The sequence below is a fragment of the Arcicella gelida genome, assembly GCF_034931025.1.
In the GTDB taxonomy this organism is placed as follows: domain Bacteria; phylum Bacteroidota; class Bacteroidia; order Cytophagales; family Spirosomataceae; genus Arcicella; species Arcicella gelida.
In genome coordinates this window covers 1-57,671 of the sequence record NZ_JAYGIL010000032.1, presented here as the reverse complement: position 1 = coordinate 57,671, position 57,671 = coordinate 1, and the positions used below count along the sequence as shown (strand labels likewise).

38 protein-coding genes and 1 pseudogene (1 of these 39 running past the window's edge) are annotated in these 57,671 nt (G+C 36.0%); 1 reads left to right on the top strand and 38 read right to left on the bottom strand.

Annotated elements, in window-relative coordinates:
* The 20 genes from VB776_RS20075 to VB776_RS19980 form a co-directional block, all read right to left on the bottom strand.
* A protein-coding gene (locus tag VB776_RS20075; RefSeq protein ID WP_323698655.1) for an NADP-dependent malic enzyme crosses the window boundary here: on the bottom strand, positions 1-431 show its 5' portion. The gene continues 1,858 nt to the left of window position 1, outside the view; only the first 431 of its 2,289 coding nucleotides appear in the window; its start codon is at positions 429-431; the stop codon falls past the left edge of the window.
* Between the two features lie 82 nt (positions 432-513).
* Positions 514-1,938: a glycoside hydrolase family 1 protein gene (locus VB776_RS20070; protein WP_323698654.1), complete on the bottom strand. Its 1,425-nt coding sequence runs from the start codon at positions 1,936-1,938 to the stop codon at positions 514-516.
* A gap of 188 nt (positions 1,939-2,126) precedes the next feature.
* The gene (locus VB776_RS20065) at positions 2,127-4,142 is read right to left on the bottom strand and encodes a glycoside hydrolase family 3 protein (protein ID WP_323698653.1); all 2,016 of its coding nucleotides are present in this window, start codon (positions 4,140-4,142) and stop codon (positions 2,127-2,129) included.
* A gap of 396 nt (positions 4,143-4,538) precedes the next feature.
* Complete coding sequence (locus VB776_RS20060) at positions 4,539-6,860, bottom strand: glycoside hydrolase family 3 protein (RefSeq protein WP_323698652.1); 2,322 nt, start codon at positions 6,858-6,860, stop codon at positions 4,539-4,541.
* 200 nt (positions 6,861-7,060) lie between these two features.
* Positions 7,061-8,245 (bottom strand): MFS transporter, encoded by a 1,185-nt coding sequence (locus VB776_RS20055; RefSeq protein ID WP_323698651.1) that lies wholly within the window; start codon positions 8,243-8,245, stop codon positions 7,061-7,063.
* 73 nt (positions 8,246-8,318) lie between these two features.
* On the bottom strand, positions 8,319-11,135 hold the full coding sequence (locus VB776_RS20050; RefSeq protein WP_323698650.1) for a TonB-dependent receptor: 2,817 nt from the start codon (positions 11,133-11,135) through the stop codon (positions 8,319-8,321).
* Between the two features lie 131 nt (positions 11,136-11,266).
* Entirely contained in the window at positions 11,267-12,175 is a 909-nt protein-coding gene (locus VB776_RS20045; RefSeq protein WP_323698649.1) for a helix-turn-helix domain-containing protein, read from the bottom strand.
* 137 nt (positions 12,176-12,312) lie between these two features.
* Positions 12,313-13,191 carry an AraC family transcriptional regulator gene (locus VB776_RS20040; RefSeq protein ID WP_323698648.1) on the bottom strand — a complete coding sequence of 293 codons (879 nt, stop codon included), beginning with the start codon at positions 13,189-13,191 and terminating at the stop codon, positions 12,313-12,315.
* Between the two features lie 129 nt (positions 13,192-13,320).
* Positions 13,321-13,809, bottom strand: coding sequence for a DUF6691 family protein (locus VB776_RS20035; RefSeq protein ID WP_323698647.1), 489 nt, complete (start codon positions 13,807-13,809; stop codon positions 13,321-13,323).
* Between the two features lie 4 nt (positions 13,810-13,813).
* Positions 13,814-14,380, bottom strand: a complete 567-nt coding sequence (locus VB776_RS20030) for a YeeE/YedE family protein (protein WP_323698646.1) — start codon at positions 14,378-14,380, stop codon at positions 13,814-13,816.
* 134 nt (positions 14,381-14,514) lie between these two features.
* The gene (locus VB776_RS20025) at positions 14,515-15,927 is read right to left on the bottom strand and encodes an MBL fold metallo-hydrolase (RefSeq protein ID WP_323698645.1); all 1,413 of its coding nucleotides are present in this window, start codon (positions 15,925-15,927) and stop codon (positions 14,515-14,517) included.
* Positions 15,928-15,987: 60 nt separating this feature from the next.
* Entirely contained in the window at positions 15,988-16,626 is a 639-nt protein-coding gene (locus VB776_RS20020; protein ID WP_323698644.1) for a DUF1275 family protein, read from the bottom strand.
* Between the two features lie 61 nt (positions 16,627-16,687).
* A complete protein-coding gene (locus VB776_RS20015; protein ID WP_323698643.1) occupies positions 16,688-17,014 on the bottom strand; it encodes an ArsR/SmtB family transcription factor in 327 nt (108 codons plus the stop codon).
* Positions 17,015-17,247: 233 nt separating this feature from the next.
* Positions 17,248-17,568, bottom strand: a complete 321-nt coding sequence (locus VB776_RS20010) for a DUF3817 domain-containing protein (protein WP_323698642.1) — start codon at positions 17,566-17,568, stop codon at positions 17,248-17,250.
* A 38-nt stretch (positions 17,569-17,606) separates the two neighbouring features.
* Positions 17,607-18,398 (bottom strand): cyanophycinase, encoded by a 792-nt coding sequence (locus VB776_RS20005; RefSeq protein ID WP_323698641.1) that lies wholly within the window; start codon positions 18,396-18,398, stop codon positions 17,607-17,609.
* A gap of 286 nt (positions 18,399-18,684) precedes the next feature.
* Positions 18,685-19,335, bottom strand: coding sequence for an NADP-dependent oxidoreductase (locus tag VB776_RS20000; protein WP_323698640.1), 651 nt, complete (start codon positions 19,333-19,335; stop codon positions 18,685-18,687).
* Positions 19,336-19,352: 17 nt separating this feature from the next.
* On the bottom strand, positions 19,353-19,673 hold the full coding sequence (locus VB776_RS19995; RefSeq protein ID WP_323698639.1) for an alcohol dehydrogenase catalytic domain-containing protein: 321 nt from the start codon (positions 19,671-19,673) through the stop codon (positions 19,353-19,355).
* 24 nt (positions 19,674-19,697) lie between these two features.
* Positions 19,698-20,555: a strictosidine synthase gene (locus VB776_RS19990; protein WP_323698638.1), complete on the bottom strand. Its 858-nt coding sequence runs from the start codon at positions 20,553-20,555 to the stop codon at positions 19,698-19,700.
* Positions 20,556-20,565: 10 nt separating this feature from the next.
* Complete coding sequence (locus VB776_RS19985) at positions 20,566-21,483, bottom strand: alpha/beta fold hydrolase (protein WP_323698637.1); 918 nt, start codon at positions 21,481-21,483, stop codon at positions 20,566-20,568.
* A gap of 2 nt (positions 21,484-21,485) precedes the next feature.
* Positions 21,486-22,286: an SDR family NAD(P)-dependent oxidoreductase gene (locus tag VB776_RS19980; protein ID WP_323698636.1), complete on the bottom strand. Its 801-nt coding sequence runs from the start codon at positions 22,284-22,286 to the stop codon at positions 21,486-21,488.
* 100 nt (positions 22,287-22,386) lie between these two features.
* Here VB776_RS19980 and VB776_RS19975 point away from each other — a divergent pair, with 100 nt between their 5' ends.
* Entirely contained in the window at positions 22,387-22,824 is a 438-nt protein-coding gene (locus tag VB776_RS19975; RefSeq protein ID WP_323698635.1) for a winged helix-turn-helix transcriptional regulator, read from the top strand.
* Between the two features lie 233 nt (positions 22,825-23,057).
* Here VB776_RS19975 and VB776_RS19970 read toward each other — a convergent pair whose 3' ends face one another.
* From VB776_RS19970 to VB776_RS19885, 18 genes and pseudogenes are all read right to left on the bottom strand, one after another.
* On the bottom strand, positions 23,058-25,424 hold the full coding sequence (locus tag VB776_RS19970; protein WP_323698634.1) for a glycoside hydrolase family 127 protein: 2,367 nt from the start codon (positions 25,422-25,424) through the stop codon (positions 23,058-23,060).
* A 198-nt stretch (positions 25,425-25,622) separates the two neighbouring features.
* Entirely contained in the window at positions 25,623-27,599 is a 1,977-nt protein-coding gene (locus tag VB776_RS19965; protein WP_323698633.1) for a glycoside hydrolase family 127 protein, read from the bottom strand.
* Positions 27,600-27,604: 5 nt separating this feature from the next.
* Positions 27,605-30,937 carry a VCBS repeat-containing protein gene (locus tag VB776_RS19960; protein WP_323698632.1) on the bottom strand — a complete coding sequence of 1,111 codons (3,333 nt, stop codon included), beginning with the start codon at positions 30,935-30,937 and terminating at the stop codon, positions 27,605-27,607.
* Between the two features lie 112 nt (positions 30,938-31,049).
* Complete coding sequence (locus VB776_RS19955) at positions 31,050-34,355, bottom strand: VCBS repeat-containing protein (RefSeq protein ID WP_407653852.1); 3,306 nt, start codon at positions 34,353-34,355, stop codon at positions 31,050-31,052.
* Positions 34,356-34,391: 36 nt separating this feature from the next.
* Positions 34,392-34,973 (bottom strand): hypothetical protein, encoded by a 582-nt coding sequence (locus VB776_RS19950; protein ID WP_323698630.1) that lies wholly within the window; start codon positions 34,971-34,973, stop codon positions 34,392-34,394.
* Between the two features lie 11 nt (positions 34,974-34,984).
* Entirely contained in the window at positions 34,985-38,284 is a 3,300-nt protein-coding gene (locus VB776_RS19945; RefSeq protein ID WP_323698629.1) for a VCBS repeat-containing protein, read from the bottom strand.
* 690 nt (positions 38,285-38,974) lie between these two features.
* The gene (locus VB776_RS19940) at positions 38,975-40,501 is read right to left on the bottom strand and encodes a RagB/SusD family nutrient uptake outer membrane protein (RefSeq protein ID WP_323698628.1); all 1,527 of its coding nucleotides are present in this window, start codon (positions 40,499-40,501) and stop codon (positions 38,975-38,977) included.
* A 20-nt stretch (positions 40,502-40,521) separates the two neighbouring features.
* Complete coding sequence (locus VB776_RS19935) at positions 40,522-43,788, bottom strand: SusC/RagA family TonB-linked outer membrane protein (RefSeq protein WP_323698627.1); 3,267 nt, start codon at positions 43,786-43,788, stop codon at positions 40,522-40,524.
* Between the two features lie 563 nt (positions 43,789-44,351).
* Positions 44,352-45,467, bottom strand: a complete 1,116-nt coding sequence (locus VB776_RS19930; RefSeq protein WP_323698626.1) for a FecR family protein — start codon at positions 45,465-45,467, stop codon at positions 44,352-44,354.
* 115 nt (positions 45,468-45,582) lie between these two features.
* Positions 45,583-46,182, bottom strand: coding sequence for an RNA polymerase sigma factor (locus tag VB776_RS19925; protein ID WP_323698625.1), 600 nt, complete (start codon positions 46,180-46,182; stop codon positions 45,583-45,585).
* Positions 46,183-46,384: 202 nt separating this feature from the next.
* Positions 46,385-47,671, bottom strand: a complete 1,287-nt coding sequence (locus tag VB776_RS19920) for a bile acid:sodium symporter family protein (protein ID WP_323698624.1) — start codon at positions 47,669-47,671, stop codon at positions 46,385-46,387.
* Positions 47,668-48,333, bottom strand: a complete 666-nt coding sequence (locus tag VB776_RS19915) for an aspartate/glutamate racemase family protein (protein WP_323698623.1) — start codon at positions 48,331-48,333, stop codon at positions 47,668-47,670. Before VB776_RS19915 ends, VB776_RS19920 begins: the two co-directional genes overlap by 4 nt.
* A gap of 26 nt (positions 48,334-48,359) precedes the next feature.
* Positions 48,360-49,697, bottom strand: coding sequence for a four-carbon acid sugar kinase family protein (locus VB776_RS19910; RefSeq protein WP_323698622.1), 1,338 nt, complete (start codon positions 49,695-49,697; stop codon positions 48,360-48,362).
* Between the two features lies 1 nt (position 49,698).
* On the bottom strand, positions 49,699-50,943 hold the full coding sequence (locus tag VB776_RS19905) for a ribulose-bisphosphate carboxylase large subunit family protein (protein WP_323698621.1): 1,245 nt from the start codon (positions 50,941-50,943) through the stop codon (positions 49,699-49,701).
* 6 nt (positions 50,944-50,949) lie between these two features.
* Positions 50,950-52,968 (bottom strand): aceric acid hydrolase, encoded by a 2,019-nt coding sequence (locus tag VB776_RS19900; RefSeq protein ID WP_323698620.1) that lies wholly within the window; start codon positions 52,966-52,968, stop codon positions 50,950-50,952.
* A 38-nt stretch (positions 52,969-53,006) separates the two neighbouring features.
* Positions 53,007-56,300 (bottom strand): glycoside hydrolase family 2 TIM barrel-domain containing protein, encoded by a 3,294-nt coding sequence (locus VB776_RS19895; protein ID WP_323698619.1) that lies wholly within the window; start codon positions 56,298-56,300, stop codon positions 53,007-53,009.
* Positions 56,301-56,339: 39 nt separating this feature from the next.
* Positions 56,340-57,413 (bottom strand): mandelate racemase/muconate lactonizing enzyme family protein, encoded by a 1,074-nt coding sequence (locus tag VB776_RS19890; RefSeq protein ID WP_323698618.1) that lies wholly within the window; start codon positions 57,411-57,413, stop codon positions 56,340-56,342.
* A gap of 146 nt (positions 57,414-57,559) precedes the next feature.
* Positions 57,560-57,671: pseudogene (locus VB776_RS19885) on the bottom strand (IS1 family transposase); the annotation flags it as partial.

The window sequence follows — 57,671 nt, the reverse complement described above, 5'->3', positions numbered from 1 at the left end:
TCTGGAGCTGAAATATCTTCTAAATTTACGCCACCAAAAGTTGGTTCTAATAATTTTACGGTTCTGACAAACTCGTCAACGTTTTTGGTATTGATTTCCAAGTCGAATACATCAATATCAGCGTAAATTTTAAAGAGTAAGCCTTTGCCTTCCATTACTGGTTTACTTGCTCCTGCTCCGATGTCGCCTAAACCTAAAACTGCCGTTCCATTTGAAATTACGGCAACTAAGTTTCCTTTAGCAGTATATTTATAAATATCTTCTGGATTTTCAGCAATTGCCAAACAAGGTTCGGCTACTCCCGGCGAGTAAGCCAAGGTTAAATCTCGTTGCGTTGCAGTTTCTTTAGAGGGAATTACTTCAATTTTGCCCGGACGACCTTTGGCATGATAATGAAGTGCTTCTTCTTTTAGGGTTTTGTTGGTGGTCATTGTATTTTAATTTTTGCTGTAAACGATAGGCTTTAGGCTATAAGCTTTTTGTTTTACTTGCCTAAAGCTTATAGCCTACCGCCTAAAGCCCTTTGTTTTCTTTAATAATTTTTTGATACTCGTAAAAACTCTGTTTGGGGGTACGTTCTTGCGTAGCGAAATCTACGTAAATCAAGCCCAAGCGTTTGGTGTAACCTGAAACCCATTCAAAATTGTCCCAGCCACTCCAAACCGTGTAGCCAAAAAGATTTACGCCTTCCTTTTTAGCTTTCAAAGCCCATTCTACATGGCGTTTAATATAATCCGTTCTCAATGGGTCGTTGACTTTTCCATTTACTTTTACGTCTTCCGATACAAAACCAGTCCCGTTTTCTGTAATAATTACTTGCGGATTGCCATAATCATTCTTTAAACGCATCAACATTTTGTATAAATACTCTGGTCTAACAGGCCCAACATTTGATTTTACTTCATCAGGATTATTATCCAACCATTTCAAAGACATCGCAGAATCTTCTCCTTTTACGATGGCAGGAGCGTAAAAATTAATGCCTAAAAAATCTGGTTTATTAGCTCCAATAAACGCCATTTCTTCGGTACTTGGCTTAAAAGTTGGATTATATTTCGCCAAAGAATCTAATGCCATTTTTGGATATTTGCCTTTATAAAGTGGTTCTAAAAACAAACCATTTATCAGAACATCTTGAAATTCAGCCGTTTTTTGGTCAGTTACTTTTTTCTCGTCCCACGGAGCAGCAGGATTTACATTCAACACAATCCCAATTTGTCCTTTCAGCTTTAAATCATGATAAAGTTTAATGACTCTGGCATTGGCAATCAACTGACGATGAGCTTTTTGCATTTGGCTCATGTAATATTCTTTTTCGGGCAATTTATTATTTTGAGCATTCAGCATATTTTCTACCAGAAAAAACTCAATATAAGGTTCGTTGAAAGTAATGAAATGTTTGATTTTCTTTCCAAAATGGTTAATCACCACAGAAGCATAATTATAATACCAATTTTCCATCTCAGGATTTCCCCAACCACCTTTTTGCAATAAAACCGCAGGATAATCGAAGTGATAAATCGTCACCAAAGGCTCGATGCCAGCGGCGAGTAAATCATCAAAAAGTTGGTCGTAATGAGCTAAAGCCTTTTCATTTACTGTTCCTACTCCATCTGGAATAATCCTTGACCAATCCAAAGACATTCGATAAGCATTTATGCCCAATTCTTTCATCAACTCAATATCTTTCAAGTATTGCGTGCGGTCATACATATTGATTGCCACATTTCCCGTTTGTTTTTCGCCAATCGTAAATTGTGTAATGCCTACTTTATTGGTCAGAAGATCCCATTTAGATTCTCCTTTTCCATCCACTTGATAATTTCCATCGACCTGATATGCGGCAGTAGCAACGCCCCAAAAAAATGGCTTCTTCTTTTGTGCATACACAAAATTGACTGCCAAACAGAGCAATAAAAAGAGTTTTTTGTTCATCATGATTGATAATTTTTAATTGAAAATTGATTGTGATTGATTAAGTAAGGACAAGGCAAAGCCAAGGTGACATCCGTCGAAAGACTCACAATTGACTTTGTTTTTACGATAAAACTTTAAATGCTTTTAATAAAGATTTGTATATTTTGGGACTCAAAACGGGTTTGTTTCGAGTCCCTTTTTTATTTCAATTAATAACTAATTCCTTCGCCAAACTTAAATAAAGCATAGCCTTTGGGTTTCAAATAACCCGGTACATCTGATTGATTTTCAGCAACAGCTTTTTCAGAAACAGGTGTTGTAAATGGCATTTTCCCTGTTGGATTGAAAGCCCCCGTCACAACGTCGATTAAAGCGTCGCTTGTTGTGCCAAAAGTGGCTAAAACTGATTTCAGATTGTTCCCTCCTATTTCGTCAATCACCCACGGATTTGTAAAATTGATGGCGACAATCGTCGGTTTTGCTTGAATAATTTCGTTGACATGAGCAACATCAATTTTATTTTTTGATAAACTCAATTCAATAGGTTTGCCTTGTGAGCTAAACAAACTTCCACCATTCGGAATCAACCAAAGTAACACCACATCCGCTTCTTCTTTACTTCCTACAAATTCAATGTTAGGATTCTGGATATTAGGTTTATTCACAGTAATAGGATTTTTGGTTCTTCCATTATCATAATACGTTTCAAAATAAACTTTAGTCTTTTTCGCAATTGGTAAAAGTTTATCTTCATTACGCAACAATACAATTGATTTTCTTAATGCTAAATCGCCTTTTTTCTGAAAATCAGCATTGCCAACGGTTTTTACAGCCGTCTCTACGTCCACATAAGGGTTTTCAAAAAGACCCAATTGAAACTTTTCACGAAGTAAACGAGTAATTGATTCATTGATTCTTTCTTCCGAAACCAAACCTTTTTTCACTGTCTCCAACAATAAAGAAGGGTCGGCACCTCCAGAGAAAATATCTACGCCTGCATTAATTGCTTTTTGATAACGTTCCAAAATTGTCAGATTTTCAACGCCCCAAGGCATCATGTCAATTGGACCAGTATCAGAATTGATAATGCCTTTGAATCCCAATTGCTTTCTTAACAAATCTTGAATAATGGCTTTGTTATAAGAAAAACCCACTTCTTCAAATTCTTTGCCTTTGGGAGCAGAATAATAAGGCATGATAGAGGAAGTACCTGCCGCAATAGCCGCTTTGAAAGGTTTTAAATGATATTCAAACATTCCACCCGGATAATGAGCATTTTTTCCCCAATCGAAGTGCGAATCCTGTCCGCCTACTTGTGGCCCGCCACCCGGAAAGTGTTTGGTCGTCATTGCTACCGAGCTTTTACCCAATTTTACTCCTTGAAAACCCAGTACAATTTCACGAATCATGTCGGAAGTTAAATCTGCATTTTCGCCAAAAGTACCTTCGATTCTTTGCCAACGTGGTTCGGTCGATAAATCCGCCATGTACATATAGCCTTTGCGTAAACCAACTGCCGACCATTCTTTTCCAGCAATTTCTGCAAATTCACGAGTAAGTTTTAAATCACGCATGGCGGCTAAACCTAATTCTCCGGGCCATTTCGAGAAAACCGTTGTACCAACACTCAAGCCAATTGAAGCGTCAATCGTTACGTGGTTTCGTGGGTTAGAAGCTACCACGGCAGGGATTCCCAATCTTGAGCTTTCGCACAAAGCTTGTAAATTATTCGACCACTCCGCCATAATTTTTGCATTGGTGTTAGCTCTTAAAATAAAGTGACGCAAGTGAAAATTCATAACGCCTTTGGTAGTTCCAGCCGCCGACATCGTTGGCACTGGCAAAGGTTTACGAGTAAACATATTGATAGGCTGCATCAAATCTTCTTCGTTGAAACCGCTTGAGATTTCAGCTTTTGGGGCATTCGGTTGGAAAGAATAATCACCAGCCAAGCGAGTGGTACTAATCACCATAAAGCCGATTTTTTCCTCTAAAGTCATTTGGTTTACCAAATTCTTTACTCTTAGATCAATCGGTAAACGCCAATCTTCATACTGGTCTAATTTACCGTTTTTGTTCAAATCTTTAAATTCAAAATTCTTTACTTTAAGCAAAGCCACACTACGTTTCCCGAGTGAAGGTTGAATTAATTTTTGAGCATTTAAACTTAATGTTAGTAATACTTGGAGTAGCGAAATAGAGCCAAATCTTAAACAAGTTCTCATATCTTACATTGGTTTTTTAAAAACAATCAATTTTTTGGAAATACCTTTTCTGATTATCTAAGACCTTAAAATAAGGTTAATTAGTACAAAAGGATTATTTCACAAAGCCACACAGAATAAGATTATACTTATTTTTTCTCGAAAAAATCATATTAAAATTGAAATTCATAACAGTTATATTAAAGTAAAAATAATGTTGTTTTTGATGGGCAAAAGAGAATAAAATAGCGTCAAAACTGAATAAGATTTTTATAAAATGACTTTTTTAAGACTGTATTTTCTCAATAGGGCTGGACTTAAGCCCTATTGAGAAAAAGGTGAGGTCAATAACCAAAGAATATTTTGCTGAACTATATTCTGAGATAATCTCTTGATTTTCTTAAATTAACCTAATGTTTATTTAATAAATCTAGTCGTTCTAGCGTCTTTGATGACTCCTTTCCAGTTCAAGCCAAACCCAAAATCATACAGATTTCCTTCCGAATCTTTGTGTGGTTTCATATCGTAAGGAACGTCTTCTGCTTGTTTCTCAACCGTTACCATATCGGCTGGCATTTGCATCGGTAAAAGTGCCGAAGGTTCTGATTTCCCTGAAATAATATCCAAAAGTGCTTGGTCTTGTACGCCAAAATTTACCAAAATCGCAGAAGCAGATGATTCAATTTCCGAGAAAACCATTGGATTTGTAGTATTTACAGACACAATTACTGGCTTGTTTTTCATTTTAGCCTTAGTATCTACCACCAATTGAGCATCAGTAACATTGGCTGTTTTAGTTGTTTTATTTTTATAGCCACGGTTGGTAAAGTTTTCCATTGGGTCGCCTCCAGCAATACTTTTTTCACGAGCTTCCGTAGCGGTATAATCATTGTACTGCAAACTGATTGGAATATAACCATTTCCACCGTTTTTCAAATCTTCTTTATCATAGCCCATTGTTGCCGTTGGATTTTGAATAAATACTACTGCAAAATCAGCCTCATCAGCATTATCTGTTACGTTGAAATACTTTTTCACCAAGTCTAAACTTACAGGATAATCCGTCGAAGCGGGACTTTCCATGCCTAAGAAATTACGACTTGCAGGAGTGTAACGCTTAGGTATATACACCGTTTTTTTCGTTGTAATTGGCAAAGCTTGACTTTGATTTTTCAAGAGAACTACAGATTTCAATTGTGTTTCATAACCTGCTTTCATAAATTCAGGTTTTCCGACAATCGCTTTCGTTTCTTCTGGAATCAAATATGGATTTTCAAAAACACCTACTCTGAAAATATTACGCAACAAACGAACAGCAGATTGCTCAATTCTTGCTCTCATTTTAGCTTCACCGTGTTCTTTTACGCCCATTTTGTAAGCTTCAATCACAGGTTTTGCATCGTTATTTCCTCCAAATTGGTCAACACCTGCCATTAATATTTTGTAGTGACGTTCCGCAAGCGAAAGGTTTTCAACTCCCCAAGATTTTCCATCAATAAAAACATCCATCGCTTTGTGGTCGCCAGTAACCAACCAGTCGGTACAAACTACGCCATCGTATTTATACTTTGTTCTTAATAAATCGCTGATGATGTACTTGTTATAATTATTCGCTACGTTTTCGCCATTCTTTTTATCTTGATTCCAAGAAATGGTATAATAAGGCATTACAGCCGAAGCCATTTGAGTTTTACCTTTTAATTTGAATGCTCCTTTAATAAATGGAATCATGTGAGCATCAAAATTATTGCCCGGATAAACTGCGAATTTACCATTTGCATAGTGAGCGTCACGTCCTGCTTCGCCAGAACCACCACCCGGCCAGTGTTTTACCATCGCATTTACGCTACCTAAACCCCAACCGCTGTTAGTTGATTTACTCCCTAAAGAAGTTTGAAATCCATCACAATACGCTTGTGCCATAGCAGCCGATAACAAAGGACTTTCGCCAAAAGTACCGTTAAATCTTGCCCAACGTGGCTCGGTTGCAATATCTACTTGTGGCGAAAGAGCCGTAGTGATACCTAAAGCACGGTACTCTGCTGCTGCTACTTCACCGAATTTCTGAACTACCGAAGGGTCAAAAGTAGCCGCCAAACCCAATGAACTTGGCCACATCGAAATTTCACCGCCTGATGCTGCATCGTATTCTGCTCTTGCCTTTGTGCCATGACGTGGGTCAGTACTGTTGTTGGCAGGAATACCAGCACCAACACTTTCGCAATAAGCTTGTAATTTATTGTTCCACTGTGCCGCAATTTCTGGACTTTGTACCGTAGTAATCAACACGTGACGAAGATTATCTTCTTTTAAGAATTTCTTTTGTTGGTCTGTTAAATCACTTGGATCAACTTCGCCTTCTTTGAAAGGCTTGCCATTATAAGTACCCGCAAAATAACCTCCAGCACGAGCAGGAATCGACTGATGAGCTGAATACAACATCAAGCCAGCAATTTCTTCAATACTCAGCTTGCTTGCTAAATCTTTGGCTCTTACATCATAAGGTAAACGCCAGTCTTCATATTTGTCTAATTTACCATTTTTGTTTAAATCCTTAAAAGCCAAACCATTGACAGTTAATATTTTAGTCCCAGAAGCAGGTGAATAACCCAGTTTTTGTCCCCCTTGATTTTGAATAAGACTAAATGTCCCTTTTGAGGTTTCGCTCCATTTTTTTTGAGCAACAACCGACATTGAAGCACAAAGCAACACAGCTGAAGTAAAAAAAGATATTTTCATTTTATGTATTAAGGATAATGTTAAGATTGAAATAATAATAACTTCGAAAGTAATTCTAAAATATTATTTGGAATTCACTAATCTTCGCTTTAGTCGAAATACTCGACAAGTCGGCAAATAACGACATTATTTCCTTTTTTTCTTCGGTAAATACAATTATTTATACTAAAAATTTAAAAGCTAGCAACTCACAGATAAAACTACTTCTTCGTTTCTGTAAAACTAAAAGAAGCCAGAAAGGCAATTACAGCAGCAACCGCAGCGACATAAAATGGCATGGTCATACCGTATTTATCTGCCAAAACTCCTGCAATTACTGGGGCTAAAACACCCCCAACAAATTCGCCTGAGCCAGCGATAAAACCAATTCCTTTTCCTGTTGAATTAATTGGTAAAGTTTCAGAAGGTATTGCCGAAAACACTACAGGAACAGCCCCAAACATAGAATAAGTAAAAAACATCGCAGGAAGTTGAAAAGACGAATTTTGTAAAAGAATAATAGACAATGGATAAAAAATGCCTATCAAACAGAAAATTATTACTAAAGGTTTTCTACCAAATTTATCCGATAAAGTAGGAACGATAATTCCTGAAAAAAGGGAAGATAAACCCATTAAACCTAATATTTTCCCGACTTCTCCTTCTGGTAAACCTTGTACTTCTACGATAAATTTTGGCAAAAAAGCTACGCAACAATTCATCCATACCATTAAACAGCAACTCAATAAAACGGCTACTTTGATATTTTTGAATTGCATGATTTCTCCGAAAGACAAACCTTGGTCTTCTTCCGTATGACTACTTTCTGTGGTACTGTTTTTAACGAATTTCCAATTGATAAATGCTAAAATCAAACCGGGGATTCCGACAATAAAAAAAGTAGAACGCCAACCTAAGTTTTCAGCCAAAGCCACCAAAAGTATTGGGGCAATCAGAAAACCAAAGAGTGTTGAGCCAAAACTTTGGAGAAAACCCATGTTAAAACCTAAGCGACCTTTTGAGGATTCTTTAGCGATAAACGACTGGATTAAAGGCAAAGTTGGTCCTTCTGAAAGTCCCATCAGCAAGCGAGTAATTAATAAAATACCAAAAGAAGCCGCCAAGCCAGAGCTAATAGAACACAGTGAAAATACTACGACAGACAGTACGAAAACGATTTTTTTCTTATTATTTGCCTCTGACCAAGCCGTTAGGAAATAACCCGAAAAAGCCCAAGTAAAGGATAATCCAGAAACCAGCAATCCAATTTGCGTATTGTTCAAAGAAAGGTCTTTGATGATAAAAGGCGAAAGATAAGCCACCGCCATTCTATCCATAAAAACTAAACCAAAAGTAACGCTCATCAGCGCAAGTAATTTGTTTTCGTATGTTAGTAGTTTGTTCATTGTCAATACTTGTTAATGGAGAAATGAAAATACTTTCAGCATTTGGCTTAATGCTGAAAGTATTTTTTAGAATTTAAAACTTATAACTCAACGTTAAGAAATACGAGCGTGGCATAATTGGCAAAGTAGCATATACCGCCTGAGGGTTAGCTTCCAACATCTGTTTGGTGAATCCTTGCGTATCTAATGCTGCTGGAAACCCGCCCGGAGCAGCCCAGCCCATAATGCCATAAGTATTAAAAATGTTATTGACAGATACATTTGCCTGAATGTTTTTTGTGAGTTTATACGAAGTATTCAAATCAAAAGCATTGAATGATGGTAATTGGAAGGCATTCCCAACATTTGCCCAACGCTTACCCATATATTGCCAGTTGATTGAAGCCGTAAATTTATCGTCACTATAAGTTGGCGTAACCGTAAACATATTGGCAATATTGTCGTTATTATTTCCATCAAATGTTACTTTTTCATCATCTGCAGGGCCATTATTTTTTGCTAAATACACCGTAAATTCTTTTGCAATAGATGATTGTAACGTAGCTACTGCACGAACGCTAAAGTGCTTATTGAACACATAAGTACCTTCTAATTCTAAGCCTTTAGTTTCAATTTTTTGGTATGCACGTGGTGGTGCATAATAAGTAACATCAGGATTTTGGAAAATCTGGAAGTTCGGAATATTACTTGCTAAAGTATAAAATGGCGTTACGAATAAATTAAAGTTTTTTCCTCTGTATTTCATCCCTAACTCCGCCATTTTAATATCCTGTGCCTCAATAGAGATATTTGACGTCAGTTGCTGATTAGCAATATCCATGAAGTAACTTAAATCAGGCGATTTTCTTCCTTGTGAGAAGCGTCCGTAAAATGCTAATTCATCATTTACTTTGTAATTAAGACCTGTTGAATATGAAATAACATCCTTGAAATCTAATTTCTTTTCAAAATTTTGTTCGGCATTATTTGTCCACAGACGATTATCATAAAGTGTTGAGGCATTGCCATCTGCACCCGTCGGACTGTCAGGAGTAATACGACGAGGCGTTGTAAACTTAGACGTTATTTTAAAACTTTCCATGCGTACTCCCCAATCCAAATTTAGCTTGTCATTAATTTCCCAGTTATGCCCTAAGAAAAACGCTGTTTGATTAATCGTTGCTTCATTGTTGTAAAAACCACTTGCACCAATATTAGCAATACCATTGGGTGTTGTTAAATCAAATTTTTGCCCTGCCAAATTGGTGTAGCGAATCGCCACCGATTTAGGTTTATCTTCAACCGTTGCAAAACTCTGAGCCGTAGGTGTTACCGCAATTCTATTTGCTTTTGATGAAGAATAATAAAGCCCACCCGTGAAACTCATATTTTTAAGTTTCTTTGTAAGCGTTGCTTGATTAATTATATCATTCAGCGTTACTTCATTGTAAGGATTTGGATTATAAAAAAGTGCATTTGGGAGAACATCGCTACCAGGCAAAGTCAAATTGTTAGCAATTAACCTAATTCCACCACCCGCTGGTGGTAATTGTTGAACTGTTCCATAACTTTTTCCAGAAGTTGGGTCGTAAAATTCATAGGTTCCAAATCTTGCCACATTACCACTTACTCCATAAAAAGTAAGCTGATCTACTCTGAAAGGAAATACCACCGCTGTGGTCATTGAAATGTTTTCTTTATTAGAAACCTTGAAGTTATTATTAAATGTCCAACCTTCTCCAAAAGTTTGCTCCCAATTGAAGCCAAAGGCTGTTTCTTTATAATCGCCAACTTTACGAGTATCATAATTAATATCTTTTGTCCCTCCTGTGATAGATTTTGGCACAAAAAACTGCTGAGACTGCACCAAGGTTGAACTGGTATTTGTAAAACTTCCAGCAGGACGTGGGTTCTGAAAATCAACTGTTGGGGTAAATTCAAATGGAGCCGTGTTATCGTTTAAAACTTTTGCAAATATTTTAATTGAGCCTGATTTATAGTTTTTTACAATATTTGCCTTTACCTGTCCCCCATAACTTAAAGTATAACCTGGATATTTTGGGCCATCGGCATTACGATAAAAACCACCGATATTATACGTTAAAGTTTTATCTTTTGATAGAGGACCTCCAAGATTGAAATCGGTACGATAATATGGGTTTTTCCCATTTCCTTCCAAACCTACTCTTGCTCTAACTTCCCCTTCAAATTTGGTACCCCCAGTTTTTGAAACATAGTTGAAAATTCCACCCGGTGCATTGGGACCTAAAATAGATGCTGTACCACCTCTTACTGATTCAATTCGTTTAATCGTTGCATCTGCTCTTAAATAACCATCAGGCTGAACAAGCCCAGAAATTCCAACAACTGGTAATCCATCTTCTTGCATTGAAACATAAAAGAAACCACCATTATAATTTAAACCTCTGGTATAAATGGCATTTCCTACTTCTCCTCTTGAAGTATTGACATATACACCTGGAAGATTTTTCAATAAATCTGCCGAACTATTTGGCACCATTGCTTCGATTTGCTTCGCACCTAAAGTAGAAATCGCCACGGAAGCTGTCATTTTAGTACGTTTATCGAACACACCTGTTACCACTACTTCTTCCAAATCTTCGGTGTCTTCTTCAAGCGAAACAATAAGGTTCGTCGTTTGCGGAACAGTAATCGACACTTCTTGATTTTTGTATCCGATAAATGATACGACTAAATTATACTTGCCATTCGCAAGGTTTGCAATTAAGAAAGCTCCGCTTTTGTCCGTTGAAGCACCTTTGTTTTGTCCTTTTACTAATACTGAAGCACCAGCCAAAGGGTTTCCTTTGATGTCTTTTACCTCGCCATTTACATTGTTGTTCTGTGCTATCACAGACAAACTAATAAATATCATTACACTGAATGACATTAGTTTTTTTATTAGGATTTGTATTCTCATAACTTCGTATATTGTTTTGTGATATTTCAATAAAAAACATTACAAAATTCATAATATAACAATCATTATGTGATTCAAAAACAACCTAATATCATTCAAAATCAATACATTTCTAAATATTGCTTGGGAGTTATGCCTGTTTGACTTTTGAAGAATCTAGAAAAATTGCTTGGAGTTTGGTCGAAAAGCTTTACTGCAATTTCCGAAATTTGCAGATTAGAGAACTTCAGGAGTGTTTTTGCCTCTAAAGTAAGCATTTCATTCAATAAATCTTGTGCTGTGCGATTTGTACTATTTTTCACACACTTATTTAGGTAGTTTGGGCTTATATTCAAAATTTGGGCATAATCAGTCACGTTCTGTTTTTGATAAATATGCTGAGATAAGGCATTTTTAAATTGTTCTGTTATCTGAAAATAGGCATTTTTTGTCTTTTTCTTCTCCGCTGGTAGCTCTTTTTTTATCTCTTCAAAAAGCACAAAAAGGTAAGTCGCCACCAAATTCAAATTAATTTCTTCTTCATCTTCATACAAATTAAGTAAGCGTTCTAAAATCTGCTCAATATAAATCCTCCCTTTTTCACTGATAGAAATAACAGGGCTAGATTGAAGTTGAAAAAAATGAAAAGTATCGTTGAGGTAATTTTTGGGTAAAAAAGGGAATAGCTTTTCGTCAAAATGCAAGAAGAATCCTTCCACATCCTGCGACATCGCCTCGTGTTCTGTAATTTGAAAAGCAGGCAAGAAAAATAATTGCGATTCGTGAAAATTGTATTTGTTCAACCCTTTACTTCTTCTGGAAGTCCCTTTTTTTAAATAAATAATGTCGTGAACCGTTTTTCGGTGTGGTGGTAATGGAAATGAAAATTTATGAATAAAATCTTCAATACGATTTACATGATAATGCTTGTGCTTGGTTTGCGAAATGGTGGGTTGCCATTTAATGGTCTTGTAATGAAAATCATTTAAATCTTCAGGTCGAAGAACAGGTATTTTTTCTTGTCTATCCATTGAATGTTCCAACTGTTTACGATTGTATTTCCTACAAACGGGTATCAATGATATAAAATTATCTATAATTTTTGAGATTATTTATATAGACAAGAATGAGTTTTGGATGATGAGTAATGCTTCAGCCAAGAAAACCCCTACCGATTCAACAACCTAAATTGTTCGGGTGTTTGATGAACATCTTTTTTGAAAACTCTAATAAAATATGAACAATCTTCATAACCAAGATGATAGGCGATTTCGCAAATCGACATACTTGAATGTAACAAAAGCCTTTTGGCTTCCAAGACGATGCGGTCACGAATCAATTCTCCAGCCGTTCTTCCCACAATTTTATTGCAAATGGCATTCAAATAATTAGCTGTAATATTCAATTGGTCAGCATAATCTTTCACCGATTTATAATTTCTATGTTGTTCTTCTATCAAATTTTCAAAATGCTTGATTTTAGAAATACTCGCTGTTGCGGTTTCGTCTCGATAATTTGGCTGATAAACCCGCACTGCCTGAATCAGAATTTGTTTTAAAATGGTTTTGATGTAAGCTTCATAATTTGATTTTTTTGCTGAATACTCCTGAATAATTTCCTCAAAAAGATTTACCATTACTTTTCCCTGAGCTTCATCAAAAATAACCATTGGCTCATCATTCGGACTGTTATTGAAAAAAGGTAACGCATTCAAAGCTAGACTTTTCTCATCTGTTTCATAAAATTCTTTCCTAAAGAAAAACGAATATCCTTCAATATCATCACTCAATTCCCATTCGTGTACTTGTCCTTCGTTCATCATAAAAAGCTGATTCGGGACTACTTCGTAATGCCTAAAATCAATGTCATGTGTTCCTGAGCCACTTTTTATATAAATCAAATTGTAGAAATCATGACGATGTGGAAAATCAGCAGGCGTTAAAGTCTTGGCATGAATCTCTAAACGCCTGATGTCCATAGTCATCAGAATATGTTTGTCGCAACAATTAAGTTGCTCGATGGTGATGATGGGAATTGGTTTTTTCATTTTTAGATTAAGCGTGGACTTAATGACTTCAGGACTAAATGATAAAGGATTTTTAGATATTAAACTTTGAAGTACTTTATTAAAATTCTTAAAGTCCTAAAGTCCAACATCCAAAAATCTCAAAAAAACTTAACTCGGTAATTTATCTTTGAAATATCCAAAAGTCCAAGTACCAGCGATAGCACTTGCTAAAGTAATGGTAACAACGATAAATCCATTTCCGATTTGAGCAAACAGTGGTCCAGGACAAGCACCCGTCATTGCCCAACCTAAGCCAAAGATTAAACCACCATAGATTTGTCCTTTGTTGAATACTTTATCATGAAAAACAATTTTTTCGCCTGAAATGGTTTTGATATTGAATTTCTTAATCAAAAAAACCGAAATCATTCCTACAACAACCGCCGTGCCAATTACTCCGTACATAAAAAACGATTGGAGGCGAAACATTTCTTGGATTCTAAACCATGAAATAATTTCAGCCTTTGTAAAGACAATTCCGAAAATTATCCCAATCAACATATATTTAAAATTTCCTGCTAAAGGTTCTTTCTTTTTTTGGTCGTTTGGTGCATCACACACAAATTCTTCATTAATCAAAGCTCCTGATTTTTGCATTTTCTTAGAACAGTTTAAAAATTAAAGGTAAAAGTAATTGGGTCATCAAAAATCCCCCAACCATGAAAGAAATCGTGGCAATTAATGATGGAAGTTGTAAAGTTGACAAGCCCATAATGGCATGACCAGACGTACAACCACCCGCATAACGAGTACCAAAACCTACCATAAAACCACCAATTACAAAAAAGAATAAGCCTTTTAGCGTGAAAATATTATCAACGCTGAATAAATCAGCAGGCATTAAATTTGTAAAATCAGTAATGCCTAAAGCTTTCAAATCAGTAATTGTACTTTCGCTGATGACGATTGTATTTGGATTTGACAAAAACTGATTAGCAATAAATCCGCCTATCAATACGCCCGCTACAAAGAAAAGATTCCAGATTTCCTTTTTCCATTCATATTTAAAAAATGGAATATCGGCAGGAAAACAAGCCGCACAAATATGACGAAGGGATGAAGAAATCCCGAATGATTTATTTCCAATAATCAGTAAAGTTGGCACCGTCAGTCCAATCAATACTCCTGCCACTGCCCAGTGCCAAGGTTGACGAATTAATTCTAGCATTATATCTTTATTTTAGATTAAGTATTCAGAAGTTTTTAATTAAACCTATAAGGATTTATATGATTGACTAATAATAAGAGCTTTGACCTCAAATCCTTATAGGTTTATATCCTCAATTAATTTATTCTTAGTACTTATTTTAATTTAGAAGGACAAACAAAATCTGTTTTTGGCACAGAAGTTTTAGCGATTTCAGCGAAGCCTCCAGCAACATCAACTACATTATCAAAACCACGAGCTTTTAAAATTGAACTTGCCATCATTGAACGATAACCGCCAGCACAGTGAATATAATTGGTTTCTGTTTTAGAGAATTCAGCCATGTTATCACTTAGTCCAGCCAAAGGAATGTTCATCGCTTCGTCAACGTGTTCTGCTGTATATTCTGTTTGCTTACGAACGTCTTTTACAACAAGTTTCCCTGCTGCTTCTTCAAATCTTTTAGCAAATTCTATTGCTGAAATTGATTCAATATTATCGGTTTCTTTTCCCGATTCAATCCAAGCTTTTATTCCACCAGCTAAATAGCCAATCACATTATCGTAACCTACACGTGATAAACGAGTGATTACTTCATCAATATTTTCTTCTTCTGCTACAAACAAAATCTCTTGTTCAATATCCGTAATTAAAGTACCAATCCAAGGTGCGAAATCGCCTTTAATACCAATATTAATAGAATTCGGAATGAAAGCATCTTTAAATACTTGTGCTGAACGAGTATCAATTACAATTGCTCCCGTTTCATTTGCCGCAGCTTCAAAAGCTTCTGGAGATAATGCCTGAACGTTGTTTACAATGTCATCAATACTCTTAATGCCCGTTTTATTCATCATCACATTTTTCGGGAAATAATATGGCGGTGGTAAAAGTCCATCAGTTACAGCGGCGATAAAATTATCTTTGGTTTGTTCTTTCAAAGCATAATTTGTCGCTTTCTGATTTCCCAAAGTATCAAAAGTTTCTTTACTCATGTTTTTGCCACAAGCCGAACCAGCTCCATGTGCAGGATAAATAATTAAATCATCTGATAAAGTCATGATTTTATCTCTGAGTGAATCGTACAAAAAGCCTGCTAAATCTTTTGTAGTGATACTTCCTAATTTTTGGGCTAAATCTGGACGACCAACATCTCCGATGAAAAGTGTATCGCCTGAAAATAAACAATGTTCATGACCATTTTCATCTACTAATAAGTAACAAGAAGATTCCATTGTATGACCAGGCGTATGAAGTACTTTAATACTTACTTTACCTACTTGGAATACTTGATTATCTTCTGCAACAATGCAATCAAAACTTGGATTGGCATTTGGTCCATAAACAATTTGAGCGCCTGTTTGACGAGATAAATCTAAATGTCCCGACACAAAATCTGCATGAAAATGGGTTTCAAAAATATATTTAATTTTTGCTCCATTTCTAGCAGCCTTGGCGATGTAAGGTTGTACTTCACGAAGTGGATCAATAATGGCAACTTCTCCTTCTGATTGAATATAATAAGCACCTTGTGCTAAACATCCTGTATAAATTTGTTCTACGATCATTTTAAGATAAAAATTAATGAAATGTTTTTATGATTTAGTCTATTGATTTTAAATAAATATTTACAATTTTTTCTTCAAAATAAGGATTGAAACGATGCCATAAAATACAATTGGCAACCATAAAATATTGATTGAACTATAGAAAAAGGCTGTAATTCCTCCAACAATAAATCCTGTGATATTCAACATTTTAACAGCAAATGCTTTTAAAAAATCCTTTTTGAAATCCTTGGTAAAACCTCCAAAAAAATACTTGGCAATATCCAATCCAGAAGCCATCACAACGCCTGTAATTTGCGAAGCCCTTACCTGATTTTCACTATGATTCGCCCCAAAAGCATTTTGCGTACTCGACACTAAAAAGAGTAACCAAACAATCAAATGTTGCGACCAAACAGCATAAATTAGAATAATGAGATTCAAGAAAATTGGTAATGCTTTTACATAAGCTTTGTTAGTGCTTTTACCATAATAAAAACAAGAAGAAGCCCAAAATGAACCAAGCCAATACATGAAAATATAAGAACAAGTAAGGAGTATATCATTCAACGTTAGCATTCCGCTTGATACAATACTTGAACTATAATGTCCTGTAACGTTTGTTACGACTAAGCCTAAAAGAATAATTCCTAAAATATTGATGATGCCCGAAACAAAAGAAAAGGAAAAAGAAGAAATATATGTTTTTCGAGTAATCATCAAAGTATAAATTTAAAAATTAATATATGTTGTTTTTATCATGTATTTGAATAAAAAAAGACTACATATTGCAGTCACAGTTTTCTATACAAGCCAAAAGCTTGGTAATTTCCTTCTCTTTTAATTCATAATACACATTCAAACCATCTTTCTGAGATTTCAAAATACCTCTTAACTTCATGTTGATTAAATGATGTGAAACCAAAGATTGCTCGCAATCAAGTATTTTACAAATATCATTTACGCCCATTTGCTCTTCTTGACTCAACAAATCAATAATCGCCAAACGAATAGGATGTGCAACCGTTTTCAGGATGTATGCAGCTTTTTCCATTTTCTGTTTACTTACCTGAAATCTCTCTTTGGGGCTATTTTCTAATACTTCCATTTTCTTGTGATTAATTACAATACAAATATATGATAATATTTTCATATAGTGCAAGAGAAAATTTAATCGAAGCTTAAAAATTGCCAATAATCAGTAAAAAGTACTGTATATAAACTAATTTGTCCGACAAAAAACGAGTAAAATCCAATGGGCTTACTCTAGTTCTGCACAGAGTAAGCCCATTTTGGATAATTCAGACATTATTAATTCCGAAATATTCGATGTAATCTAAACTAAATTTCTTTACTCTTCTGAATTTCCTTCAAAATCGTATGGTCAATGTAAAAAGTACCAAAAGGTAAAATGCTGGCTAATAATACTTTCCAAGTTGTTTTTGTAAATTTCCAGTTTTCTTCAACGCTAACACTCAAAGCATTCAGAATAAAAAGGATGAATAATGCCCCGTGAATTGGTCCTAATATTTTTGTCCCTGCCGGACTATCCATATAATATTTCATCGGTGTAGCGATAAAAAGTAATAAGATAAATGATACTCCTTCTAAAAAAGCAATGATGCGTAAACGCCCAATATTGGTTGATAATAATTTTTTCATCTTAAAAATGTCTAAATAAAACGCTGTGTGGATGAATGCTACATTTTCACTTTACTCCTTTTAACTAAATCAAATTTATCTCCTTTTCTCAAAAAGTAAAGTTTCATAGCATCCTTGCGTTGTTGAGCATCAAAAATCAAGACTTGACTTTCACCCAAAACTTCGGCTGTTTTATTGTTTTGGACATAAACAGCCGTATTTTCATCAATGCCAATACCTAATAATGTTGGATATTGAAGGATTAAACCCATCAAACGATTTTCTCTTTGACGTTTAATAAAATGTTGATCTACAATCACGTTGGTAAGTAAACCCAAACCTTTTTTGGTTTCTACTTGTGTGCCATCAATAACATCAAGTTTTCCATTACCTGTAATCATTTTTTCAGACATAATTGCTGTTCCAGCACTTGTTCCTGCAAAAACAACATTATTATGATACCTTTCGTGCAGTGCTTTAAAGAGCGTTTCATCTTCCAACACTTTCATGATTCTTACTTGGTCGCCACCCGTAAAGAAAACACCTTTGGCTGATTTTAGTTGATTTAAAAGTACTGCTTTTGATTCAGGAGTCAGCGGAGAAAAAGGTGCGGAAACAACTTTTATGGGCGAGAGTGCCGCAATATCTTTTTGGATAGATTCAAAACCGACTTGCTGTTCGGCACTTGCCCAAGTAATAATTAGGATTTCTCCTTGTTCTTTGCCACTTAGTTCAATCAGTTTATTGAGTGCATCCGCTGGACGTTTTCCGCCTCCAATAACGATTAAATGTTCTTGAGCATAAGTAAAACTAGTACAAAATAAGACAATGGATAAGATTTTCTGAAACATAAATTGTAAGAATTATTTGTTGAAGAATTTTCTTACAATATCGTAAATCTAAACTGGAAAAAATAATGCTAAGACATTCTGTTTTAGTTTTCTTGAGTTTATTGGGGTTTGTTTTGAAAGATGTAGGAAGGAATCATCACACAATGTTTTACTCCTCCAAATTGGAGAAAGAAAACACTGTATAATAAATACTTAGCAGAAAGCTGTTTTTTTAGTTTTATAGTAAGCGTTAATTGTATATTGGCGAGGAAGCGATTACTTTATCGAACACTCAGAATTGACAAAACTACTTGACTTTGATAACGACTTTACCTCTTGAACGACCAGTTTCAACGTAAGACAAGGCTTCGTTAGTTTGTACAAATGGAAATACTTTATCAATGACAGGCTTAATTATATCTGCTTCAATCAGTTTTGTGATTTCACCTAATTGTTTGCCTTCTGCTCTCATAAACAAGAACACAAAGTTTGTATTAAGCTTCTGTGCTTTTTTCTTAGCACTTAAACTAATCAATTTTGTAACTAATTTTAAATACCAAGGTAAACCAATCTGCGTTGCAAATTCAGGTGTCGGAGGGCCGACTAACGAAATAAGTTGTCCACCTTCTTTTAAAATACGTAATGATTTTTCAAGTATTTTTGTATCTCTATTACTGTGTAACACCAAATCATAATCTTTTAATTTGGTTTCAAAATCTTCAGTTTTATAATCAATTATAAGGTCAGCACCAAGACTTTTTACCAAATCAATATTTTTTGTACTTGTAGTTGTAGCAACAAAAGCCCCTAAATGTTTGGCTAACTGAATAGCAAATGTACCAACACCGCCCGAACCAGCTTGAATAAAAACTTTTTGTCCTTTTTTAATATTTCCTATTTCAACAAGAGCTTGCCAAGCAGTTAAACCAATCAACGGAATTGAGCCTGCTTCTTCCATTGAAAGATTTTTTGGTTTTAAAGCCACATCATTTTCATCAATAGAAATGAATTCGGCAAAAGTACCAACTCGATAATCTGATGGACGAGAATATACTTCATCGCCAATTTTGAACCTACTTTAGTAACAACACCAGCCACATCGTGTCCATTTACAAACGGTGGCTTGTATGGTAAAAATAATTTAAAATCACCATTTCTAATGAGCGAATCCAACAAATTAACCCCTGCTGAATGGACTTGCACCAAAACATCATTTTCTTTTACAATTGGTTCTGCCCAATCCGTTAAATGCAACTTTTCATCTTTGCCGTAGCGTTTTACTATGAATGCTTTCATCTGATTTATTTAGCTATTTGTAATTTATTTTATTTCTTTTCCATCTTTCACAAATGTGATGGTTTCAAAAATTTTGTACGCATGAACTGCTGAACAAAAAGTAGCAATTCTTTCTGATAGTTTTTTTACTTCATCGCTACTAAAGAAATTTTCCATTTCACTTTTATTAGTAAATCCAAGCATAATAGAAGCCTGAAACTGTACGCTCTTATCATTATCATGTGCCACATTTGGTGTATTCCATTGTTTCTGTTTCCAAGAGTTATAAGCTTTACTTCTTAGTTCTCGTAAAACACCCGTGTTGGCAAGGGTTGGTGTAAGTTCATCCATAATAAATTTCTTGAAATCGCTTTCCTTTACCCCCTCTTTTATTCTAAAAAACACCATAGCTCTTGCTTCAATTTTTGGGTTAGGCGAGGCTACATTATACCACTTTGATGTTTTCGGAAAAGCTACGTAAAGTATGGTGCGCTTAAATAAATTAACTTCATCAGCATAAGCAAGTTTGTTTTGCTTTTTACCCTTAAAAACTGAAAAGAAATTTTTTAAAGTAACATCAGCCACTCCATCAACTTTACGATCTTGAGGTATGCTGGTTTCCACACCTCGAATCAATGGCCACAAACCTGTATTGTTTTCAGCAAAATGTATTTGACGATATTCTAACAATCCTTTATTTGCAGAAATAATTTTTGCATGAGGTCCCTTCCACCTATCCATACCTGTCTGACGAGGCTTGTCGGTTCTCATCCACAATAAAATGGAAGATGAAAGGTGTTTTTCTGTCTCGACTGAGGTTACAACTTTGCTTGCTTTATCTTGAGCATAAGTACTTGCTATTCCTAAAATAAGAAGTAGCAATATTGAAATTTTTCTTTTCATTTTTCGTTATTTATTTAATTAAAAAATCAATGGCTTGTGGGATAAATTCTTCATGATATTGAAATATACCGCCATGTCCAGAATTGGGATAAATTTTTAATTGAGCATTTGGAAAACGCTTTGCCATATCATTCGATAATTGTGAAGGCACCATTCTGTCGGCATCGCCATTGGCTATAAATACTGGTAGATTGAAAACACTTAAATCCATAGGTTTTTCATTTCCCCAATCTTTAATGGCTTTCAACTGTTTCTTCAAAGCGTATAATTTTACTTTTTTATCACGATTTTCTTTTCTTTCTTTTAATCGATGTAAAAAATCTTTTGCAGCCGCTTTACCTATTTTATCTTGGTTGAAAAATAAATAAAACTTAGGGTCTCTGAATGTAAATAATCCTTTGAAAATATCCCCATACGTTTTACCAACAACATCAGATATTCCTGCACCACCTCTTGGACCTGTTCCTGCCAATATTACCTTACGAACCAATTGCGGTTCCAATAAAAGTATTTCTTGTGTAATAAAGCCACCCATTGAGAATGCCACAATATCTACTTGCTTGTAACCCAAGGCGTGAATAAAAGCGATGCCATCTTTAGCCATATCAGCTATACTTTCTCCTTGTTTACCAGTTGTGGCACCAATACCCCTGTAGTCAAAAGAAATAATTTGACGGTGAGCTGCAATGGCATCCATAATCCTTGGGTCGCAATTATCAAGGTTTGCAGTTAAGTGATTGAAATAAATAACGGGAATGTCACCCTTTTTGCCGTAAGAGCGGTAGGCGAACTTAATACCGTTTGCCTCTACAAACTGTGTTGGAACAGTTGCATAAGTATAGTTCGCATTTGTAGCGTTACTATTTTGAGCATTTGTTGTAGCCATTTTCAAAATCATTAAAATTGATAAAAGAAATATATTTTTCATTTTTAGTTTTTATTTAATTGTTTAAGAACATTTTTTTCCAACATTCCATAAGCAAAATGCTGTAAATTAATTAAGACAGAAGTGCCTTTACCCACAATATTTCTAAATTGTGGTTTATCTTCTTGAACTACTTTGAGCACTTTATCTGCAACTATTGCAGGGTCTTCTGCTTGTTCTACTAAGTCATCAGTGAATTTTTCAATCTTGCCTCTTAAAGAATTATAATCTTCAATTTTATTTAAGGTCGTTGATGAATTATCTAAAATACTGGTTTTAAAAGCAGCAGGTTCAATCATAGAAACACTAATATTAAACTCATTCAATTCATACCGTAATGATTTAAAATACCCTTCCAGTGCGTGTTTTGAAGCAGCATAATAAGCGGCATTTGGAAAAGACACAAGTCCTATAATTGAACCTACTGTAATTATTTGACCGAATTTTTGTTTTCTAAAATAAGGTAATATAGTATTAGTCACTTTGATAGTTCCCCAAAAATTTGTTTCCAATTGCTGTCTTCCTAACTCTATTGGCGTTTCTTCTGCAATACCTGATACTAAAAAACCTGCATTATTGATAAGAATATCCAACTGACCTATTTCCTTGAAAATTCTTTCTGGCAAAGTGTTTATTGATTGTTCTGAATCAAGGTCTAAAGCTATCATTTTGAAGGGAAACTTTGAAGCATACTTTTCAGGATTGCGACTTGTTCCGATTACTTTATATCCACTATTGTGGAGCTTATTTGCGATTAGAAGCCCAAAACCTGATGATGCTCCTGTTACTAAAATTGTTTTACTCATGATTACTTGATATAAAGATTTATTTGTAAATTTACTTTCAAATTGCAAGTGCAAATATACAAGCAACTTTTAAAATGCAAGTTAATTTTAAGATTATTTTATGGAAACAAGTAAAAAAAGATCGGAATGTCCATTGAGTTGTTCGCTTGATGTGTTTGGTGACAAGTGGTCGTTGCTTATCATTCGAGACTTAATGTTTTGGAACAAGTGTACCTATAACGATTTTTTAAAATCGGCAGAAGGGATTGCAACAAATATTTTAGCATCAAGGCTGAAAGGACTTGAAGAAAATGGTGTAATTGAAAAATCAGCACATCCTGATAGTAAAGCAAAAATTTTATATAGACTTACCCAAAAAGGAATTGATTTGTTACCTATTATTATGGAAGTTTACATTTGGGCAGAAAAATATTATGAAATACCGTCAGATATAAAAGCAACAATCAAAGAAGCCAAGAAAGATAAAGACAAATTTGTAAAACAGGTTACGGAAGTATTGAAAAGCAAAATAACTAAGACAAAAAGTAGTAGTGAATAAGGGATTTGGCAAAAAGTGAAGCATTATGGAATAATGCCAACTAGTTCAAGTTTTAAGCGAAGCGTCACTTGGACTTTTAAGTTGAAAATATTTATATAAATCCTTTTCAATCAATAGGGGTGGACTTAAGTCCACCCCTATTGATTGAAACCAGAAAATGTTTTGCTAATTGGTACAAGTCTTGAGCAAAACACCACTTGGACTTTTAAATGTTAAAACTATACATCAATAAGCTACTTCTTCATCAATCTAATACTATAAATTGCGCCAGTACTTTGCTTATTTTTTGCCACAAATTTGATATTGATAAGCTTTTTATTCAATTCAGCAGGTAATTCATAATCGACTTCAAAGGATTTTCTTGATTTTACTGCTTCAAACTGAACCGATTTAAATAACTGATTATCAATTAAAATATCAAAATCTCTTGCTCGGTTTTCATTGCCAAAAGTAATTCTGATTTTCTGAGCATTTTGCTCGTTATTTCTTAAATCATAACTTATCCAATCGGTAGTACTTCTCCAGAACGCACCAAGTTCTCCGCCTACATTCGATTGGTTCCCTTGAAAATGATGGTCGGCTTCGGGTTGTTGTTCGCCCAAAGCAATTTGGTCTATAGTTTGCTGTTCTAATGCCAATTTTACTTGTTCCTTCTCTTTCATTTCCTGAATTTTTCCAGCCAATTTCTCCTGATTCATCACAGGAAAATACATCATATAACGGGCATCGTGCAATTGGTAAAAAGGAATCAAAGTAAGCGATTGATATTTGGCTGGATAAAGTGCATCGCCCATTGAAAAGACTAATGGCTGCTTCTTAATTGGCTGAATTTTCGATAAATAATCGTTTGAATTACTTACCAAAATAGGAGCTTCGTCTAAAGGATATAATTTTCCAGAAGCCTCGTGTCCCATTCGGCTATCGTCTGCAAAAAGTCCTTTTAAGTCTGTTGTATCGGTTTTAGCAGCCAATACAATTGGTCCATGCACAAACGAAACCCAAGGCGAGCCGTCGGGAAGTGTTTCGGCTGTGGTTTCCATCGGGAAAGTAAGCGATACTTTATCGCCCGATTTCCAAGTTCTGTTAATCGCAATGAATGAACTTGGTTTTTCATTCACCGTAAATGTTTTTCCGTTTACTTTTACTTGAAAAGTCTTTTCTTTCACCCATTTCGGGTAGCGAACATAAAGCGTAAACGTTTGTGGTTTGTTCAGTTTTAACGTAATTTCTGAGTTTGAAGCATTCGGAAATTGTGTGTTTTGCGTCAGCGTCAAACCTTTTTCTTTCCAGTTCAAAGTAGAAGCCATAAATAAATTTACATACAAATCTTTGTCGGTATGTGCATAAATCATTTCGCCGTACTTGCCGTGATTCTCAATTCCCGAACCTACACAGCACCAAAAACCTTCTTGTGGCTGAGAATAAACTCGATAATGACGTGGACGAATCGGCGTAAAATAGACAAATCCGCCTTTTGTCGGATGTTGCGAAGACAAAATATGGTTGAAAAGCGTGCGTTCAAAAAAGTCGATATAATTAGCTTTGGGTTCTGACAAAAATAAAGATTTCGTCAATTTCAGCATATTGTAGGAATTGCAAGTTTCTGGCCCTTGATTCGATTCCAACATAGGCGTAAAATCATTGACAGGATTAAAATGTTCTCTGAAACTATTTCCGCCAAAAGAAACGCTACGTTTGGTACTAACATTTTCCCAGAAAAAGTTAGCCGCATTTGCCCAATCTTTGTTCTGTGTCAAATCAGCAATTTTCTGATAACCAATTACTTTAGGAATTTGCGTATTGGCGTGTAAACCCGTCAAAGCATCTTTTTGAGCCAACAATGGGTCAAGTATCGCACGGTGTGAAATTTTTTGAGCAATGGCTAAGTACTTTTTTTCGTGTGAAATTTCATAAAGATTTGCAAAGGCTTCGTTCATACCACCGTGTTCGGTTCTTAGCATTTTTTGAATTTGTTCATCATTCAAATTTTGAATGGTTACAGCAAACCAATCGGCTAATTTTACCAAAACGTTCAGTGCTTGTTTATTTCCAGCAACCACATAAGCATCTTGCAAACCCGCAAATAATTTATGAATATTGTACAAAGGCACCCAAGTATTGTTCAAACCGAAGCCACTTCCATCCAAATCTCCTTTGGCGATTCTACTCCAAAATACTTTTCCTTGCGGAATCCCACCGACATAACCATCGCCATTTTTTTGCTGGCATTTTGCCAATTCCGACACCATGTAATCTAGCCTTTTTTTCACTTCAACATTATCTGTAGAAGCATACATCAAAGCCAAAGCAGATAGATAATGTCCGCCGATGTGACCATCCAAACCAGAGTTTTCCCAGTTTCCGTAGCGTTCAGCTTTTAGTGGCAAACCTGCATCAATCAAGTAAGGAGCTAAAAGTTTATCAGGATTCAAAGCCAAAATGTACTTCAAATCAACCTGTTGGGCATTCAGAAATGGCCCAGCCTTTAAACGTACAGCTTGAAGCGGAAAGCTTTGAAGTTTAGTATTTCCTTCTTGAGCAAAGTCTTTTGGACAAGAGATAAAAAGCAATAAAAATGAAAGTGCTGTTCTTAAAAACATAAAATTTTGTTCTTGGATAACGTTTTGGAGAAAGTTAAATAGGCAATTTTAAAATGTGTTAATTTGACACAAATATAAGCATTCACCAGAAAAAGTCAACACTTATATATCATTATTCTATTTTTAATTATTACGAATAATATAAAAAACTGTTTGGGAAGTAAAACTATGACTTCCCAAACAGATAAGTAATAAGTATTAATTCTTCCCTAACCAAACAGCCATCGGTTTAATATCTCTGTGTCCCCAAACTACATAAGGCACCATTTGAATAGGTACTTCTTGCTTTCCTTCGTTGGTATTTATCCAGCCTTTTCCTTTTAAAACGGTTACTCCATTCAATAAATCTTTTTGATATTCTGCCGTAAAAGGTGCTTGTTCATTCAAAGAAATATCTAAAGCGTGATTGTTATTGTCTTGTGCTTCTACACAAAATAACATTGGTCCTCTTTGAACAGCTACTTTATTTTCGTTTGCTTTGATATTGGCATTACTTGTCAAAGTTTTGTTTTCCATTGGGAAACTGATATTTACTTTATCGCCACTTTTCCAAGCATGATTAATCAATGCGTAGCCATTTTCGATTTTATAAGTAACCGCTTTGCCATTTAATTTAATGATGGTTTTGGCTGAAGAAGTAGCGTTGAAATAATATAAATCACTTGGCACGGCTTCGTTTTGCGACCAACCCGGAATACGAATGCGTAAAGTAGCAGGCGTTAATTTTGAAGTTTTAACCGATAAATTTACGTCTCCACTCCAAGGATAATTGGTCGTTTGGGTCAATTGAATAGTTTGATTTTTTACTGCTAAAGTCGCCTCTGAATTCATAAATAAATTGACGAAAACACTGTTATCTTTTACGGCATACACATAACCCGAAACCGAAGGCACAAATCTTGAAAGATTGGAAGGACAACACGAACAGTCGAACCACGGACTGCGGCAAGTAGCTCCTTGATTGAACTTTTCTTTCCCATCAAAAACCAATGGATTTGGATAAAAGAATTTGTCACCTTCTAAAGACAATCCCGACATCAAACCATTGTACAAAGTTCTTTCTAAAACGTCCATGTATTTAGATTCGCCATGCAATAAAAACATACGGTGGTTCCAATAAACATTGGCAATAGCCGCACAGGTCTCTGCGTAAGCGTCGTTTGGCAAAGCATAAGCTACATCAAAACCTTCGATGCCATGTGCAGCACCCAAACCACCAGTCACATACATTTTTTTACTAACAATATCTTCCCAAAGTTTATCAATTGCCTTGAGATACGCTTTATCGCCCGTGATGGCTGCAATATCAGCCATCGACGCATACATATAAACCGCACGCACCGAATGCCCAACGGCTTCATCTTGCTGAGTAACAGGCAAATGGTCTTGTGAATAAGCTGGACTATCGAAATCAGTCTTTTTACCAGTAAGTGGCTGATGACCACGTCGTTCAAGCAATAATTTTGCTAGGTCAAGGTACTTTTTATTATTGGTTACTCTGAATAATTTAATCAAGCCCAGCTCTATTTCCTGATGACCCGAATAGCTTTGTAAACCTTTGTTGAAACATAAATCATAAATCAAATCAGCATTTTTAGTGGCAATATTCAAGAATGACTTTTTGCCAGTAGCCACATAATGAGCAACTGCTGCTTCATACATGTGACCAGCGTCATAAAATTCATGACTCATTTTTTCACCCAAAAATCTACCTTTAGGATCATAAGAACAACATTGAAATTTGTTGTAATCATTTGCTTTCAAAGTCCAAGCGGTGTATAAATAGCCATCATCTTCTTGAGCAGCGGCTATGTACGAAATTACTTTGTCTAAATAAGCATCCAATTTAGGATTCCGTTCGTTCATCAAAGAGTAAGAAGCACCTTCGATAATTTTATAAACGTCCGAATCATCAAAGCCATAACTTCCTTTAAATTTTCCTTCTTGTAGTCCGCCAGCAAAAATAAAATTATTGATTCTACCCGTTTCCTCGCATTTTTGAAAAGCATAAGGAATCGTTTTGTTTTCAACGGTATCCAAACGACTTTTCCAGAATCCGCCTGTTACTTTTACTTTCGTAAAATCAATCGGTTTGATGGGATAATCATAAGAAAGTTTTTGGGCATTGGCATAAAAAGCCACAAGCCAACACGCCATAATGAGTACTTTTTTCATAGTGTTTATTGTTGATTTTTAAAAAATTGAAATAATTGGATATGTTCGTTATTGTTGGCAATCAAAAGACAATCTCGATTTCCAAGCCGAATGGCTTGAATATCACGTACTTCTTTTGACATATTTAAGCCACTTTGATGGGCTGGCATAGCGTTAAAATCACCTTTTGAACTGCCTTCTGAATATGTACCGACACTTGAATTCATCATGCCCAAATTAGGTTTGAATCCTGAAAAATTGCCACCAGAAACCAAATCAATTTTTCCATCTTGATTAAAATCTTTGCTACAAAAAGCATAAATCGGAGCAAACTGAAAATGTTTCGGAAGTACTTTTATTTGAAAATTACTTTTGCCGTCATTGATTAATTGTAGCGATTCAAAAGTCTCTACTTGTTTAATTACAGCATTTTTTTTGAGTGCTTCTGGAAAAATATCTTTCAATTGACTTACCGCAAAAAACTTATACTCATGAAAACGATTTTGAATCATGGGCATCTGTTTTTTGATTTCGTCTAAACCTTCATACAATCTTTCTTTCCCGTTTCTGAAATGACAAATAATTGGGTCGGTCGAAAAACTGTTATCAAAATCTTTCACCATCAATGTCACAGGGTTTTCTGTACTTGCTCTTAAATCTGAATTAATACCTCGGTTTCCTGCTAAAATATCAAGGTCTCCGTCATTGTCTAAATCACAGGCTTTCAAACAATTCCACCAACCAGCCGTATGTTCGATGATTCTTTTTGAGAATGTGCCATTCGCTTCTCTTTTCAAAATAGTAATCGGCATCCAATCTCCAGCCACGACCAACTCTTTACTGTTGGGCAACCAAATGGCAGAAGTAACCATGCCTAAGTTTTTAAAAACTTTGGTTTTTTCACTCGTATCTAAAGCAAATTCTCCATTTCCTCGATTCATCAGCACATAACTATCCGCAGAAATACCATATTGTTTTACGATAGAACGCACTCCGACAAAAATATCCATTCGCTTATCACCATCGAAATCTGCTGTGACTAAACAAGATTTATTACTCCAAAGTAATGGCATTTCTTTCGGCGAAGGACTGAAATTTCCTTTGCCATCATTCAAGTACAATCTCAATGGCGTAAGACTCGCCTCATTCGTTTGTCCGCCTGCACTGAGTATCAATAAATCTAAATCCTTATCATTATCAGCATCAAAAAATTGAATATCAGCATCTTCATATTGTTTATCCGCAACAAATGCCTGCTGATTTCCCAATACAAATTTGTCATTTTTCTGTAAATACAAAACGCCAGCTTGGTTCATCGCTCCGCCCACAAAAAAGTCATCTAAACCATCGCCATTTACATCTGCCACTGCTAATTTAGGCCCTTGTGTGGATAGCATTTGTGGCATTAAGCGTTCATTAGCAAAATCAGAATAAGGGTTTTCTTGGTGAACAAATTTGAGATTACTTTGCTCAGTAATGTCTTGCCAAAGTTTTTGCTTTGCTTTTTCTGGTAAAGGTTTTTCAGGAGAAGCATTCTTTTCGGTAAGGACAAGTAATTGATTGACAGATACATTTTTCAATACTTGTACTTTGCCATTTGCCCAAGTTACTTTTATTTCTTGAATCGTTTTAATTGCTCCTAAACCAAAATTCAAGACATAATCTACCGAAGAAAGCCAACCACGAGTAGGCTGTAATTCCTGAACTATTGTGCCTTTTTGAGTCACTAATTCTACTTTTGCTCCAATCCCAAATGGATTTTTACCTTCACCTTTGAGTTGAATTTTTAAGTAATGATTTTCTTCGGCATTCGACTGATTTTCATATACTGAGGCTAAAGCATTAAGATTATTGATGACTAAATCTAAATCGCCATCATTGTCTAAATCAGCATAAGCCGTTCCCATCGAATAACCCACCGTTGAAAATCCCCAAGCTTGCGAAACGTCCTCAAATTGTAAATTACCCTGATTCCTATACGCAAAGTTGTGTTCTGCTCCACTTGGCATCATTTGCGAGAGTTTCAAGGAAGAACTTTTCTTGACATTTTTCTGATAAGTATAGTTGATATAATCTAAATCATTCGGGCGCCGATAGATGCCATTTGAAACAAAAATATCCTTCAAACCATCATTATCTAAATCTGCCAAAAGGGTTGACCAACTCCAATCGGTAGCATCCACGCCTGCCAACTGACCAATTTCTGAAAATTGACAACCAATTTTTCCATCCAAATTTCCTTGATTCAATTGCAACATATTCCTTGGAAATTGTGCTTCATAACCAAAACTAAGTTTGAACTGAAAAATATCAAAAGGGTCTGCTCCTGCCGATTGTTTTCTGACAATATCGTCGTCGGGCTTCATGTCTAAAGTCATAATATCCAACAAACCATCATTATTAATATCGGCAATGTCGCTTCCCATCGAAAAATTACTGGTGTAAGTCGTAGCTTCTTTACTTTTTTCCAGAAAAGTACCATTGCCCTGATTGAAATAGACATAATCATTTTCATGGAAATCATTGGAAACATAAATATCTGCAAAGCCATTATTGTCTAAATCTGCAACACCCATTGCCAAACCATAAGCGGCAGCCCAACCCCAAATACCTGCTTTTTCGCTGACATCAACAAATTTTCCGTTATCATTTCTTAATAATTTATCGCCTGCCAGAGGGTCTCTTTTATTGCGAAGACTCGTGTTAAGATATACTTCTGGACTATGTACTGAATGATTCAATTGATATAAATCTAAATCACCATCGTTATCATAATCAAAAAAAGCCGCTTGCTGACAATAACCAACCAAATCAAGCTGATATTCTTTTGCTTTCTCAGAAAAAGTAAGATTATGATTATTAATAAACAATAGATTTTTTCCAGTAAAGCCTTTATAACCAGAAACTTGACTCACATAAATATCTAACCAACCATCATGATTAATGTCTACCATCACTACCCCAGTTGTCCAATAATTTTTGCCTGAAAAGCCTTTTACGGCTGCTTTTTCGGTAATGTCTTCAAAGCTAATCTGTTCATTTTCTTTACTTTTATTGAGGTACAAAGTATTGCCCGATTGATTAGCTGTAAAGTACATATCAGGGAATCCATCATTATTAATGTCGCCAACCGCCACGCCACCGCCATTGTAGGCATATAAATATTCGTTGAGGTTTACTTCTTCCGTTTCCAAAAAGCGATTCACGAAGTCAACTTTCGTATTTTTATTCTCTAATAATTGAAACAAAGGCTTTTTATCAGAAGAACAAGCAGCGAACACAAACAGACTCAAAAAAGCCCAAACAACTCTTTTGAAGTATAAATCATTACCAATTCTATCTGCTTTTTTAAAATTCATTAGTAAAATTAGTTATCTAAAACCTCACCCCTAACCCCTCTCCTGTTGAGAGGGGAACTTTTGATATTCTTAAAGTCCCATCTCTGAAGGAGAGGGGGTTGGGGGTGAGGTTTTACTTTTCCTTACAAAAAACTTGAAATTTAGCCCCATTTTTAGCAACAATAAATACTTCTTTTTTACCTACTTTCAAGGTTTTGAAATCTCTGATTTGTCCTTCCACATAAATCCCAGCCGATTTATTTGGTATCACCGAAAAAGTACCGTCGCCTTTGCCTAATAAGCAAAGTCCACGACCAGCATCGTATCTGCCTACTTCTGGTTTGGCTTCGTAGAGGTTACCACCTACAATTAAATCTGGAAATTTATCATGGTTGATGTCTGTAACATGAATGGCATAAATCGGAAAAAGCTGTGCTTGATAAGGCAATTTTTGTATCCTAAATCCCTCTTTTTGTTGATTGATTAGTACGACACTTTCTAAAGTATTTACTTCCAATTTTGTTGCTTTTGACAATTGCTCATTGGTAAATAAATCATTGATTTTCTGATTTTTATAACTTTCGTTTTTCAAGTACTTTGTCTTTAAATAAGGCAATTGAGCCGTGATATTTTGGTGTAAAACCAATGGATAAGATTCTTCTCCGTTATAAGTACACAGGATTTGCTCAAAGAAACCATTGTTATCAAAATCACTGGAAAAAAGTTGAATTGGTTTACTTTCAGAAGCTCTAAATCTGGAATTTAATCCATGATTTCCGAGTATCAAATCTTCATCGCCATCATTATCCAAATCAGCAGATTGAATGGTATTCCACCAACCTTTTATAGTTGACACGCCTAATTTTTCTGAAATATCTTCAAATTTTCCCTGCAAATTTTTGAAGACATGAATGCCCATCCATTCGCCAATAATTACCAAATCAAGTTGTTTATCTTTATCAACATCAATCCATTTTGCATCACGAATCAAACCGATTTGATTTAAAGTAGGAGCAATTTTTGGCGTAATATTGCTAAAAAGTCCTTTGCCATTATTTTGTAAAAAGTAGCCATTTTGTGGCAAACCATAATGCCGATTAGCGGCACGAATGCCCACAAACAAATCAATATCGCCATCTTGGTCGAAATCAGCAGGTTTTACACAAGCTGAATTTTCAAATTTAATGGTTGGTAAAAATTGAAATGATTTTGTAAAATTCCCTTTGCCATCATTAAAATACAATCGGTCGCTTAATTCATTACTTTGCTCTTCTGCCTCACTCCCACCGCTTGCCACGTACAAATCCAAATCATGGTCTTGGTCGGCATCAAAGAAAACAGCATCAACATCTTCTGCATTTTTGTCCATTTCCCAAAGCTTTTGATTGGTCTGTATAAAACTGCCATCTGCTTTTTGTTGCAATAATTTAGCTGGAATTCCTTTTCCAGTACCGATAAAAACATCTTCCAAACCATCGCCATTGACATCTGCTACTGCCAAATGTGGTCCTTCGGTCGAGAGCATTTGAAAGAGTAAAGGCACATCGTCAAAATCGCTATAAGTATTTTCTTGATGCGAAAAATCTGCTGAAAAATCCTTAGAAATATCTTTCCAGAAAGTAATATTTTGCTTGCTTGGTTCAGGCTTTGAAATAAAAGTTGAAGCTGTTTTTTCATCAAAAACCAAGGTTTGGTTTACTTTCACTTGATAGATTTTAGTAAACAAACCTCTTGGCCAACGAATCTGCAAGGAGTCAATTTTAGCATTTTTTCCCAAACCAATTTGCAGCACATTACTTACCGAAGATTGAAAACCACGAGAAGGCACTTGTTCAACCATATATTGTTTTCCTGCCGAAAATGCTATTACTTTTGCTCCAATCGCTACGGTATTCTTATCTTTTCCTTTGAGTTGTATTTTCAGAAAATTACCTTTTTCTGGCACTGTATTACTTTCATTTCTATACACAAAAGCAGGCATATTGACGTTGTTAACGACTAAATCTAAATCGCCATCGTTGTCTAAATCACCATAAGCCGAACCATTAGAAAAACTGGGTTTATTCAGTCCCCAAGCTTTGGTTTTGTCTTCAAAAGCCAAGTCTGCTTTACCAGCAAAAACGTAGTTTTCAATCGGTTTCGACGGAATAATGTCGATTAGCTTCTTATAATCCACGCCATCTTTTGAGATAACCGTTTTGGCAAAAGCATCGCTTGAAATAAATTTTAGATAATCCTGATTCAAAATATCTTTATAAATACCGTTACTCACATAAATATCTCGCCAGCCATCATTATCAAAATCTACCATCAAAGCACCCCAACTCCAGTCGGTCGCTTCTACGCCTGCATATCTACCAATTTCACTAAATGAGCCTTTTGAAAACTCGTTTGCTCCATTGTTGAGTTGCAACATATTCCGTGTAAACTGCTGATGATAACCATACTTTTGGTTGTATTGATACTTATTCCAGTTCTCGAAAGTCATGGAAGTTTTCAGCCTTTCTTCGTCCTTTGGTAGCATTTCTGTTACAAATAATTCGGGCAAAGCATCATGGTTTAAATCAGCGGCATCTGCACCCATACTTGCTTGAGAAATAGAAGGCATTTGCTGTGTAAGTTCTTCGGAAAACGTACCATCGTGCTGATTGATGTAGAGATAATCTCGTTCAAAAAAATCGTTACAGACATACATATCCAACCAGCCATCGTTATTGAAATCGGAAACAACTAAGCCCAAACCAAAGCCAATCGCACTGCCATAAATATGTGCTTCCTGACTAACGTCTTTAAATTTTCCACCATCATTTCTGTACAATTTATCGCCTCCTAACTCATCTCTAGTATCTCTATCAATGGTTGCTAAATTGAATGAACCTATCGGGCGATAGGAATTATTCAAAATATATACATCCAAATCGCCATCTTGGTCATAGTCAAAAAAAGAGGCGTGCGTCGATAAACCTTTGTCTGCCAAGCCGTATTCTTCGGCTTTTTCGCTAAAAGTACCATTTTGATTATTGATAAAAAGTTCGTTTTGTTTGTCGTCTCCTTTTACATCACCAGAATTACAAACATAAATATCTAACCAACCATCGCCATTTACATCTGCCATCGTCACGCCAGTTGACCATGCTTTTGTGCCTTCTACGCCTGCTTTTTTAGCAATATCTTCAAATTTTCCATCGCCTTTATTCAAATACAATTTGTTTTTCCCCATGTTGGCGGTGAAGTAAATATCCTGCCAACCATCGTTGTTGATGTCGCCAATGGCTACGCCACCGCCATTATAAAAATTTCGGTAAGTATAAATGTTAAAATCTTTGGTATCCGTAACGGTATTCTGAAAATCAATCCCTGTTTCGGTGGCCGACAATTCGGTAAACAAAGGTTGTTCACTTTGATTCCACTGACAAGCCCAACCAGTAAATGATAGCATCAGCACCCATATATTTCTTTTCAAACCTTGCATGAACTACTGTTTTGGGGCTAATAAATCAATAAATCTTACATTGATGGCATTGCTTTGGGCTTCTTCTGAAACTACAATTCTACAATTGCCACGAACGGTAACAAAAACATCATTTTTGAAAAAGTAAGGACTATTTATCTTGATAAATTTTCGTTGATACCACGATTCTAAAAGCTGTATTACATCACTCAAAAGCTTATCATTACTTGCTCCGACTTTCCAAGCTACGGCATCTTGATAATAAAAAGCTGAATTTACTTCAGCTATTTTTTGAGCTTTAAAGGTTGGAAAAAAATTGACTTCTAAGGTTTTGTGATTGGGGGATTTTATCTTTGTCGTAATCCAAGCACTATTTTTTTGTCCGCCTTGAAAGAAATCTTTATGAATGTTTTTCTTCAAACAAAAATCAAAAAAAGTAGAATCTTTCATGCCCAAGTAAAGTCCTTTAAAAAGCTTATCATGACGAACTTTTGTGGCTAATTCTTCCGATTCTAAGCTTAAATATTGTTCTTCAGGCGTTTGTTTACAAGCTCCTAAAAGCAATACAAAGAGCATAGCGTAAATATATAATTGATTGATTTTCATAATTTTCCCCATTACAAAGTATGCTTGATAATACTTATTTTTTCATTCTTCTTAGCCATTATCCAATGTGCTTTTCCTTTGACGGCTATTTTGTTAATACTTCTGATTTCTCCTTTGATACACAAACCAGATTTTACCATTGTATAAACTTTGAAATTCCCTTTTCCATCTCCTTTTAATAATTGCCCAACGCTGGCATCGTAAATGCCTACTTCTGGTTTGGCGGTATGTAAATTTCCGCCACAAAGTATATCTAATTGTTTATCGCCATCAAAATCATCAATTACTAAAGTATAAATTGGGGACATTTGGGCTTCAATTGGTAAAGCTTTTGCTATAAATTTCCCTCGCTGATTAATGAAACAAGTGGAAGCCGTTGTAAACACAGAAGATTTTTTTGCCTGATGTAAAATGTCTTCATCAAATAAATCTTCTATTTTGGTATGTGCATAATCTTTTGCCAAAGGCAATTTGCGTTTTAGCAAAGGCAATTCTGCCAATAAATCTTTACGAGTTGCCAAAGGATACGCTTCGTCGCCATTATATGCTGTAATGATTTGTTCGTTCTTTCCATTTTGGTCGAAATCATGGGCATACATAGTTAAAGGCTTTTCAATTGAGGCTTTTAAACGAGTATTTTCACCTAAATTCCCTGCTACAATATCTGGAAATCCGTCTTGATTGATGTCTGCAATGGCAAGACAATTCCAAAAACCATTACTGTTTTCAAAGCCTAATGCTTTACTTTTTTCGGTAAATTTCCCTTTGTTATTTTCAAATAATTTGATGCCCATCCATTCGCCTACAATCACAAAATCTAAATCATGATCTTGGTCATAATCCAGCCAAGCGGCATCAGTCACCATGTCAATTTCTTGTAAAGCAGGGGCAATTTGCTTACTTACTTCCCTGAAATTCCCTTTGCCATCATTCTGTAAAAGATGTGCATTCACCGAAAATCCATAATAAAATGCCTTCGCTCTTGTGCCAACCAATAAATCTTCGTCGCCATCTTGGTCAAAATCTCCTGCTTTTACACAAGAAGTATTTTCTAAAATGTTCGGTAAAGCATTTTCTCCCAATTGGAATTTCCCTTTTCCATCATTGACAAAAAGTCTATCCTTCAATTCTGGAGCGTTATCAATAAATGCCGTTCCGCCACTGGCTATGTATAAATCTGGGAAAGTATCGCCATTGGCATCAAAGAAAAGTACGGCAGTATCTTCATGAAATTGAGCTTTTTCAAAACAAGTCTGTGCCGTTACTTCAAATTTCCCTGCTTTGGTTTGGAGGTATAATTGTCCCGCTTTTCCGAAAGAACCTGCCACAAAAAAATCTTCTAAACCATCACCATTCACGTCTGCCACTGCTGTCTGAACACTCTTATTTTCAATGCCATGAAAGAGTAATGGCTCACGGTTGAAATCAATAAAAGTACTTTTTTGATGCTGATAATTCAGACTAAAATCCTTGGTAACGTCTTGTAAAATTGTCTTTTCAATTATCTGTTTCTGAGCTTGAATAGGTTCAGAAACTTCTTGCTGAATCGTTAAAAACTGATTCGTTTTTACTTTTTTTAGTACTTGCGAGCTTTGATTTGCCCAAAGAATTTGAATAGAATCTACTTCCTGTATATCGCCTAAACCAAAATGCAATCTGTCATCTACGGTAGATTGATAACCTCGCATCGGTGCTAATTCTTGATAAAAACTTTTCCCTTGATGATACACCGTTACTTGTGTGCCTAAAGCAGCGGTGTTTTTTCCTAAACCTTTGAGCTTGATGCTTAAAAAATGTTGATTTGGATTCACCGCTCTGGCATTATTTCGCAAAACCATTGCGGGCATATTTACGTTATTGATGACCAAATCTAAATCGCCATCATTGTCTAAATCCCCATAGGCTGAACCATTTGAAAAACTTGGAATATCCAATCCCCAATCTTTAGTAGCATTACTAAACTGAAAAGCAGATGCTTTATTTCCTTGATTATGAAACACATAATTCGGCAAAGGATTGGAAGGAATAGCATCTATCAATTCCTTTAAAAACTTCCCTTTTTCCTGCATCAATCTTTTAATAGTAATCGGGTCGGCGTAATAATTGATATAATCTAAATCGGTCAAATCTTTGAAAATACCATTTGCCACATAAATATCTTTAAAACCATCATTGTCTAAATCTACCATCAAAGCACCCCAACTCCAGTCTGTCGCACTTACGCCTGCCAATCGGGAAATCTCACTAAATGCCATTTCACCCGTATTGGTTTTTCCTAAACTAAGCTGTAAAACATTACGGGGAAATTGTTTGTGATAACCCGTTGAGATATTACTATGGTATTTGTTCCAATCTTCAAAAGCTGTTTTTGTTTTTATTCGCTCGTTACTTTCGGGCAACATTTCGGTGACAAATACATCTGGATAAGTATCGTTGTTAATATCTGCCATGTCTGCTCCCATCGAACCGAGACTAATTTCGCCCATATACTGTTCTAAAGATTCTAGAAAATTACCGTCTTTTTGATTGATATAGAGGTAATCTTTTTCAAAGAAATCATTAGAGACATAAATGTCTTGCCAACCATCTTTATTAATATCGCCAATGGTAACGCCCAAACCAAACCCGATAGCACTGCCATAAATTCCTGCTTGCTCGCTAACGTCCTCAAAAGTATTTCCGTTATTTCTGTATAATTTATTCGCTCCTTTTGGGTCACGAATGTTGCGTTGGTCTTTTATTAAATCATAAATACCAACCGTTCTGATAGAGTTATTGAGTAAATACATATCCAAATCTCCATCTTTATCATAATCAAAAAAGGCTGCGTGGGTCGAAAGCCCATAATCTGCAATGCCGTACTCAGTAGCTTTGTCGGTAAAAGTGGGAATGTTTGTTCCTGCTTTCACTCCGTTGTTGATGTATAAAGAATTTTTACGTTCTGCTCCGCCTGGTTTTCCCGATTTACAAACGTAAATATCTAACCAGCCATCGCCATTCACATCTGCCATGCTTACCCCTGTTGACCATACATATTGGGTAGTCAAGCCTGCATTTTGGGTGATGTCTTCAAAACTTAAATCGCCTTTATTTAAGTACAATTTATTGCTGACCATATTGCCACAGAAGAAAACATCGGGCAAACCATCATTATTCAAATCGCCAATGGCTACTCCGCCACCATTGTAAAAATTTCGGTAGGTATAAGTGTTAAATGCTTCGGTATAGGTGAGGTTATTTTCAAAATCAATGTTGGTTTCAGAAGCGGGTAAATTGCTAAACATCTTTTGTTCGCCAAAATAGGATGACATTTTCTCGCAAGAAAGAAGCAAGCAACAAAATGGAATCAGCCAACAAAATCGTTTTTGAACAAACATGTATTTCTTTGTTTTTTAAATTTCAGCTTTTGAAAGCTTTCTTGCCATTGCTCCTGTCTTCACGAGCAATTTACAAATTATGTTATCTCAACGCATTGTCGCCCGTGGTGACACGGTCAACGGCAAGCCAATCTAACCAAACCTTTCTAATCAAATAAGGGTAAATCTATCTTTTGGATAGGAAATTCCATCTTTTAGATAGGACAATCCATCTCGGAGATAGAAGAACCTATCATTTTGATGGATTGTCCTATCTTGGAGATAGGTTGACGAGTCTTTTTTGCGGTTTTTTGCGTGAAAAAGATAGGATTTCCTATCTCGGAGATAGGTTGATCCTTCTTTTTCACGCAATTTCCCGTATAAAAATGAAGAAAACCGCAAATATAAAAAGAAAGGAAGTGTTCTTGCCATGAGGCTTTCCAAAAAAGAAAGCAATCACCAAATATTCTTTGGCATTCAACCTCACCCCCAACCCCCTCTCCTGCAAAGAGGGGGCTTTTTAGCTTCAAAAGCTCCCCTCTCAACAGGAGAGGGGTCGGGGGTGAGGTCTCATTAACACATTGTCGCCCGTGATGACACGGGCAACGGCAAATAGAAATCACTAACTCACAATTCACTAAAATATCAATAACCTGTGTTTTGTTTGAAATTTGGATTACCATTCAACTGACTTGTTGGTACTGGAAAAACCAATTTTGCCACGGTTGATTCTGGTTTTTCCCAACGAGCTCTGGTAAATTTCCCAAAGCGAATTGCGTTTGTTCTTGAATGTCCTTCATAAGCCATTTCTCGCATGATTTCTTTGTAAAGATTATCTTCGTTCAATGGTGTTAAAGCTGGTAAAGAAGCTCTGCTACGAATTTGGTTAATCAAAGTAGCCGCCTCAGCACTGCTATTATCCAAACGCCAAAGTGCTTCTGCACGCATTAAAATCACGTCAGCGAATCTCAATATTGGAAAATCATTATCCATATTGGTTTGAATACCTTTTTGGAATTCAAATTTCCCTAATCTCGCTCCCGACTGACTGAAACATTTTGGGGTAAGCTCGTTGATGAAAGGAGTGAAAATTAATGGCGTTCCATCAGGGTCTTTCGCTCCTTTTGAATCCACTTCTGTTGCACCATTTGGATCTTGAATTGGTTTGCCATCCGAAGTATATTGTTGCCCAACAATGAATTGTTTTTTACGAGCATCATTATCTGGAAATGAATTATAGAATTCTTCCAAAGCGGTAAATCCATTCCAAGGACCAGAAGCAAAATTATAAGTATCCTTGTTTAATGGATGTAAGGTTTGCATGTGCAAACTGAAGCCGTTGGCATTTCCATTTTCGTAAGGAATGATAAAAATATTTTCTCGAGAAGCATTATTTTGTACGATGAAATTATTGAAATAATTTCCCTCTAAAGCATATTTATTACCATCAATTACCAGCTTTGCCGTTGAAGCAGCTAATGCCCATTCCGTTTTACCTGCATAAACGCCTGCATTCAAATAGAGTTTCGTCAAAATTGTTAAAGCACTCCATTTATTAATACGCCCATAAGTAGTAGAATTTACTGTTTCAGGAAGTTTTGGAATTACTTCGTTCAACTCTTTTACAATAAAAGCAAATACTTCTGCACGTGGTTTTCTGGCTGGATTGGCTTCTGCGGCTGAAAAAGAAGTAATCAGTGGTGCATCACCAAACATATCAATCATCAAGAAATAATAAAACGCTCTCAAAGCCCTTAGTTCTGATACGAAAGCCGCTGACTTATCAGGTGGAGCAAGTGCGGTAAGTTGTTCTATCAAACGGTTACAGGTAGAAATTCCACCAAAACCCATGTTCCAAGCCGTATTGAAAGCCCCAAAGTTTGGATTGAATTGATGCCTGTGTAAGGCTGCCCAAACACCACCATCGTCCCAAGGACCGAATTTAGCAGGTGCAGCACTGGTTTCAGAACTCAACTCCTGAATCGTCCAAGGGTCACCAGCATAAGTGTATAGCGGAGTATATGCTGTACCTAATGCTGCCACAAATTGGTCATCATTCTTGAAGAAATCATTTGGAGTAAGTTCACTATATAATTTTGAGTCTAAATCAGTACATGACAAGCATAAAAATGCAAGTATCGGCATGACTGAAGCTTTATACCATCTTTTCATAATACATTTTTTTTAAGTTCTTAGAATCCGATATTTACACCAAAAGTGAACGTTTTAGTTCTGAAATATGAAGTACGTTGATCAATACCTGGTGCTAATGGCGTACCAGTAGTTCCACCTTCGTTATAATGTACTTCAGGATCTACGCCTGTATAGCCAGAAATAACAAATAGATTTTGTCCAGAAGCATAAAATCTGATTTTTTTGAAAGCTGATTTTTTACTTAAGTTCACATTGTAACCTAAAGTGATGTTATCAAGCTTTACAAAATCTGCTTTTTCTACGTAATAGCTATTCCAAGATTCTCCTTGTTTCAGGTTAGGTAAATAGTATTTCGTTCTTACAGGATTATAGTTATTTGATGCCGCTGGACTTTCATAATAAGCTCTGTTAATGTTCACTAAGCTATGCCCAAATGCACCACGGATTAAGAAATTCAAATCGAAATTTTTGTATTCAAGACTGTTGTTCCAAGCCAATTCAAACTTAGGCAAACCATTTCCGACTACTACATAATCAGCTCTAGTGATTTGTCCATCGCCATTTTGGTCTTTAATAATTCTGCCACCAGTATCATTAACACCTTCAAAAATTGGGGCCATAATATCTCCGATTTTCTCCCCTTCTTTCAAACGAACCACTAAAGTACCATTCAAACCTGGAGGGCCTAGATTGGCTAAGAAAATCTCAGATTGCTTCCCATCAAAACTTACCAATTTGGTATTATAAGTAGAATAAACCAAACCTGTATTATAAACCAAACCTTTGATTGCCTTTGGCATCACTGCATAGTTCAGTCCTACTTCTAAACCATTACTTTTTAATTTACCGATGTTTAATAAAGACGTTCCGAAGAAATTTGGCGGTACAGAAACACTTACTGTTTGCAACACATCTTTGGTATTACGAACATAATAATCAACCGAACCAGTCAAGCGATTGTCAATCAAACCGAAGTCTAAACCAATGTTCGTTTCTGCTTTTTGTTCCCATTTCAAATCTGGATTTGGGTTAGAAGCCACCGCAACACTCGGCACGAAATTACCTTCAAACAAGAATCTTGGACCAGTTCCCAAACGTTGTAAATACTCATAGTTTTGATTTGGTAAAGCACCTGTTACGCCATAACCTGCTCTTAATTTAAGCGTAGTCAATGCCGAAATCTTCAAGGCTTTCAATAAATCTGCTCCACCACTTACTGAATAAAAATTCCCCCATCTGTGATTAGGACCAAATTTAGAAGAACCTTCATGTCTGATGGCAGCCGATAAAAAGTAGCTATCTTTATAATTTAGCATTGCTCTACCGAAGAATGCCACTAATCTTGATTCTTCTTTTGCACTGCTAATTCCAGCTAATTTATTGGCAATATCAAGTCCTAAACCTAAGTTATTGTACAATAAATCATCCGTAATAAAATTTCCGTTAGCGGCATACACATTTTCAAAAGACAACATTTGTCTTGAATAACCACCCACTACATTTACTTTCAAATCGTTAAATGTCTTTTTGTAAGAAGTAGTCATTTCAAACAATTCGTTATTACCATCTTGCGAAAATTTTGTTGCTAAACCACCTCTACCACTTGCTGCTCCGTATCTCATTTTTGAACTTAAATACGTAGAAGCCATATTGTTATCAATTTGATTCGAATAGAAAGCACCTACATTCCAGCCGTCTAATACTTCAAAATCTGCACGAATACTTCCAACCAATGTTTTGATTTTCCCTTCCGAAGTAGCTTCTTTGGCAATGGCTACTGGATTATGAAATTCTGGACTGTTTGGTTCTAAATATCCTTTAGCGGGGTCATTATCAATATACACTGGAGCGGTAGGATTGGCAATAATGGCAAAACGAAGACCATCCGTAAAACCATAACTTGCATTACGATTCGTTACCCCAACGTTGAAAGATAAAGTCAAACGGTCATTAATAGCTCTTTGGGTTAAGTTCAAACGAGCATTAATTTGTTTGAAGCCAGTTCCAGTATAAATACCTTCAACATTTCTATAGTTGATAGAACCCGTATAACTTGTTGAACCAGCAGAATTTGAGAACGATAAATTATGGACATTAGAGATGCCTTTTCTTGTTACTAAATCTAACCAATTTGTTTTGTAACCAAGGTCTTGTCCACCCGCCTCAACGAATTGCTCAGGTGTTGAGTTTTGAACAAATCTTGCTACTTCTTCGCTAGAAACATAAGTATTGTATTCGATACTTGCTTTGCCATCAGTCGTTCCTCTTTTAGTCGTCACGATGATTACACCAGACGACCCTCTTGTTCCATAAATTGCAGCCGCAGAAGCATCTTTCAGTACTTCAATAGATTTAATATCATTTGGATCTAAAGCATTTAATGAGCCTCCGATTACTCCGTCAATTACAATTAAAGGCTGAGAGTTCGCACCAAAAGTAGAAAGTCCTCTTAATCTGATACTGAAATCTTCGTTAGGGTTACCGCCCGGTCTTACTATTGACAAACCCGCTACTTTCCCTTGTAATAATTGTGCTGGATTGTTTACGTTTCCTCTATTGAAGTTTTTCGCATCAATTTTAGCGACAGAACTGGTTAATTCTTTTCTTTCAACTGTACCGTAACCAATTACAACTACTTCGTTCAATTGTGTATTGTCATCTTCAAGTACAATATTGAATACTTTTTGTGAGCCAACCGTTGCCTGAAAAGGCTTATAACCAACTGAAGTAAACACCAATACTGATTTTTCATTTTTTACAGCAATCGAATATTTACCGCTTGCATCCGAAACCACCCCGTTTCCTGTACCTTCTTCTCTAATACTTACACCGGGTACTGCTTCCCCTTTACTGTTAGTAACCGTTCCAGTTACTTCAGTCAAGGCAGCTGCATTATCCATTGTATTATTAGCGGGGTCTTCGTTTTTTTGAGATTCTGTTACTTCGTTAGAACTCAATAAAATTCTCTTTTTACTAACCTCATAACTAATCTTGAGAGGTAAAAGAAGCCTATCTAATACTTCTGAAAGTTTCTCGTTTCTCGCCGAAAACGATACTTTCCTCTTTGCCTGAATTACTTCGGCACTATACATAAACTTGACATCCGTCAGTTTTTCTACTTGCGTTAAAATCGTTTTAATATCTCGGTTCTCAATAGTCAAAGAAATTTGCTGATTGAGTACCTCCTGTGCATGAGAATCCCGAGCAAAAACAAAGCTCGTGAATAAAACAACCATGCAAATTTGAATCAACGTCACCTTCATAATTCCCAATAGTAATCGTTGTAAATTGTGCTTTTTTTTCATACTTTTGACTGTTTTGTACGGTTTTTAGACATATCTGGACAAAATATTCCCCTGAGGTTTTGTGCAAAAAAACCTCGAAATTAAAATCCGTTTTTGGGGAGACGTAATGGAATGGAGTCGGTAGTGGTGCAAACACTATCGGCTTTTTTCATGTAAAGTAAACTTATGTTTTCATAATTAATTTGGGTTTATGGTTCGTATTTATAAATAGTAATTCACGTAATTCAGGTCTAAAAACAGCAAAAAAAAATCAATAACGCTTTTCTTATACGTTTTACTAATTCACAAAAAGCATTTACGCCAATATCAAATTCAAATCTTAAATCTTGTGTCTCTTATCTTGCTTCTTACCTCTTCTATCCTAAAGTTCTAAAGTCCAAAATCTTGAATCTTGCTTCATGTCTCTTGCTTCTCTCCTAAAGTCCTCAAGTCCAAAATCCTGTATCTTACTTCTTGTCTCTTACTTCTCTCCTAAAGTCCTCAAGTCCAAAATCTTGTATCTTGCTTCTTGTCTCTTACTTCTCTCCTAAAGTCCTCAAGTCCAAAACCCTAAAGTCCCTACACTATTTCTTACAACTCTTCACATTCATCACAATCTGCCCATCAATCATTTCATAATTTCCGTGGATAATTTTACTAATGAGGTTAAGTTTTTCAATCAAAGGTTCGTCAGATAAAGTAGCCGTAAGTGTACAATTAGCCACTTGGTTTTCGTCAACAACGATTTTGATACCATAAGCTTTCTCCAATTTTTCGAACACATCCATCAATGGCGTTTCGTCAAAAGTAAAATCATTTTCAGAAAGAACTGGATTGATAATCGCTGGACTATCCACCAATTTCTTCTCAAATTTTGCCGTTTCTTTCAAATACTCTACTTTCTGATTCGCCGTAATAATTACTCCATGAACAGCAGGGTTAGTATTTTCTTTTAATTTTTGCCATTCATTATTTTCAAAAACTGATACTTTTCCAGTTTTCACCAATACTTGCATTTTGTTATCTCCTTTGGGTGCACTGATGGTAAAACTTGTCCCTAACACTTTGACAACCAATTCATTAAAATGTACAATAAAAGGCTGATCAGGATTTTTCACAACATCAAAAAAGGCTTCTCCCACTAAATTTACTTCTCTTAATTCTTTATCAAAAGTCTCGGGATAACTTACAGAACTGTTAGGTTCAAGCGTTACTTTAGAGCCATCAGGCAAAAGCACATTCATACTTTCTGTTCCTTTGTTTACTTTTTCTATTTGGTCAGAAGATTGCTCGTTAATAAACAACTCCGAAAGTAAACTATTCACGCTTTGTTCACGGTTAGGTAACAAAACCCACATCAAGCCGACAATCAAACAAACAGATGCCGCTGCGACGAACCAATCTAAAATTTTAATTTTCTTTACTGGTTCAATATCATTAATATTCAAGTTTTTTTCTTCCGCTTTTTTCCAAAAATCTTGTATTTTATCTTCTACATATTCCTCAGAAATTTCAGGTTGCATATTGTGAATATTCAATAAATACATTCTCGCTTTTTCTAATTCATGACGGTTACTTTGGCTATTTGATAACCAAAGCAACAAATCATCATCAGCGTCGAGTTCTTTGTTGAATACCCAAGCCCTAAATGCTTGATGATTCACAAAGTCTATTGCCTTGAAATTATCATAATTATTCATATATAAATCAAAATTTGTACTCGTTTACTAAGATTAGAAAAATGAAGGACTGAGATACTCGTTTTTTGTCAAAAAAAACGAAAAATAATTATATAAAAATTCAATGAATTGATAATCAATCCATTAAACTCAATAAAAAAATGGAAGCTAACCAGTTATTTCTGAGAATAACGATGCTTTGTTGGAGAAGATTCGAAACCGATTGCTTGTTAATATCCATAATAGCCGAGATTTCCTCATGGCTGAGATTCTCGTAATATCGCAAGTACAAGGCTTCTTTCTGACGCTTGGTCAGTAATTTGAAGTATTCATTAAACTTAGAAAGTAATTCGTTCAAATCATCTTCTTGCAAAAGCATGAATTCGATGTTTTCAAACTCAATCATTTGCTCGTCTTCTTGTTCAAGAAAATCAGTTGATAAATTACTCTTATTGACGGCTCTGATTAAATTATTACGAAGTGCTTTGAATAGATAGTTTTTTACAGAAGCAGGCGTAGAAAGATAGGCTTTTCGTTCTAATAATTCTAAAAATAAATCTTGAATGGTGTCTTCAATCAAAGATTTATTTTTGGTGAATTTTGTACCATACTGCAAAAGAGAGCGAAAATATCTTCTCATCAACTCGCTCAGGGCATCTCCGTCTCCATTTTTGAAGTTAAGCCATAAAAGGCTATCAGAAACATGCTCTTTTGTATGTAATGTTACAATTTTCATATTCAAATGATTCTCGGATGCTCAAAACACAAAGAGCATCTGCAAATAAATACAAATGCTACATTGGTTTTTACATTGAAAAGTTTAAATGTGTTTAATTGACACAAAACTATATGTTTTTTTCTTATAATAATACTTTTATCCAAAAAAATATTTGTATAATTAAATATCAAATAAGATTCTATTTAGAAATGATATGAAATCAACTTTGTTCATCATTTTCAACACTTTTCTTTCGCCAATAATTTGCTAGAATTGAGCCTGAAATATTCATCCATGGACTAAACACAGCGGCTGGTAAACCAACAGTTCCTAGTTTGCCCATTCCGCCAGCTAAACCCGATGCCATTCCGCCATTTTGCAAGCCTACTTCAAAAGCAATGGTTCTGGATGAATTTTTATCTAAGCCAAACAAACGACTTAGCCAATAGCCAAAAAAGTAACCAGAAGCGTTGTGAATCACAGAACTGATAAATAATAAAAAGCCTACTTTCATCAAATTTTCTCTCCCAGCAGCTGTGGTTACCGTTGTAAAATAGATGATTCCAAACATTGAAATGTAAGGCATAATTTTATCTAAATTCGGAAAAAACTTCGCTCCTTGATGATACAAAACACCCACAACAATGGCAGCCAATAAGAAACTTAAAACTTCTAAAGATTGAAGTACTTCGGAAGAAAGTAATGATGATTCCAACCAATGCCAAAGTCCGAAAGGTAAAGCGATTAGCCAAATCAAAGAAATGACCAAAAGGATATTCACATTTTTCTTTCCTTGTGGTGAAGCCATTTTCAAATAGTCGTGCAATAATGCCGCACTGATGGGAACAATAACAATTTTAATGATTTCCATCATCATATTGATAAAATGAATTTCTATTAAAGTTCCCGCTAATAATTTCATAATAAGCGGTGTTAAAAACGGTGCTACCAAAGTAGCCATCGCCGTTACCACAACCGATAGAACGAGATTTGCTTTGGCTAAATACACCATCACGTTTGAAGCCAAACCGCTTGAACATGAACCAATTAGAATGATTCCCGCAGCAATTTCTGGTTCAAAATCAAATATTTTTATCAATAACCAACCCATAAATGGCATGATTGAAAAATGACAAAGTAAGCCAATCGCAACGCCTTTTCCCGTGGAAGCCAATCCAGAAAAATCATGAATACTCATCTGAATACCCATGCCAAACATCACAAATTGAATGATGATTAAAATAAGCCATTTGTTTCTTAAATCAATCGTTCCCCAATGCGTAAAAGCGGCAGGATAAACCATTCCTGCCACAACAGCCGTGATAATCCACGCAGTGTATTGGTAGTTTTTCAAGGATGGAATACAAGCCATGCCAATCGTAAAACTAAGTGCCGAAACAACAGCCGAAACTTGGCTCAATGCGTGGTTTTCTTGCACAAGTGCATACATCAAAACCAATATTGAAATAGCACTGATTCCTAGCAGAAATTGCTGAATTCGTTTCATGATAAAAGAATAGTTGCAAGATGTTGAACAGCAATCGTTGGACTTGCCAAAATTGGTACTTTTTTATCTGCTTCATCCAACGTATCTACAACTCTCGCCATCGAAGCTTGTGCCAATAAAATAACATCTACTTTAGTTACTAATTCTTTCAAAGCAGAAGCGACCATTTCATCGTGTTTGGGTGCATCGCCACTCATCAATGCTTCAAAAGCACCTTCACATAATACTGACACTAATTCAATTTCTTTATCTGCTTTTTCAGCACGACGAAGTACTAAATCGCTAGTTGGTCCTAAAGTAGTTGGAAGTGTTGCAATTACTCCGATTCTTTTCCCAGTTTGTACTGCCAAATCCGCCATCGGTTGGTCAACTCGTAAAACGGGTACGCCCGTCAAAGCCTCTGAGGCTTCAACCGCCGCACCAATTGAAGAACAAGTAACCATGATAAAATCTGCACCAGCGGCTTCTGCCGAACCCACATAATTTACTACTCTTCTCGACACATCTGGTCTGAGTTCACCATGTTTGATAACGTTCTTTATCAGGCTATCATCCACAATATTAAACACTTGAATGCCTGGCAAGTATTCATTACAAAGTTGTTGAAAAACAGGCACTAAGGTTGCCGAAGTATGAATTAATCCTAAAGTTTTTGCTTGCATTTTTTTATTGCTAATGATTTATTGCTTTATAATTTTCCGTCTAATAAAATTCCGAAATATCGTTCGTCGCCTACTTGTCCGCCTTTAAAATTGACTTCAATGCCATTGATAAATGGATTGGCAGAACGAGCTTTGCAAACTGGTGCACCTGCTACTAAAGGAGCAATCATTTCTACCGCTTCGATTTCCATCGCTCTTGCCGCATAACTTGAAGTATCGCCTCCTGCGATGACAACCCTTTTTACTTTGCTTTCAGATACAACTTTTTTGGCAATCACGCCTAAGGCTTTCCCTAGTTTTTCAGACGATAAAGTTGCTTGAACATTGGTTTTACTTCCGTTGGTATGAATGATTAAATGATGACCTTTTTGGGCTAAACTCACCGCCTTTTCTAAATATTCATTCAGCAATGCGTTGTTGATTTCTCCATCACAAATTGCCTGAGCGTCAATAATGATTTCTTTAAAATCATGTTCCAAAGCCCAAGAAATTTGTCGTGAAGTAACGGGCGAACAACTTCCTACAACGACCAATAATGGATTGGCTTTTTCGAGTTTTTCCCAAGTTGTAAGGGCTTGAAGTTGTTGGGTTTCATTCCAATATTTCCCTAAAGCCATTTCTATTCCAGAAGAACCTACTGAAAATAAAGGCTGTTCCGTGTCTGCTAATTCGTCTAATAATCTACCAATATTTGAAAATTGTGATTCATATATCGCATCAATTAAAAGTACTTCAGCTAGTTCTTCGAGTTGTTTCTTTAAACTTTCTTTTAATTCCTGATAAGGTTTTGCTACTTCAAGAATATCCAACAAACCTATTTTTTTATCGGTCTGTTTCGCTAAATGTACTCTTAAATCACTTTCATCAGCAGGCGTTACAGGATGTTTACTCATAGAAGGATGGCGGTCTAATCTATGAATTTTCCCTTCACTACCAATTCCCATTCTGGCAAATAAATTTCCAAAAGCACAATAACGCCCCAAAGAAGGTGCTGCAACCAGTAAAGGAATACAAGTATTTTTGAAAACGGACGCTCCAACATCAATTGCTTTTCCGATACTTCCAACATTAGGAGAAGAATCAAAAGTTGAGCATACTTTATAATGTACGTGTTTTACGCCCAGAGCTTTTAAGGCTGTGAAAGTCGGAAAGAGTGTTTCTTCCATCTGCACTGGCGACATCGACCTCGACAAGCCCGCTACGCCGATAGCTTTTAAATCGGAATAAGCTGATAATTGTGCTGCCGTTGGTGCTTCGATAAAAAGGGCTGTCTTCGCTCCTGCCCTACTCAGAAACTCCAAAGCATCCGTCGAACCTGTAAAATCATCGCCATAATATGCCATGAGTAATTGATGATTCGCCATATTATTTCGAGCCAAATTTTTCTACAGATTTCGCAAATTCAGGATAGATTTTCGCTGCTCCTTCAATGTCTAAACCATCCACTGCTGCTTGCCAAGCTTGTTGTAAAGCGGTTACGCCAGCGGCTGGACCCATCGGGTGAGCTAAAATTCCGCCACCAGCCATGTACAATAAGTCTGTTGTTTTAGTACGTCGATAGGTTTCTGGTGCTTGTCCACCCCACTGTCCTGATGAAACCACAGGTAAAACTTCGTATCCGCCTAACATTGGTTTTAAGCAAGCTTCAATCGAAGCCACGACAGAATCATCACTTTCCCAAAATTTATTTTGAATGCCATTTACATGAAGCTGGTCAACACCAGCCAAACGCCAAAGTTTTTGATAGGCTCTAAAATCTATTCCTAATAATGGATGTCTGGTCAACATTCCCCAGCCATTTCTATGACCGTGAATTGCCAATACTCCTTGGTCGCAAATCTTTTTAGTACCAGCCAGACCAACACTATTAATGCTAATCATTGCACAAGTTCCGCCAGCATTTACTATTTTTTCGTAGCGAGCTAACATTTCATCTGTTTCACCGCTGATGTTAAAAGCGTACATGATTTTCTTGCCAGTTTTATCAGCAAAACGATTAATCACGTTCATTACTTCATCCACTCTTTCATTGAAAGGCGAGTTAGCTGTTGAAGAAAGTAGTTCATCATCTTTGATAAAATCTATGCCTGCCTCGGCAAGTGTTTCTACTAAAGTTGCTGTTTGCTGTGGCGTTAAACCTACACTTGGTTTTATGATTGTTCCAATCAATGGGCGATTTTGCACACTTGTTAATTTCCTACAACCCGTAATACCAAATTTTGGTCCTGAAAAATGATTAGCATAACTCGCTGGAATATCAATGTCCATCAATTTCAATCCTGTAAATTGACGAATTTCGTATAAATTACCTTGTAAGGAAGAAATCAAAACGGGCAAATTATAGCCAAAATTTTCAATCGACCATGATACTTTTACGATGGCACGATGATACTGATTGTCTTTACTTTCTGAACCAGGAATAGCGGGCGTTGAAACCGTTTCCAGAAATTCAACTGATTCTACTCTGGCAGCGAATCTTGCTTTTAATTCTTCCGTTTCGCCCGGAACTGCGGTGAAAGTACCAGATGACTGTTCTCCTGCTAAAACTGCGGCAGCAGATGCTGGTTCGAAAGGCGTTTCTATAAAATATGTTGCTGTTATTCTTTCCATAAAATATTATCGACTAATAGGAATCCATACTTCCATTTCTGAATGCCCACGGTTACTCCAAGCATAGTAGGGAATTAAACGTACTTTGGTTGAAACGGGCGTTTGTTCTGTTACTTCTCTGTATAATTTATTTGACCAAGTACTTGCGTCAACGATTTTTGCTTCGCCATCTAAAGCAGTAATCGGGCTATTTTCAATTGTCATGCTACTGGTTTTCCATTTGCTTTTTGGTGAAATTGAAAGTGTATTTAATTTCACATTGGCATTATCAACCGACTCCAAACAATATACAATTGGTCCTCTTTTTACCGCTACTTGGTTTCTGATTTCCTCTGCTAATGGATTGGCTTCAATCATTTTTACGGTCATTGGTAATACAATTTCTATTTTATCCGAAGCCGACCATTTTCTATTTAATTCTACATAATTGCCTGTTTCAATTTTTCCAGCAAATAATTTTCCATTGATTTTGATAATGGCACCTTTACTCCATTCAGGAATTCTTACAAAAACTGAAAAAGGATTTTTCGCTACTTCTTTCCATTCAATGCTGATATTACCATCCCAAGGATAATTCGTTGTTTGTACCAAGCTAATTTTTGAACCATCTTTCAAGGAAGTAGAAAGCGTATTGGCTCCGTACAAATTCAACCATAAACCTTTATCAGAAACGCTGTAAGCATAAGTATTGATTTGGGCGATGGTTCTAACGGTATTTGGCGGGCAACAATTTGATTTACTAATGTATTTTTGTCTGCCACCCATCCAACGCAATTGGTAAGGATAATCATCCGAAGCACTTAAAGGATTGGTATAAAAAAACTTATCGCCATCTAAACTAATGCCCGACAAAATACTGTTGTACAAAGCCAATTCCATTACATCGGCATATTTGGCTTCGCCTGTAATTTGTAGCATTCGCCAATTCCACAATAAATTTCCGATGTTCGCACAGGTTTCGTTATGGGCAGAATGGTTGGGTAATTGATACGATTTTCCATAAGATTGATGCACTTTTTGAACGGTATCAGGTTTGTAAGAAGTACCTTCTGGCGAAACGCCATCGTATAAGGCACCACAACCACCCGTGATGTACATTTTGTGATTTATGACATCATCCCACATCAAATCTAAAGTTGATAATAAAGTACTGTCGCCTGTTTCTGCAAAAATATCGGCTGCACCTGCAAACAAATAATTCGCTCGCACGGCATGACCAACTACTTTTTTCATTTGTCTGAACGGTACTCTATCCGAATTATCATCCGTTCCTTCCGAAAGCCCACGAATATTGATAAGTCGCTTCGCTAAAGCCAAATATTTCGGTTCGGAAGTCGTTCTGTACATTTCAATAATGCCCATGTAATGCGATGGACAAATGGCATTTCTTGCTTGTTCTGGACTGGCATTATTGTAAAATTCAATCAGAAAATCGGTCGCTTTTTTGGCAATATTCAGTAAAGAAGTTTTGCCTGTTACTCTATAATGTACGCAAGCGGCCGTCATTAAATGCCCGAAATTATAAGCTTCAAAACTTAGTTTATCGTCAAACATTTTTTGCTCGCCTGTTTTCTTTTGTTGAATAATTGCCTTGGTATAAATATAACCATCTGGCTTTTGGGCTTTACCAATTACTTCGATGGCATAATCCATCAATTCATCCAATTTTCTATCTTTCGTAGAAGCGTACATACTCGCTACGGCTTCTAGCGTTTTGTAAAAATCACCATCATGAAAAGACGGACCTTTGAAAGCACCATTATCAAGTCCAGCAGCGATTTCAAAGTTTTTGAAAGAATGACTCAAATTTGCATCCGTGTAGTTTTTCCATAAAGTAGGAACCATCGACGAACGACACACCGAAAAACGGTCTGCCCAAAAACCAGAAGTCCAAGTTACATCACCAAAATCTATACTTTGTAATCTGGCATTTGGACTTTTTGAGGTATTGACCAAGCCTTTATTTTGGGCTTGCGAATGATTCACTGAGAGTATTAGCAAATACAATACTCCTATTTGTTTCATGAATGTTTTCATATTTTATTCAACGTTGAAATTGTCTTTTAAAACTTGAGTGCTTTTACTTTTGAACTAATCGACTCTTTTTCAGCAATATATGGTGTAATGTAAAAAGTATATTGATACGGTTGGGCTTTGATTTGGTATTGCTCTAAAGGTGCAGCAACATCACTCCAACTGTCATTTCCGCCCACGCCCATTTGTCTTAAATCAATATTGAGGTTGATAAAACCAGCATCTTTTAGTTTATAAGTATGTTTGGCGGTTTCAATATTTTGGTCGGTATAAGGTCTAGCACTCATGCTCAACAAACTATCTGCCATCACCAATAAACCTTCTTGTTTTTTATTCGACAAGTACATCCAACGCACATCCGTTCTATTTCCGTTTTCTTGCGGAACAGCATAAGGCTCCATAAAATCTTGAATATTTTGCTGATAAATGCCTACATCAAAACCGTAAGAGCGGTCAACATAATTTTCTAATTCGCCTTTTCCGTACCAAGTAATGTTTTCAAATGTTCTTTCAATACCGCATTGTATGCCTACTTTTGGCATATTTGGCAAAGCAAAAGATGGCTTAAAATCGTAAGCTACTTTAATAACGCCATCGCCATTGATGCTATAATTTATTTGAACAAGAGCACTATCGTTCACCAAAGAGTAATTTGTAGTGATTTGAATAATTCCTTTTGAAATTGTTTTGGCGACACAACTTTTCAGCTTTAAATCAACATTATACCATTGTTTTAATTTACGTTGTGCCTTCCAACCACGACGGTCGTTGTCTGTCAGTGGACGACTAAATTTTGGCAATAGTGGACTAAAAATCTGCTCTTTTCCTTTAAAAAGATATGAACTTAAAGCTCCATTTGATTTATCTATCTTGATTTGAAAACCTTTTCCATTAATCGCAAAAGAAGTATTTTCTTCAGCCAACGCTAAAGTTGGAAATGTTTTATTATGTGATTCGTTTTGAGAAAATCCTGTCAAAGCAAATTGATTGGAAGCTACTTCAAAACCTTTTTCAGCCCAAGCTTCGTTTTTTGAAAGTACTACATGCAACTCAGCCCAAAACTCAGTATTCGCCTTAAATTTTGGTAAATAAGGCACTAAACTAAAGAGCGTATCTTTTCCTGCTTGTAAATTCATTTTAGGCAATTCTTTGGTAGCAATTACTTTTCCATCTTCCAAAATCTTTATAAAAATGGTATAGTCGCCCAAAGATTTGGCTGCATAACGATTTGAAATCCTGATCGTTGCCGTTTCTGCATTTTCTAAAGTACTTTCTATCCCTTGAAATACTCTTTTGCATTCGTACATCGCAGCTTTCGCTCTGCCGTCAGAAGCGACTACTCCTTTTATCGTGAAATTATCAAAGTATTTTTCGCCGAAATCTCCGCCATAAGCATAGAAATCTTTGCCAGATTCAGCATCTTTTTTCAGCAAACCTTGGTCTTTAAATTCCCAAATACAGCCGCCAATTACTCTTTTTGTTTTTCGGAATAAATCCCAAAACTCTTTCAAATTTCCTGCACTGTTTCCCATCGCATGGGCATATTCACAAAAGAAAATAGGTCTGGTATCGCCATTTGGTTGATTTGCCAACAATTCAGGCGTGTACATCGCAGGATACATTCTGCTGACAATGTCCACATAATATTGGTCTAACGGATTCTGAATACGATGCGAATGGTCATTTGGTTTTAAATATTTCGGATCTTTATTGTCCATATAACCTTCCATGTTCGGACTTCCCATCGCTGGTTCGTAATGAACAGGACGAATAATATCAAAATCGTGCATCCACGCCGCCATTGCCGCATGGTTTGGTCCACGACCAGCTTCGTTGCCCAAACTCCAAAAAATAATAGAAGGATGATTTTTATCTCGCAAAGCCATTCGGTTACTTCGCTCCAAATAGGCGCCCGTCCAAGTGGCATCATTACTTAGTTTAGAACCCAAACCGTGCGTTTCAAGATTGGCTTCATCAATCACCAAAATGCCATATTCATCGCATAAATCGTACAAATATGGGTCGCTAGGATAATGACTGGTGCGAATGCAATTAAAATTAAAGCGTTTTATTGTGAGAATATCTTGTAAAATATCTTCTCTAGAAAGTGCTTTTCCTTTGGTTGGATGATGGTCTGGTCGATTAACGCCATATAAATACGTTACTTTTCCATTGATTAAGAGTTTACTATTTTCTTTAGAAAATTCAATGGAACGAAATCCTAATTTACAGCTTTTTGCTTCCAATAAATTACCGACACTATCTTCCAAAGAAAGCACCAAAGTATATAAATTCGGAATTTCGTCACTCCATTTTTCAGGGTTTTTTACTTGAGTTTCTAATAAGCCAAACTTGGTATTATCCAATCGTGGATAGATCTCGTTGATGATTGATTCTACACTTTTTTCTAATGGCTTTTCCAAAACAGGCTGATTATTTTTATCAAATAATTGTGCTTTAAGCTGATAACCTACAACTTCTTTTCCCGTTAAATTCTCCATTCTTGGACGAATACTCAACAAGGCATCTTTGTAATCTTTATCCAATTTAGTTTGATAGAAAAAATCGGCAATTCTCAATTTCGGTTCTGCATGCAGAAATACTTCACGATGAATGCCACTCAAACGCCATTGATCTTGGTCTTCTAGAAATGAACCATCACTCCAACGAATTACCCAAACTGATAACACATTTTCACCTTCTTGTAAATAAGGAGTAATATTGAATTCAGAAGAAAGAAAACTGTCTTCGGCATAACCCACAAATTTGCCATTCAGCCAAACTTTATAGGCTGAACTTACTCCTCCAAAATGTAAAGTAACATTACTTTCTTTCCAATTGGCAGGCACAGAAAATGAACGCTGATAACAGCCCACGCCATTATAATCTTTAGGAACAAAAGGAGGGTTTACTGGTCTGAACGGATAAACCGCACTTTTATAAATCGGTTTATCATAACCTTGCATTTCCCAGTTAGCTGGTACAGGGATTTTCTTCCATCCCGTTACTTTACTTTTATAAAAATCTTTTGGTGCATCGGCAGGTTTTAGCGCAAAACTAAAATCCCATTCGCCATTTAATGAAAAATAACGATTCGATTTTTCACGATTTCCTTGTAAAGCACTTTGTACATTATCAAAAGAATAAGCAGTAGCTCTGGAAGCATCACGGTTGATTCCACTGACGGTTGGGTCTTCATAAGGTTCTGTCTGATAAATACTTGGTGCGTTCGGAACAGCAGCGGGCGTTTTATCAACCAACTGAGCCTTTATTCCAAATGGAATCAAACCTGTGAAAAATAATAAATACTTTAATTTCTTCATTGTATAAATGCTAAAAAATGGTGTGTGAATGACTGAAAATTAAATCGCTGTGAGACATTCATCTTTGAACGAAAAGCCCCAACCAGCACGGTCATGTGGTTTTGCCATACCATTTTTAATTTGTAAAGGATGGTCAATCAGTGGGTCAATCCAATCGAATGACTCCGCTCCTACTCCATTGGAAATCGTGCAAAGCAATGGAATATCGTAATCTTTATAATAATGTGGCAACACTGGAATGTTAAAACTTCCAGCCAAAGCGGCACTATTTCGCCAAGCTTCTACGCCACCCAAGCGTAAAATATCGGGTTGCCAAATATCGATAGCGTTTCTTTGCAATAATTCTCGCAAGGGTAAAGTTGAGTATTCTCTTTCACCCATTGCCAAAGAAATTCCTGCTTGTGTTCTTAATAATTGATACCCTTCAAAATCGGTATGGTCGATTGGCTCTTCAAACCATTGAATATTCAATGCTCTGGCTGCCCTTGCCAAAGCCAAGGCATTCGGTACATTCATTCCTTGGTTGGCATCCATCATAATATTGATGTCGTTCCCAACGGCTTCACGAACTAATTTTAGGCGTTCTAAATCTTCTTGCCAATCGGGTTTTCCTACTTTTATTTTTACTGCTTTGAAACCTCTGGCTTTATAATTACTTACTTCGTCAATCAACTCTTCTGTACTGTACGAAATCCAACCGCCACTTCCATAAATAGGCACTTCGCTTCTCGACGAGCCTAAAACTTTCCAAATCGGCTGGTTCAAAATTTTGCACCAAGCGTCCCACATCGCAATATTATAAGCAGCTTGTGCCCAACGATTTATGCCTTCCATTCCGAAATACTCATTGGCATGATTAAGCTTTTCAAAAACTTTTACAGTATCAAAAACTTGTTCGCCAATCAGCATTTCGCCTACATCTTTCAAAGCCCCAGCGATGGCTCGTGGACTGTATTGAAAACTCAAAAGATAGGATTCTCCAATGATTCCATTAGCGGTTTCGATTCTTAATACTAAAAAAGAAATTTCCGTCAGGGTATGCGTAGCGTCTGAGATAGGTTTTGCAAGTTGGGCTTTTACAGAAAAAACTGCATATTTTTTGATAGCGTACATATTAAAAGAGATTCGATAAAAAACCAAAATTAATAGTAATATACCTGTATTATATATAACATTTTCACAAGATATTGTAGGATATTTGCATAAAGAAGATTTATTCATTTTCTGGATAAAATGAGTAAATAGAAAAATGGGTAGTGTTAATCAAGTAATGCTCTTTGTTTGTTATAGTGGCAAATAAAGTATTTTATAGCCCCTATATGATTTTCTAATTTCTTGGAAAAAGACAATGTTTGTCTTACTAATCGGCTA

What these genes read in the sequence shown, in the direction of transcription:
- VB776_RS20015 (WP_323698643.1), bottom strand. Translation starts at nt 17,014, where the DNA reads ATGGAAGTATTAGAAAATAGCCCCAAAGAGAGATTTCAGGTAAGTAAA.
- VB776_RS19910 (WP_323698622.1), bottom strand. Translation starts at nt 49,697, where the DNA reads ATGGCGAATCATCAATTACTCATGGCATATTATGGCGATGATTTTACA.
- VB776_RS19890 (WP_323698618.1), bottom strand. Translation starts at nt 57,413, where the DNA reads ATGTACGCTATCAAAAAATATGCAGTTTTTTCTGTAAAAGCCCAACTT.
- VB776_RS19985 (WP_323698637.1), bottom strand. Translation starts at nt 21,483, where the DNA reads ATGAAAAATATATTTCTTTTATCAATTTTAATGATTTTGAAAATGGCT.
- VB776_RS20005 (WP_323698641.1), bottom strand. Translation starts at nt 18,398, where the DNA reads ATGTTTCAGAAAATCTTATCCATTGTCTTATTTTGTACTAGTTTTACT.
- VB776_RS19945 (WP_323698629.1), bottom strand. Translation starts at nt 38,284, where the DNA reads ATGTCATCCTATTTTGGCGAACAAAAGATGTTTAGCAATTTACCCGCT.
- VB776_RS20020 (WP_323698644.1), bottom strand. Translation starts at nt 16,626, where the DNA reads ATGATTACTCGAAAAACATATATTTCTTCTTTTTCCTTTTCTTTTGTT.
- VB776_RS19960 (WP_323698632.1), bottom strand. Translation starts at nt 30,937, where the DNA reads ATGAATTTTAAAAAAGCAGATAGAATTGGTAATGATTTATACTTCAAA.
- VB776_RS19950 (WP_323698630.1), bottom strand. Translation starts at nt 34,973, where the DNA reads ATGAAAATCAATCAATTATATATTTACGCTATGCTCTTTGTATTGCTT.
- VB776_RS20030 (WP_323698646.1), bottom strand. Translation starts at nt 14,380, where the DNA reads ATGCTAGAATTAATTCGTCAACCTTGGCACTGGGCAGTGGCAGGAGTA.
- VB776_RS20035 (WP_323698647.1), bottom strand. Translation starts at nt 13,809, where the DNA reads ATGCAAAAATCAGGAGCTTTGATTAATGAAGAATTTGTGTGTGATGCA.
- VB776_RS20060 (WP_323698652.1), bottom strand. Translation starts at nt 6,860, where the DNA reads ATGAAAATATCTTTTTTTACTTCAGCTGTGTTGCTTTGTGCTTCAATG.
- VB776_RS20040 (WP_323698648.1), bottom strand. Translation starts at nt 13,191, where the DNA reads ATGAAAAAACCAATTCCCATCATCACCATCGAGCAACTTAATTGTTGC.
- VB776_RS19995 (WP_323698639.1), bottom strand. Translation starts at nt 19,673, where the DNA reads ATGAAAGCATTCATAGTAAAACGCTACGGCAAAGATGAAAAGTTGCAT.
- VB776_RS20070 (WP_323698654.1), bottom strand. Translation starts at nt 1,938, where the DNA reads ATGATGAACAAAAAACTCTTTTTATTGCTCTGTTTGGCAGTCAATTTT.
- VB776_RS19900 (WP_323698620.1), bottom strand. Translation starts at nt 52,968, where the DNA reads ATGAAACAAATAGGAGTATTGTATTTGCTAATACTCTCAGTGAATCAT.
- VB776_RS19925 (WP_323698625.1), bottom strand. Translation starts at nt 46,182, where the DNA reads ATGAAAATTGTAACATTACATACAAAAGAGCATGTTTCTGATAGCCTT.
- VB776_RS19965 (WP_323698633.1), bottom strand. Translation starts at nt 27,599, where the DNA reads ATGAAAAAAGTACTCATTATGGCGTGTTGGCTTGTGGCTTTTTATGCC.
- VB776_RS20025 (WP_323698645.1), bottom strand. Translation starts at nt 15,927, where the DNA reads ATGATCGTAGAACAAATTTATACAGGATGTTTAGCACAAGGTGCTTAT.
- VB776_RS19980 (WP_323698636.1), bottom strand. Translation starts at nt 22,286, where the DNA reads ATGAGTAAAACAATTTTAGTAACAGGAGCATCATCAGGTTTTGGGCTT.
- VB776_RS19920 (WP_323698624.1), bottom strand. Translation starts at nt 47,671, where the DNA reads ATGAAACGAATTCAGCAATTTCTGCTAGGAATCAGTGCTATTTCAATA.
- VB776_RS19990 (WP_323698638.1), bottom strand. Translation starts at nt 20,555, where the DNA reads ATGAAAAGAAAAATTTCAATATTGCTACTTCTTATTTTAGGAATAGCA.
- VB776_RS20055 (WP_323698651.1), bottom strand. Translation starts at nt 8,245, where the DNA reads ATGAACAAACTACTAACATACGAAAACAAATTACTTGCGCTGATGAGC.
- VB776_RS19915 (WP_323698623.1), bottom strand. Translation starts at nt 48,333, where the DNA reads ATGCAAGCAAAAACTTTAGGATTAATTCATACTTCGGCAACCTTAGTG.
- VB776_RS19905 (WP_323698621.1), bottom strand. Translation starts at nt 50,943, where the DNA reads ATGGAAAGAATAACAGCAACATATTTTATAGAAACGCCTTTCGAACCA.
- VB776_RS19935 (WP_323698627.1), bottom strand. Translation starts at nt 43,788, where the DNA reads ATGAAAAAAAAGCACAATTTACAACGATTACTATTGGGAATTATGAAG.
- VB776_RS19895 (WP_323698619.1), bottom strand. Translation starts at nt 56,300, where the DNA reads ATGAAGAAATTAAAGTATTTATTATTTTTCACAGGTTTGATTCCATTT.
- VB776_RS20065 (WP_323698653.1), bottom strand. Translation starts at nt 4,142, where the DNA reads ATGAGAACTTGTTTAAGATTTGGCTCTATTTCGCTACTCCAAGTATTA.
- VB776_RS19955 (WP_407653852.1), bottom strand. Translation starts at nt 34,355, where the DNA reads ATGCTATCATTTACTGGTTGGGCTTGTCAGTGGAATCAAAGTGAACAA.
- VB776_RS19930 (WP_323698626.1), bottom strand. Translation starts at nt 45,467, where the DNA reads ATGAATAATTATGATAATTTCAAGGCAATAGACTTTGTGAATCATCAA.
- VB776_RS20050 (WP_323698650.1), bottom strand. Translation starts at nt 11,135, where the DNA reads ATGTCATTCAGTGTAATGATATTTATTAGTTTGTCTGTGATAGCACAG.
- VB776_RS20045 (WP_323698649.1), bottom strand. Translation starts at nt 12,175, where the DNA reads ATGGATAGACAAGAAAAAATACCTGTTCTTCGACCTGAAGATTTAAAT.
- VB776_RS19940 (WP_323698628.1), bottom strand. Translation starts at nt 40,501, where the DNA reads ATGAAAAGATGGTATAAAGCTTCAGTCATGCCGATACTTGCATTTTTA.
- VB776_RS20000 (WP_323698640.1), bottom strand. Translation starts at nt 19,335, where the DNA reads ATGGAAGAAGCAGGCTCAATTCCGTTGATTGGTTTAACTGCTTGGCAA.
- VB776_RS19975 (WP_323698635.1), top strand. Translation starts at nt 22,387, where the DNA reads ATGGAAACAAGTAAAAAAAGATCGGAATGTCCATTGAGTTGTTCGCTT.
- VB776_RS19970 (WP_323698634.1), bottom strand. Translation starts at nt 25,424, where the DNA reads ATGTTTTTAAGAACAGCACTTTCATTTTTATTGCTTTTTATCTCTTGT.
- VB776_RS20010 (WP_323698642.1), bottom strand. Translation starts at nt 17,568, where the DNA reads ATGAAAAAATTATTATCAACCAATATTGGGCGTTTACGCATCATTGCT.